We start from the raw sequence: 57,671 nt of genomic DNA, 5'->3' as shown, positions 1-57,671 counted from the left end.
ATGCAGATTCATCTGGCACGACTGTTGCATACACCGGAGGACGATATCGACAATTATATTCAAACGTTCAGGGTGCAAAAGAAAGAGTTATAAACTGTAAAACCTCGGACAAAGAGCGCCTTAAGATGTACTTTGGGCGCTCTCTGTCCGAGGTTTCTTTTAGTTCTATTGTAATGTTCTTCATCATGACATGCCCGCTTCACGCAGAAAATGGTGCACAATCTCCGTCTGATACTTGATACGGGTCGCGCGCTTCAGACTCCAACAGGTCTCCACCGTAACAGAACGGGCTTGTAATAATCTTGAAGCCGCTGTACGGGCAGATCCCGGCAATTCATGCTGCTTGAGGTTAAAATGACGATCACGAATGGCAATCGATCGATTCATCCGTTCGATAACTCTTCTGCAAGCTGGAATGGTGCGACTGCCGGGATTGGTGATCAACGTCTGTCCAAGCACTCGCGAACTCAGTTGAGACAGGCCGTTGGCTTCATGCAGATCGAGCCACCAGTCGGCTTGATGTTCACGCGCCAAACGAAAAACTGCCGCAGCGAGCGGATGCTTGGCCTTGCCTGACATACGGCGTGGAAACGTACGATTCAGATCTGGCTTGCCTCTGATTTTTTTGGCGTAGGCTTGCTGGTTCACACGTGGCACGATAATTAACAGCCCTCGCTGAATGGCGTGACGACCTGTAGCACAATCATCTGCGAGTTTTTGCGCAGCAGCCATGCTCGCCGTTTCGTTCCCGTGAACCCCGGATGTAATGAACATTACCGGTCCCGACATCATGCCACGTACGATGAAATAGGGAGTCGCGTGTACGCTGGATGCTGCAAGGACATGTTTGGTCACAAGCATGACGCTTCACCTCCAATAGTACAGTACGCCATGTCCCTCTTTCATGTAACGGCGTAAGAACAGGTCTTGATCCTATTTCCCCACAAAATGGGCCAACTAATACACCCGATGGATGATATCTTCGAAATCGGGTTCCTTCATCTCTACATCTTCAATCTCGCCCCATTGTTCAAGCTGCTTCAGAATGTCCATCGTGCTCCATTCCTTCCTGTTAACTTCGACAGTGACAATCTGCCCTTCCACTCCTGTGATCTGAATGGCGGACGGTATGGTATCAGGCATATGAAATGAACCCCGATACGTAACTCGGATAAGTGTCGGCAGACCGATAGTGTCACGCAGAGAAGGGATTGAGCCGTCATATGTAAGTTGACCGTGATTGATCACCATCACCCGACTGCATAACTGCTCAATATCGTCCATGTCATGGGTGGTCAGCAAAATCGTTTTGCCAAACTCCTCATTTAATGTACGTAGAAATTGGCGTATGTTCCGTTTGGCGTTCACATCCAGTCCGATCGTTGGTTCATCGAGAAAAAGCAGTTCCGGATCATGCAGCATGGAAGCTGCGAGATCCGCACGCATGCGTTGTCCAAGCGAGAGCTTACGGACAGGCGTGGCCCAGAACGATTCAAGGTCCAGCAACTCCGCGAACTGGGACAGCCGTTTCTTTTTGTCCTCGGTACGGACGCCGTACATCTCGGCCAGAATATCATATGAATCTTTCACGGGCAGATCCCACCAGAGCTGGCTGCGCTGGCCAAACACAACGCCGAGTCGACCAACGGTTCTGCGCCTGTCCTGATGCGGATTCATACCGTCAAGCCGTACCTCGCCAGAGGTGGGGTGCAGGATACCTGTCAGCATTTTGATCGTGGTAGATTTGCCAGCCCCGTTCGGACCGATGTAGCCCACAAACTCACCTGGGCCGATATCAAAACTGATATCGCGTACCGCTTCCTTGGACACATACTCACGTGAAAATAACGTACGTAACCCAGAGAAATGTCCTTCGCGAATAACAGGGGTCTTGAATTCCTTTTGCAGATGCCGTGCTGTGATCATGTTCATGATTCGTTTCGCCTCCTTAGCTACCTGTACTTTGATATTTGGTCAAGCCGAATTGCCAGAAACGCAGACTTGCAGCCAAGCTCAGTACGGCAACCGCCGCAACAGCAACAAGGACCCATGCTCCGCCTTCACCCCGCAGTAGATAGAGTGACGGAATATAATTGACGAACCCTACGGGAATCACCGTTAGCAGAATGCCAGACATCCATTTGGGATATAACGTTAGCGGATATTGGGCAGCCGTTCGTGCTGCATCTTCCGTGATCGTCTGTAATTCCTCAATGCGTGTGGTCCAGAATCCGAGTGTGGCAGTAGCGAGTCCAATGGAAAAGAGAATGACTGCGCCCGTCAGAATAATGAGCAAGGAGAAGGGAATGGCGATCCAGTCGATCTGTCCGCTGTGCATCATGCCTGCCACAGACCAGCAGAGAATGAATCCGCCTTGCAGGACTTCTCCAGCCATTATGCGGAAGTTTTGCGGCAGCAGGGCCAGCAATACGGGCATGGGACGAGTTAACAGTTGATCAAGCTCACCATTAACCAGATACTTTTCCAGATGATGAACCTCATTGCCGAATGTGCGATACAGTGTTTTGGATAACGTCATGATGGCAAAGAGATAACCGATCTCATGGAGGGACCAGCCTTTAATTGCTCCGAATCGGTGCAGCACGAGAGCAACCATCAGGAACTCGGAGATCTGAATTAAAGCGGCCAGTACGGACGCCATGATGAAATTGAACTTGTATTGCATCCGGCTGCGGATGCTTGTTCGAATGAGCATTTTATATAAATGGAACCAGGAAGTTCGCTTCATCCGCCCTGCACCTCCACTTTACGACGTAACACTTGGGTGATCACGAGACAGATCAACGTCATAAAGACGCACCAAAGCAAGGTTCCCCATAACAAGGAGCCATCTTCGAAACCAAGATAGATTCGGGTAGGTACATAGAGCAGGAATGGGTAGGGTGATATCCAGGCAAGTTGTTCAAGCCAGTTCGGTAGCCATTCCAGCGGAATGAAAAAACCAGCCAGCAGATTCATCATCGCGTGATTGCCCCAATGAAGCCAGGAGGACTCTGTGGTCCACATCGATGTGGCACCAATGATGTAGTTCATACAGATGGACAAGTATGCGGCGCCAGCAAGACCAAGTGCGGCATAACCAAGTGTTGAAACGTCCGAGGGCCAATGTAGGGAAAAGACAATGGAGAAGAGCAGGTAGATTGGAATACTTTTGTACACGAACTGGTAGGCAATCTGCCCCCATTCGCGTGCCATCAGGTGGGTGAACAGATGAACAGGCCTCATCAGATCCAGTGCGATCTGCCCTGTCCTGACGGATAGGGGAATACCCAGTCCATTCGTGAGAAAACCCGAGATCCAGAGAGAGGATTGCGTGAACGCAATGTAACTGATCATCCCCTGTGTCCCGTATTCCCCGAGCGTATGGTCGGCCCCGATGCCGATCCAGAGGCAGGCATACATGTAACCAAACATGGCGCTTGCCAGGTTATGTACCATGTGTGCCCCGCGGTATTGCAGATTCCGGGAGTAGGCTTTGGAAGCCAGAGTGAAATAAAGCATGTGACACCTCCGATAAGTGGATTGAACGGCGTTTCCGTTCACTTCAGTCAAGGCGAAAAAGAGAGAAGGACAACAGCATACCAATTTATTCCTTCACAGGCAAGACATTTTTTTAGCTAATAATGGTATTAATAGGGGTGTTCATGATTGCGCCACAAGACAACGGTCTGTCCATTCATTTATAATTGAGAGGTAGTATCGCAAACGTTTACAATGTGAAATATTCAAATTTTAAATAAACCGCCGGGCTTGTGCCTGACGATTGAGGATACAGAACGAACAATCCGGCAAGAGAGAAGGATGTCATGAAGAAAATTGCATGGGTCACCGATAGTACCAGTACACTGGATCCCGTTTTTGCGGAGCAAAATCATATCTACATCGTACCGCTGCGCATCGTATTTGGAGAGGAATGTTACCGGGAAACCGATGACATAACATCTGAAATGTTCTATGAGAAACTTGCGGAGGCTTCACGTGCGAGCAGTTCGCAGCCACCCATTGGCGAGTTCATTGAACTGTATGAATCGCTCAAAGACAAGTACGATGAGATTATTACGATTCATTGCTCTACAGCGCTTAGCGGAACGCTGCATACGTCTATGCAGGCTGCAGAGATTGCAGGTGTGACGGTGACCGCAATTGATTCAAAGGCAGGTGCCTATCCTCTTCGTGAGATGGTTATGCAAGGACTGGAATGGCAGAAGCAGGGATGTTCGGCTTCCGAGATCAAAGTAAATATTGAACAGATGATTGATAACATGTCCTTTTACCTCATACCAGCGAGCCTTCAGAATCTTCATCGCAGTGGCCGGGTGTCCGGCACACAGCTGATCATCAGTCAACTGCTCAAGATCCATCTGCTGCTCCGATTTGAAGAGGGCAAAGTGGTTGTGAATGAGAAGATCCGCACGTTCAAGCGAACGAAAGATCGCATGTTGGATATGCTTAAGCTGGATATGGAGAAAGTAAAGCATGTATGCATTATGCATGCGAACAATCAGGATGAAGCCGTCACGATCAAGAAGCAGATTGCCAATCTGCTCCCCAAATTAAAGACCGAAATCATGCCGTTCATCCCAGTAGTAAGTATTCATGCAGGTGCAGGAACCATTGGACTATGCTGGATACACAGCGAGAACGGATATAGAAATTAGACGAACAAGCACTCATCTGTAAACGCTCATAGACCTGGCAGGAAACACACTTTATACCGAAGTGTACTTCCTGTCAGGTTTTTTCGTATGTCATTGCCAATTCAAACAAACTGTGAGGTAATAAAGGAAAAATGTTCATGCTGGAGGGGAAATCGTGTCAAGTCATCGCTTGTTGCTTGTTGAAGATGATCGTTCAATTAGTGAAATGGTCGGACCTTATCTGGAAAAAGAGGGCTACGACGTCACGTATGCATATGACGGCTTAGAGGCAGAACGTCAGTTCAGCCAGTCACAACCTGGGTATGATCTGGTTATTCTGGACCTGATGCTCCCTCACAAGAGTGGGATGGATGTGCTGCAAACCATTCGGGCAGTGAGTTTGGTGCCTGTGCTCATTCTGTCTGCGAAGGATGGTGAGGTGGATAAAGCGCTCGGTCTGGGCTTTGGCGCTGACGATTATTTGAGCAAACCGTTCTCATTAATTGAATTGACTGCCCGGATTAAAGCTGCAATTCGCCGAGCCAATTATACTGCTCAGCCTGTGGCTGAAGTGGTTAAAGCTCAGCGTATTCACCTTGGAGGACTTGTGGTCGACATGGAGACGTACGAGGTGGAGCGTGAAGGTACACCCGTCAAGCTGACATCCAAGGAATTTGGAATTCTGAAGCTATTCGTTACCCATCCTGGCAAAGTGTTCACCAAGGCTCAGATCTACGCTTCCGTCTGGAACGATCATTATTATGGAGACGAAAATATCATTAACGTACATATGCGTCGTCTGCGTGAGAAACTGGAGGCAGATCCTTCGGCTCCCCGGTATATCAAGACACTCTGGGGCATCGGGTATAAGCTGGAGGCGGAGCAGGGATGACACTGATTTTTGCCATTACAACAGGTATTCTGGCCATGGCCTTCATTGTATTGTGGTTGAAATTCCGGAAAAGAAACCAACACCTGTCCTATATTCATCAGAAAATATCCACAATTCTGGACCAAGGCACCTTTGAGCGCTTGCTCGTATTCAACAGTGATGAGCAGGTTAGTCAGCTTCTGAAAGACATGAACCAGCTGCTGGACCATGCGCATCGCGCTAAGGCCGGTTATGCGAACCAGGAGAAAGAGATGCGTAATATGCTCTCCAACATTTCGCATGATCTGAAAACGCCGCTCACCGTTGTGCTGGGTTATAGTGAGACCTTGCTGCACAGTCCATCACTGACCGATCAGGAACGGAAGATTATGACAGAGAAAATACAAGATAAGGCGCAGGAAGTGCTGCGTTTGATTCATTCCTTTTTTGACTTGGCGAAGCTGGAATCCGGAGACACCGAGCTGGTGCTTAGTCGGGTGAATATAAGCGAATTAAGCCGCGTGAAGATGCTTTCCTTTTATGAAATGTTGACGAATCTCGGGTTGTACGTGCAATTGGAGATACCTGAGGGGGATATCTTTGTGCAAGCGAATGAAGAAGCTCTGGACCGAGTGTTGGATAATCTTATTACCAATGGGATGAAATATGGAGCAGAGGGTAAGGTGCTGGGGCTATCACTTAATCATTCGAGCGGTGGACCTGTGACGCTACAGATCTGGGACCAGGGAAAAGGGATTCCTGAGAGCGAGCATAGTCGTGTGTTTGAACGCATGTATACACTGGAGGATTCCCGCAATCGACTCTATCAAGGCAGTGGCCTTGGTCTAACGATCACGAAGCGGCTAGTTGAGCGGATGGATGGAAGCATTCATTTACATAGTGTGCCGCATCAACGGACTGTATTTTCAGTTACCCTCAAGGCTTGGTAGAGCCGTTTGGGTGTTACCGAGCAAGCTTAAGGTTTTTGTAAGATTTGATTAATAAAAAAGCAGACTTTTCTCTTTACAATACAGATATAGGAACCCGGACAGGGGACGTAAAGGAGAACAAGACGATGAATTATATCGCACGAACGATAGATGTGACTAAAGTATATGAAGGGGCAGAGGTTGTATCCAACGTCAATATGAGCATTAAGCAAGGTGAGATCTATGGATTCCTCGGTCCGAATGGTGCAGGTAAAACAACCATCATGAAGATGCTCACCAATCTCGTCAAACCAACAACAGGGGAGATTGAACTGTTTGGGGAGAAGCTTACGCCGACCTCCTATGAAGTGCTGAAGCGAATGGGCAGTATTATTGAATATCCTTTTTTCTACGATAGACTGTCTGCTCGCGAGAATCTGGAGCTTCACTGTGAATACATGGGATTCTACAACAAAAAGATCATCGACAACACGATGGAAATGGTAGGGCTGAAGGATACGGGCAAGAAACCGGTCAAAGACTTCTCCCTGGGCATGAAGCAGAGGCTCGGACTGGCTCGTGCACTCATAACCACACCTGAACTGCTCATTCTGGATGAACCGATCAACGGTTTGGACCCTGTAGGGATCCGGGAAATGCGAGATTTGTTCAAACGCCTTAGCAACGAGTATCGCATCACCTTGTTGGTCTCAAGTCACATCCTAGGCGAGATAGAGCAAATTGCCGACACGGTTGGTGTCATTCGCGGTGGTCGCTTGGTCGAAGAAGTATCGATGGAGAGCATTCGGGGAAGTCAAAATGAGTACATTGAGTTACAGGCGGTGGATATCCGCAAAGCGACCTATGTCATTGAACATCAACTTGGTTTGAGTAATTATAAACTGGTCGATGACCAAACGTTACGCATCTATGATCCGGGCATCATTCCATCGGAACTAAACACCAAGCTGATCCAACACGGCATTGAGATCGAATCGATATCCAAACGGGCTCATTCCCTGGAAGAACACTTCATGAAGCTTGTGAAAGGGGATGAAGAAGTTGCTTAAACTGATCAGGCTTGAGATGCGGAAGCACCGCTTTTCGCGGAATTTTGCAGGTGCAGGTATAGCCAGTATAGCCATTCTTCTTTTCCTGATCATGATTGGCTTCATGGATGTGGGAGCAGAAGATTATGCCTATGCCGATTACCAGACTGCCTTTATAATTATCGATACATTTGTGAGAGCGACCTTTATCATATTTGCAGGAGCTTTATTATCCAAGCTGGTGATCAGTGAGTATAGAAATAAAACGATGAACGTCATGTTCACCTATCCCATCCAGCGTCAGAAAATCATCGCTGCCAAATTGATTATCGTGTTTGGTTTTACATTTGTGATGATTATGGTTAACGATCTGTTCATGGGTTCACTATTGTTGATTGTTAATCAATTCTACTCCTTCATTCCTGAATCACTGACGAGTCGGGATATATTGGGACTTCTGGTGAAGTACAGTATAAGTTCTTTATCGGCTGCGTGTATGGCACTCATTCCCCTATTCTTCGGTATGCGTAAGCATTCTGTTACAACTACAATGGTCTCGTCCATTTTGCTGGTTTCGATTGTCTGCTCCGGATTCAACGGGTCGGAAGTTTCCATTCATTCTCTTATTATTATTCCTCTGACCCTTGGAGCAATAGGGATATGGATTGCTTCGATGTCCATGGTTCGTCTGGAGACAAAAGATGTGAACTGAATCATTCGGAAAACCATGCTCTGTATGGCTTCAGATGCCATTGACATCCGCTCGTACAAGGGATAGGATAATGTCAACTGAGACACGAAGGAGAATGCAACTACCATGACGATTCCAAAAACATTAACAATAGCTGGTTCGGACACGAGCGGCGGTGCAGGTATTCAAGCTGATTTGAAAACTTTTCAGGAGCTGGGTGTGTATGGCATGACCGTACTGACTACGGTTGTGGCAATGGAGCCCGAAACATGGGATCACCAGGTCTTTCCTGTTGAATTAAATGTGGTTGAAGCGCAGCTTCGCACGGTTCTGGACGGCATCGGTTTCGATGCAATGAAGACAGGTATGCTCGGTTCTGTAGATATTATTGAACTGGTGGCAAAACATATTCGCCGCAGCGGTCTGCCACAGATCGTTATCGATCCGGTAATGGTCTGCAAAGGTACAGACGAAGTACTGCAACCGGAAAATACGGAAGCGATGATCGAATTCCTGTTGCCAGGTGCTGATCTGGTTACACCTAATCTGTTCGAAGCATCCCAACTGGCGAAGAGCGGACCTATTCGCTCCAAGGAACAGATGGAAGCAGCGGCAGCAGCAATTCATGCCCATGGCTCGAAACATGTTCTGATCAAGGACAGAGGTGTCATTAGCCCGGGTAAAGCAATGGATCTACTCTATGATGGAACCAACTACGAATGGTTTGAAGCCGATGTTGTCGGCTCCGGATATACGCATGGTGCGGGCTGCACAACGTCTGCGGCGATTACCGCAGGATTGGCTCGTGGTCTTTCAGTGAAAGAGGCTGTTCGTGAAGGTAAAGCCTTTGTGACCAAAGCGATTGCCGGCGGATTCCCGCTGAATCGTTTTGTTGGTCCTACACTGCATGTAGCACACCGTCTGGAGCAACAACGTTAAGTGCTGTCAGGGAGCGCGCAGTAGCGCATCAATTCTGGACAACATACTTCGATTTCATTCAAGTAGCTGTCAATGAGCTGGAGCTTGCTCGTTGACGGCTTCTTTTTTGTGCGAATTTTGATAAAAATTAGTAACTTTTGGCTTATATTAATCGTATATATCATGGGGTTCATTCCAAAACATGTCTGGACACATGAACGACACACGGAATAGGTATGTTATCATCAGAAATCTAAAAAGGAGAGTCGGCCATGATCAGAACAGTGCTTCTGGTGGAAGATGAAAGCCGCATTCGTGAGATCGTGGCCGATTATTTCATAAAAGAACAATGGAACGTTATTGAAGCAGAACATGGAGTACAGGCATTGGAATTGCTGGCTCTGCATGAGGTGGATCTGGTCATTCTGGATGTTTTGATGCCTGAAATGGATGGATGGACGTTATGTGGGCATATTCGCTCCCAATCCACCGTACCTATTATCATGTTGACTGCACGGTCCGAGGATGACGATAAAATTCATGGCTTTCAGCTGGGTGTTGATGATTACGTCACGAAGCCGTTTAGTCCACGTGTGCTGGTTGCACGTGCAGAGACATTAATGAAACGTGTTGAAGGCGCGTTGGGACGAGAGCAGGGTGTGATTCGTTTCGGACAGGTAACCCTTGATCCATGGGCTCGGCGGCTGGAGAAGGACGGAATTGAAGTCGAGCTTGCGCCAAAGGAATATGACCTGTTGCTTTATTTGGTTCGAAATGCAGGCATTGTGTTGTCCCGGGATGCCATTTTGAATCGGATCTGGGGATTTGATTTTGAAGGAGACTCACGTGTTGTGGATACTCATATCAAGAAGCTGCGAAGTAAATTGGGTGATGAAGCCAAGTGTATCCGAACGGTGATTGGTACCGGATATCGTTTTGAGGCAGAAGCATGAGAAGAAATGGCGTAACGATGAAGCTTTTCCTGGTCATGGCAGGATGTCTGGTTCTGCTATATGGGACGACGGTTTTTGCCCAGTTGGTCTGGTTTCCCGACTTCTATCAGCATCAGAAGGTCAGCAGTATGAAGAAAAAGCTGTCCAAGTTCGAACAGCAATACTCCAATGGCCATTGGAGTGATTTGCAGCTAGCCAAGGAGACTGGTAAGTTCATGCGTCAGAATCAGTCACATCTGGTCATTCTGACGAATACCGGAAGATTGGTTAATGACCCGTTCCATATTACGTTGTTACAGCAGGATGGGAGTCACGTGAAGGTGTCCTTGTCCTTGTTCATCAATAGTGAGAATGCTGGCTGGATTACATCTCATCTGAAATATGGGCAGGAACTGACGGTGAAAGGCCCGGCCAGCGGGTCCATGGTTTATCCATTCAAAATCCAGGATGCCACTTCTGCCGCATGGGGAACAGAAAGCTTTCAGGAATCAATTGAACCGGTAAAGGAATGGTCAGGCGTACTGACCGAGGTAGTTCTTCCCAATCTGGCAACGTGGAGTCAGAGGCAGGGACTGCTGGTGCAAGCACTGGATAGCCGGTTCCCTTTGTCCACCGAAGACCAACTGGCCTTGGCGAATGGCAAAATGCTCAATGAAGAATGGATGGATAGCTGGAGTGGTGTTCGCAATGTGATTACTATTGCTCCAGTGCATCGTTCCGGACCTGAGCAGCAACTGATTTTCTCGCTCACCTCTCTACAGGAGATGAGGGAAGCGAATGAGGCAACACGTTTGTTCTATGCATATTTTGGCATTGGGGCATTTATATTGATTCTGTTGCTGGCGTTGCTCCTGTCCCGAATTGTAACGAAGCCGCTCTTGGCCTTGAACCATGTTGCCAAAAAAATGTCTACGCTGGATTTCACGGTGAAATCACCCATCCGGCGTAATGATGAAATCGGCAGTCTGTCGAACAGCCTTAATGCTTTATCGGGAACCTTGGGTCAGACACTGGAAGAGCTGAGGCAGGCCAACACACAGATGCGTACGGATATGGAAATGAAGCAGCAGATTGAACAGCGTCAGCGCAAGTTTTTTGCCGATGCATCACATGAACTTAAGACACCCATCAGCATCATTAAGGGATATTCCGAAGGGCTGAAGGACGGCGTGAGTGAGAGCAAGCGGGAGCGCTACATTGAGATCATTGCCGATGAGGCGATCAAAATGGAAACGATGGTTGAAGAGATGCTGGATCTGGTGCGACTGGAATCCTCAGCGATTCAATTGAATACCGATGCTGTGGCGCTGGCTGACATGATTGAAGATATCGCCGGCCGTCTGGGTCCGCAACTGAAGGACAAAGGATTGGATGTGGTGCTTGTATCCACAACAGAGCAGACGGTTGAGGGTGACCGCAGCAAGCTGGAGCAAGTTATTTTCAATATCATGATGAATGCTATACGTCACGCGATACCACATACCGATATAACTATTGAGATTAGCAGGCGTGAAGGTTTTGTCCATATTTCCATTGAGAACAAGGGCGAGCAGATCGCTGAAGCTGAGCGTCAGTATATATGGGAGAGGTTCTATCGGGTAGAGCGCTCACGTAATCGCAAAATGGGGGGAACCGGGCTCGGTCTGGCCATTGCGAAGCAGATCCTTGATCTGCACGGGTGCAATTATGGAGTGGAGAATACACCGGATGGAGTCCGTTTTTATATTATTTTTCCTAAAGCCTAGTACGAAAGGGAGTCAACTCTTATGAAGTCTTTACCATCGATTTTAACCTTGGGGAATCTGAGTTCAGGCATGCTGGCAGTCATTATGGCTATTCATGGTGAATTTGCCCTGGCTGTAATGATGATATGGGTAGCGATGTTCTTTGATCTGTTTGATGGTTATGCAGCCCGCAAATTACATTGTGAGGGTGAGTTCGGGAAAGCCCTGGACTCGCTCGCGGATGTAGTTTCATTCGGAACAGCCCCTGTGCTGATTCTGTACCTGAACTCCATGAATGAAGTGAGTGTGCTGGGGATGGCACTGACCGCATTGTTTCCGGTTTGCGGTGCATTGCGCCTGGCTCGTTATAACTGTCAGAAGACAGCAAGCAGCGGTTTTGTCGGGATGCCGATTACATTTGCCGGTGGTCTGATGTCCTTTTTCGCGCTCTGGAGTCCTTATTTCACACATGGTGTAGCTTATCTTGTCATTATTGTATTATCCGGTCTCATGGTGAGCCAAATCCGATTCCCGTCTCTAAAACAAGTGCTAGCCTCACATGAGAAGGATATTGTGGAACCGAAATAAGGAGCGAGTCAGTATGGAATTTGCAAAAGAATTTATTGGTCAATATGGTTATTTCGCAATATACGGACTACTGGCTCTTGGCGTTATTGGCATGCCGATTCCGGATGAGGTGATGATGACGTTTGTCGGTTATCTCGCCTCCATCTCGGTATTGAATTACTCCGTATCCATCGCCGTCAGTTTCGGTGGCGCATTTACCGGAGGGCTGCTCAGCTACATGATTGGCAAGAAGGCAGGCAGGCCGCTGTTCGATAAGTATGGCAAGTGGATTGGCGTGAATGCCAAACGATTTAGCAGGGTGGAGTCGTGGTTTCTGAAATATGGATATTGGTCAATCATCCTCGGTTACTTTATTCCGGGCATTCGACATCTGATGTGCTGTTTCTCAGGGATGAGCCGCATGGCAATTGGCAGATACGTAGTTGTATCAGGTATTGGTGCATTCGTTTGGTGTGTTGTCTTTATCTCGATTGGTTTTTATGTTGGTGTGTTAACTTAAATGGGACAGCCTGTTGTAACAACGGGCAAAGATGGAAGACCTCTTGAGTGTAAGGTGGTCTTTTTTTGTTTTCTGTGTAGGATGGGAGGCCTCTTCTAAGTAATTTAATCGACTTCAAGTAACTTTCTCTTGGAACTGTAGACTAGCCCATAAGCTATTCGAAGCAAATCCAAGCTCAGAACTAATCCAGCTATTTCTCTAAAGTAATTCTTCGTATAATCCTCCGTATAACTCTTCGTATAACAGTTTGTGTAAATCGCAAAGTAATTCCATGTAACTCTCCATGTAAATCTCCATGTAAATCTCCGTGTGAATTTCAATGTAACTCTCCATGTAACTCGTTAGTAAAGTAAGGATCTGACACCCCAACCCCAGAAACTCTAGTGGTTCCCAGTGAGCTTTAAGAATCGTGTAGTAACTCCGAGCGTTTCAGAACGTTTCAAAGCCATATCCAAAATGCTAACGAACTCAGACGGGCTTATTATGGAGATATGAGGCATGTTGGAATTCTAAGGAATCTCAGAAGCTTTATTTCACAGAAAAGTCTGGAAAAGTGCCCAGATTTACTCCATATCATCACAATAAGGTGTCCTGAGTTCGTTAAAAAATGGACATGTACCATATAGGCGAAATAGAGTGTCTCATGTTCGTAAGATATAGGTTCGATATCGTTGAGTGCCACTAGCGACATGTAATACCTCTTGATCAATCAGGCTGTGAAGAACTCTTCGAGCATGCTGATCTGTAATTCGCAGATGCGTAGCAAGTTCCGACGGGGCAAAAGGACGGATGATACGTATGGCATAACGTACAGTCTCGGCTTCAAGCCAATTTAAGACTGGAGGAACGTCTGTGGCCATGAATTTACCCATATAAGACAGCACGAGCTGTTGGCACCGTTTCGGTTCGTCTTTAATGGAAAGATACGCGATCGGCAGAAAAATCCAATCATCAAGCGTTAGCAGACAATGCCGCCAGCATAAATCTTTAAAACGCCGTACATCCAGGTCACGAGCATGTGGCCCGTATCCTTGGATTTCAATACCTCCCTTAACGCCATTACCTGGCATGTATGCAAGATCCAGATACCGATAGCCGTTATGAAAGTCACGTACCTCCCATTCGGGTTGCAAATGATTTAAATTTTTCATCACCGGAAACCAAACTGAACGCAAAAATTCCAATGTGCCATGTTCAAGTCCATTTTCAATTCGGGAACGCACTCGTGGGTTCGTTTCCTTCTCCAAAAGAGAGTGCATCCAAACTTCGTAAGCCTCATCAAAATCAATGCTCATCGTCTTTCATCTCCTCTAAAAATAAAATAATTAAACCGAACGTGAATAATACTTCAAGTCATCATGTGAAAATACAAAAAGCCGCTCTGACTATCTCCAACCTTCATGTCGAAGGGGAAGAATAGATCAAAGCGGCGTGTGCTTCACGACCCGTATATTGCATTTCTAAATCAAGTATAGCTTTAAATACGGAATGATTTCAATACCTTTCAACTAGACCGTATCTCAACCCTTAGTCTGAAAGCCAAAACGAGACTGAGCGTATTCGGATCTGGTAATGGGTAAGTGCTACACATTTTTGAATGTGTGACAACGCGCCCTTCACGTGCGAGTAAGCGATGTAGACGCTGTAAAAGTAGATTATTCTCCCACTCAAGGCAGTTTACATTTAATTAAGCTCTTCGTACCGCCGGTATGCGTCGTCCCTCACTCAGGCTTGGAAAAAAAGCGTAGAGCGGCAATAAGAGCTAAGGAATCTGAGACGTCTTATTCAGGGATTTGATGCACTAATAGAAATATAAGGAACCTGAGAAACGCTATATCGGAATGTACAGCCATTTTCAGCGTTTGCATATGCAAATTTGGGAAATAAGGTGTCTGATGTTTCTTAAATTGAAAAGGAAAGCCAGAAGGCCAAATAAGACGTCCTGGGTTCCTTAGAAGAATGATCAATCTTAAGGCCGAGCCAGCCTGGATTTCAGAATTTATTTTGGCACCCTGATGCTTCAAGACCGTGTTGGTGTGTGACTTGGCTGCTTGGTGTACGAAAAGTGCAGCATATCATCAGTACATAGTTCACCTGACTTATAAGACACTCCTAGTAATTCTAGGGACACAACTGATGTCTAGGAATCATAACGCTACAACTGGAATCTTTAAGTTAGTTTTGACGTTGGCATGTCCTTACCCGTTTAAATGTGATTCCTCAATTCCTCTTTCCACTCGCTTTTCCCCTTTTTTGCGTGCAAAGGTGATTTTGAGGAGTGGCGGAGTAACCAGTGTAGTAACAATAACCATGATCACAACGCTGGTAAAGTACTCCGAATCAAGCAATCCGGAAGCAAGTCCCGTTGAAGCGATAATCAGGGCAACTTCCCCTCTGGAGATCATGCCTGCCCCAATAGCCAGCGAAGAGGAACGGTTGAATCCCGTCAGTCGTGCACCGGCTCCTCCACCGATAAGTTTGGTTACAATAGCGATGATACTGATAACGACAATGAACCAAATTTGTGAACCGACACCATCAAAGGTGACATTTAAGCCGATACTGACAAAGAACACCGGAACAAAAATTCCGTAGGCGATCGGTTCCAGTTTGGTCTCGACTTCATGTTTGAAGTTGGTTTGGGAGATGGCGATCCCAGCGGCAAATGCACCAATGATTCCGGCAACACCCATCCACTCTGCAAAGTAGGAGAATCCAAAACAAATAATCAGTCCCGCAGTAATGACGGTCTCGGTTACTTTTAATGGTGCCATCCACTTCATGATGCGTGGAACAATGAACCAGCTGGCAGCGATAATAATAATAAAGAATAACAGCTTCTTGCCAATTAGCAGAGAAATTGAAGTGTCTCCTCCACCTGTACCCAGCAAGCTCATCATAACAGCAAGAATGACAACGACCAGAACATCATCGACGACAGCTGCACCAAGGATGGTTGTACCCTCACGAGAGCTGAGTTGATCCATGTCTTTGAGTGTCTGAACGGAAATGCTGACGGACGTGGCACAGAATAAAAGTCCAAAGAACAGTGCATGTGTCTGTGACATACCGAACGCCAAGGCTGAACTGTATCCCCCAATAAAAGGTAAAATAATACCACCCACAGCAACGGCAAAGGCTGCTTTCCAGTTTTTCTTCAATTGCTCCAGATCTGTTTCAAGTCCGGCAATAAACATTAGCAGCAGTACCCCGATTTCAGCCATATAATGGACGAAGTCACTTTGTTGAACCCAACCAAGCATCGCAGGTCCGAGAATAACACCGACAATCAGTTTCCCTAAAACGGATGGCTGACCAAGCCGTACAGATAAATCTCCGGCCAATTTAGTGAAAATCAGGATAAGTGCAAGAACCAAAATAAATTCCATAGATGTACTCCTCTCCAGCAGTAGCGTCAATAGGTTAACCTGTCCAAGGGTGAAACATGCCCAACTCTGGGTTGAAACAATAAAAAAGCATGGAACCACTCCGAAAAGTGCCATCCATGCTTGAAAAAAAACAAAGAGGGGCCCTTGGTGACAGGCTCCTCCATTTTGAACGCGTATGTGATTAATTGCGTTAATTATACCACAAATGAAGGATTCGGTAAATGGGAACCAGATTGGATTTGATTGAAAATGGCCGCAAAGGGGCATTTTATAGGGGAGTGCTAAGGTTTTTGTTCAGAGTGTTGTCACTTAACAGCCCGGAATTGCCGAGATATAATGATATAGAACATAGAAGTTAGGATATGAGGAGGATTTTGCATTGGGCAAAAATAACAAAGGGGAACCGAACATTCCATCCCCGACGAGCAATAAAAATTTCGCAGGCATCATTATTACGATTTCCATTCTTGCTAATGTCATTATTTTATTATTGTTCTTCGCACCGTCCATTGGTTACAAAGGTGATGTAACCTTTGATATTACGGTGTTGCCACGGTTTAATGCCGTGTTTAACAGCTTTACCTTCATCTTCCTGCTTGCAGCGCTTATTGCTATTATCAAGCGGAATGTGAAGCTGCACAAACGATTTATTCTTGCTGCATTTTCAACAACACTGTTATTCCTCGTGACCTATCTGACGTTTCATTACCTCTCACCAGAGACGTCCAAATACGGCGGCGAAGGCATCATTCGTTCCATCTATTTCTTCATTCTGATTACCCATAGTATACTGGCAGCCCTCATTGTTCCATTGGCGTTGTTCACACTTGTGTGGGGTTGGACGAATCAATTAAAGAAACACCGCAAAATTGCACGTTGGACTATGCCAATCTGGCTGTATGTAAGTTCTACAGGTGTTGTAGTATACCTGATGATGGCACCATATTATTAATGTGATGAACGTTTCACTGTGCTAATTAGTTTGACTTGCGGGTAATGTTTCCATGGAAGGAGGGTTCAAGTCTATGTACAGAGTTGTTTTGATTCGCCATGGACAGAGCATGTGGAATGTAGAGAATCGTTTTACCGGTTGGACAGATGTCGATCTGACCACGGATGGTTATGGAGAAGCTCGTAAAGCAGGGAAGATCATGAAGGAACAGGGGTTTGATTTTGATTGTGCCTATGCATCTGTGCTGAAACGTTCCATTCGAACACTCGATATTGCGCTGGATGAGATGGACCTCATGTGGATTCCCATTACGAAGACTTGGAAGCTGAATGAACGCCATTATGGTGCGCTGCAAGGACTGAATAAACAGCAGACTGCTCTGAAGTATGGGGAAGACCAAGTAAAGGAATGGAGACGCTCCGTTAACGTATCTCCCCCGGCATTGGACGAAACCGATGACCGATATGTGCAGGATCTGGACAAGTACAAGCGGCTCGGATGTACTATCCCGTTTACGGAGAACCTGATGGATACATCGAAACGTGTACTGGAGTACTGGAATGCGGAGATTAAACCGATGGTGTCTGCTGGCAAAAGAGTGCTGATCTCTGCGCATGGTAACACGCTCCGTTCACTCGTCATGCATCTGGACCAATTGTCCGAAGCAGACGTGATGGCGCTCAATATCCCGACAGGCATTCCGCTTGTCTACGAATTGGATGAAGATCTGCATCCCATCGGACACTTTTATCTGACCGCCGATGGTTCTACCTACAAACATGAAGAAATGACCCATGTGGCAACGCCGTCCGATTAATGAGACATGGATATATGCTTGATTGTACGAAAGCTTGTTTGATTTATCTCGTTCGGTTGATGTTTCAACTGGACGAGTACGAGTGAAAGATGACCGCTGAATTTTAATTCGGAGGTCATCTTTTTTTGTTCGAACAAGCCTGCACTTCGTTTCGTTTTGCTCCCAAAGGGTAATTGTCAAACAAGACACGATGTACATTTATCCTGAAGGAGGAGAAGCACATGTCTAAAAGAAGAGGAATACTCATGACGGCTATCGGCGCAGGTGTAACTTATCTGATGAGGAACAAACAAGCAAGAGATAAGCTGTTTAGCACGGTCTCGGGTATGATGAAAAGCTCCAATTCGTCCAATGGATCAAGTAAAGCCAGACCACGTGTGGAAGTGAAATAGATTTCGATCGTTCGTGTATCGATCGATTGAATTAAAATGATGATCATGAGAAACCTGGAGATGAAGTCGTTCCAGGTTTTTTTGTGCAATCCGAAAGCAAACCCTTGCTTTCATGTGTAATGCGATTTTTGCCAGCAAGAATGATACAATGGATACTTGCAGAACGTATGGAGGGAGATGCACATATGAAGAAAAATCGTCTGGGTACATCCGAACTGATGGTGTCTGAGATTGGGCTGGGATGTATGTCACTTGGAACCGAAATGGAACCCGCTATGGGCCTGATTCATGAGGCTCTGGATCATGGGGTCAATCTGTTGGATACAGCCGATCTGTACGACGCAGGGCGTAATGAAGAAATTGTGGGACAAGCTATTAAGGGGCGGCGAGACCAAGTCATTGTGGCGACCAAAGTAGGTAATCGTCGTATGCCCGGCAAAGAGGGCTGGTCATGGGACCCGTCTAAAGCCTACATTAAGCAGGCTGTACATGAAAGTTTGAAGCGGTTGCAGACCGATTACATTGATCTGTATCAGCTTCATGGCGGGACCTTGGACGACCCCATCGAAGAGACGATCGAAGCGTTTGAGGAACTGAAGAAGGAAGGACTTATCCGATATTACGGAATTTCCTCCATTCGTCCTAATGTGATTCGGGAGTATGTAAAGAGGGCATCCATCGTCAGTGTGATGAACCAGTACAGTGTTGCTGACCGCAGAGCGGAAGAAGAAGTGCTGCCTTTATTGGAACAAAAGGGAATCAGTGTAATTGCCCGTGGGCCCGTAGCCAGCGGTGTGCTCGCTGATTCCGGATCTGCCAAGGCAGAAAAAGGTTATCTGGACTATACGCCAGAGCAACTATATACCATTCGGCAAGGGTTAAGTCGTCTTGTTACGGACCAACGCAGCATGGCTCAGACGGCTATTCGTTATGCGTTATCCCATCCTGCGGTAGCAGCAGTTGTCCCTGGTGCCAGTTCGAAAGACCAGTTGCTGCACAATATTGCCGCTTCGAATTCGCCTGCACTCACCACTGCAGAAATTCAGGAAATACGAGAACTTAGTCCCGCTAATCTGTACAAACAGCATCGGTAACGCCATTAAGCCTATTTTCAATTGTAACTATACAAGGTACAATGAAGATCAACCATTAAAGGAACATATAAGGGAGAGAAGACATATGGAAAGAATTCAAAGTGAACAGCAATATCTGGATACAATCAACTCTGATGGTTTTACCGTCATTAAATTTGATACAACATGGTGTCCGGACTGCAAAAACCTGGATCGTTTTATCGGGGATGTTATCGACCAACATACGGACAAAACCTTCTATGCCCTGGATGCAGAAAAGTTCCAGCCGTTTGCTGAAGAGAATGGTGTACGCGGTATTCCAAGCCTGCTCGTCTTCCAGAACGGCAAGAAAATCGCACATCTGCACAGCAAATGGGCTAAAACACCTGCTCAAATCTCCGAGTATCTGGAGACGCTTGAATCCAAAGTTTAAGCGTATGAAGGCATAGCAGTTTGTTTAATTAACTTAGCTAAGGAGACCTCTTCTTGTCCTGCGACAGGAAGGGGTTTTTTCTGCTTCATTCTAGCACGCATGATGTGCATTTAAATGTGCATTCGAATAACTGAAGTTGAGAAACAATGCTTGTTTAGAATTTGTTCAGTGCTCCCAAGTATACTGTGAGAACAAACTGAATATCTGGAGTGAACAAGATACGTATGAAGAATGAAATTTTTGAGGAAATGCACCAATTAAGCCACAAAGATGAACGAAGATACCGATTGTTGATGATCGGAGTCAAGCAATTGCTGCAGGAACAAAAGGAGAATAGATATAATCTGCGTGAAAGATTAAAATATCGGAAGAAACACCGGAGCATTCAAGTGAAAGAGTGGTCCTAGCCCAGACTGTTTTTGAAGAAGTGAACATGAATCTGAATTTCCATGATACATAGTAAATCTAGACGGCATTACGAATGATCTAACACAACAAAAAAGGAAGTCATGAAGAGCAAAACTTCTTCTAATTACAGATATTCCTGTCTTTAAGCAGCCAAAAGAATCATAAACCAAAAGAATCATGAAGCTACATAAGCATAGCAAAGAACATAAAAAATGGCGGCCTCGCTTCCCAAGGGAACGTGAGGCCGCCATTGATTTTGCCTGTCTAATTACTTGATTGTAATGATTACATCAAAATAATAAAGAACACGGCTGCCAAAACGAAGCGATACACAGCAAAGACGGTCAGGCTCAATTTTTTCAAAATGGACAGGAACGTCTTGATCGCTAGCATGGCGACGATGAAAGCTGCGATGAATCCAATCGCAAAGATTGGGAAATCACTGCCGTTCAGGTGATCGATACTTTTGTACAGGTCATATCCCGTAGCACCAATCATAATTGGCACAGACACGAGGAATGTGAACTCCGCAGCGGCTACACGGCTTACCCCTGCAAAGAGACCGCCTGAGATCGTTGACCCGGAACGGGAGAAGCCTGGCCACAATGCCAAGATCTGAAATATACCCACCGCGAATGCCTGTTTGTAGGAAATATCATCGACATCATGGGTAGTAATTCGTTCACTCTTACGGCTCCAGCGTTCGGCCACGATCATCAATATACCACCTATAACGAGGCTGTACAGCACTGTCTCCGGACCAAACAAATGTGCTTTGATCCAGTCGCGGAATACAAGTCCGATGACTACGGCAGGAACCATCGCCAGGAAGATATGTCCCAGATTGAGGCGGCGGGAGTAAGGTCTGCTACCTCCAGTGAAGCGGAACATATCAATGAATTTGTTCCAGTACAGTACAACAACAGCAAGTACAGCTCCGAGTTGAACAACCACCTCAAACGTTTTGACTGACTCGTTGTCCTCCGATAAACCCAGCAAGTGGGCAGTCAGAATCATGTGTCCAGTGGAGGACACGGGCAAAAACTCAGTCAAACCTTCGATGATGCCCATAATAATGGATGATATAATGTCCAATTCTCTTCCTCCTTGAAATGCAGGTGACAGCACAGGCTGTCCTGCTTGACCATGCCTGTTCATTTGAACAAGGCTATCACCTATTATGATCACAAATGCACTCAACTTCAACTTATGCTTGTAATCATTTGTTTAAAACTATATTGACAAAAACCTAGTTATCCCATAGGATATACATTAACTGACTGACTCATCAATCGGGAGGGTTACAGGAATGACCAAAATCAACGGTTTGGAACCCCGTGAAGAACGGCGGGACCAAATAATACGCATAGCGATGGAGCGGTTTGCAACCCAAGGTTACCATCAGACGAAAATTTCTGATATTGTCCGTGAGGCTGGTGTGGCGCAAGGGACGTTTTACTGGCATTTCAAAAGCAAAGAAGCCATTGCTTCGGAAATTATATTAACGGGCAAGGAGGAATTGCTTGAGGCGATTGGGCAAGGATACCGCAAGGATGCCGGATCGGTAGAAGATATGGTGAAAGCATCGGAGAGGCTGTTTACAGACTTGTTCTCTTTCGCCGCACAGAATCGTTATTTTATGGAACTGTTGCTTAAAGGCATCGTGACCGAAGAATCCGTACAACGTCTGGTCGAGGAGACACGTAATGCCGTCGAGACTGCGTTCCGTCACAATATGGAACGTGCCATCGAACTCGGCATGTTGCCCCAAGGCATGGATGTACCGCTGCGAGCAGCGCTGTTGGTAAGCATGATTGAAGGCATGATATCGCGCTGGTTGTTCGGTTCGGATGAGTTGCACAGCAAGTTCTCCGCCATGACAGCTTCATCGCTGGCAGCTGAGGCAGCAAGCTTTGAATTTTACGGACTATTGGGTACATAAGCAATGTGCAAAGTCCGCAGCTTTATTTTTCAAACGAGAGACCAGAGATTCACATGATTAAACAAATAGCAGGGAATAATGGGTACAACTGCTGTTTAGTCACAATAAAGTAACCAAATGTACACCCAGATCAATACACGAATGAGAGGAAGTTAACGTAATGAACAAAACATATGGATCGAAAACTCGTAAAGGCTGGTCTTTGACAGCTATTCTGCTGATGACCGTGCTGGTACTTAGTGCATGTGGAAGTAAGGCGACAGACAATGGAAGCACGAATGGTGCACAGGCAAGCAATGAACTGGAGCAGATCAAGTCTGCTGGCGTGATCAAAGTGGGCATGATGGGCACATACGCACCATACAACTTCCTGAACGATAAGAAAGAAATGGACGGCTACGATGCCGATATCGCACGTGAGGTTGCGAAGCGTCTTGGGGTTAAGGTTGAATTCGTATCCCAGGAGTTCTCCGGTCTGACACCAAGTCTGCAGGCGAAGAAGCTGGATGCCATTATCAGCCAGATGACCATTACCGATGATCGTAAGAAAGTTCTCGATTTCAGTGATCCGTATATTACGAACCAAGTCAAAATCATTGTGAAAAGTGACAATAACGATATTACCAAGCTGGAAGATTTTAAAGGAAAAACGATTGGTGTAGGTCTGGGTACAAATGATGAGACGTATCTGCGTAATGAAGTATTGCCGAAAGTGGGAGACTTCACCATTAAGACGTATGACGATGTCATCTCTTCACTTAAAGACCTGAATGCTGGACGAATTGATGCCACAATTAACAACATGTATGCACTGAAACCAATTGTGGATGCCAATGGATTAAGTATCAAAGCCGTAGGTGAACCGATTAAGAGTGACCAAGCAGGTATTGCTGTTCGCAAAGACAATCCGGAACTCGTAGCAGCACTGAATGATGCGCTCAAAGGCATGAAAGATGATGGCACGTACAACACCATCTTCAAAAAATGGTTTGGTGAAGAGCCTGCGCAATAATGAACTGGCAAGGCGAAGGGGAGATTTAACCCATGGAACTGGTATTTGAGAATATCCCCTTCTTTTTGAAGGGGGCTTACTATACGTTATACGTAACTGTGATCTCGATGTTTTTTGCATTCATCATCGGATTACTTGTTGCTATTGCTCGTCTAAAGGGGCCAATGTGGCTTAGGTTGATTGCAAGGTTTTATGTATCCATCATGCGGGGAACTCCGCTGCTGGTGCAATTATTCGTCATTTATTACGGATTGGTCGATTATGGAGTGACCTTGGGATCACTTACGGCTGCCTGTCTGGGACTTAGTCTGAATGCAGGTGCGTTTCTGTCAGAGACGTTCCGTGGAGCGATTCAGGCTGTACCAAAAGGGCAGATGGAAGCCGCATATGCAACTGGAATGACCCCGGCTCAAGCGATGAGACGCATTATCTTCCCGCAGGCCGTACGTATTGCCATCCCGCCGATGGGTAACACCTTCATTGGTATGTTGAAGGAAACATCACTTGTGGCGGCAATCGGTGTTACCGAGTTGTTGCGTTCAGCACAATTGCTGGTATCACAATATGCGGTGAATATGCCGTTTTACCTGGCTATTGGTGTGATCTACTGGATTATGAGTATCGGCTTCTCGGCCATTCTGGAACAAGTGGAGCGCCGGTTAGCCCGCGCTTACTGATGGGAGGAGAGAACCGATGATTACAACAGCTGGACTTACCAAACGTTTTGGACAAAATGAAGTGCTCACGAACATCGATCTGCATGTTGATGCCAAAGATATTGTTGTATTGCTCGGACCGAGTGGTTCAGGCAAAAGTACCTTGCTGCGCTGCCTGAATGGACTGGAAGAACTTTCTGGAGGACAGATTGAAGTGAACGGTGTTGTGGTCAACAGTGCTGATTCGCTGCGAGTACAGCGTGCCCGGGTCTTGGAGATTCGCCGCCAGACCGGCATGGTATTCCAACAGTTCAATCTGTATCCGCACAAGACGGTGCTGGGCAATGTGATGGAAGGTCTTGTGACGGTGAAAAAAATCAAGCGTGACGAAGCGGCCGAACGCGGCCGGATCCTTCTGGATCGCGTGGGCCTGTCGGACAAGCAGGATGCATATCCATCCCGATTGTCCGGTGGACAACAGCAGCGGGTCGCCATTGCACGTGCACTCGCAATGGAGCCGGAAGTGATGCTGTTTGATGAACCGACTTCTGCCCTTGATCCCGAACTTGTCGGAGAGGTGCTTTCCGTCATGAAGGAACTGGCTGAGGAAGGCATGACGATGCTGGTCGTGACGCATGAATTGAAGTTTGCCCGTAATGTGGCGAACAAAATCGTCTTTATGGCGGATGGATCGATCGTGGAAGAAGCAAGTCCACAAGCTTTTTTTGAACATCCTACGCAAGAACGCACCCGCCGGTTCTTGCAGCAAATTACTGAATTCTAATTACATTACTACAATTTATACTGATTGATACGATCGATTATAGCGATAAGCTGCTGAGTGAAGGGGACGGAATCGATTCTGAAGAAGCGTAGCGCTCGCCTTTGTCTCCGAATATTGTCCTTTGTGAATATAAATTAAAAATATTTGGAGACAACAGCGATCGGAAGAACGAGCCGTACCCGGAACGGAGTTCTGCAAATCGTAAACTATTGTGAGAAAGAAGGATAACATCATGAATGTAACAACCGTATGGAAAGGCAAACGCGCGTTTACTTCCGAAGGACCGTCTGGCTACGCGGTTGGCATGGATGCCACTGCTGCTTATGGTGGTGACAGCAAGGGTGCGACCCCGATGGAATTGTTACTGGCTGGTCTCGGCGGCTGTATGGGAATCGATATTACAATGATTCTGGACGCTTTCCTGGACAAAATTGAGTCGATTGAGATTGAAGCGCAGGGTACACGCAGCGAAGAGATGCCTAAAGGCTTCACATCCATTGATCTGATCTTCAAAGTCGATGGCGATATCCCGGATTATCGCATCTGGAAAGCGATCCAGATGGCAGAAGAGAAATATTGTGCAGTCTCCGCTTCGCTGAACGCCGATATTCATCCGAAGCTGATCCTGAACGGGGTAAGCACACCTCGTCCTTAACAGCACGCGCACAAATTTTATACTGAGCAGGCACTTCCAATCGTGGGAGTGCCTTTTTTGCTTTTTTACCCCTCAACAGTTCGTAGGTAGTCAGGCTGAATGTTGAACAAGGTTCCAGATGCCCATGAATTCCGTGATAGCCTGATCGATCGTTGCAAATGGAACGCCGTCGCGGGCTTGTGTAGAGATGCCTTGCATAAAGGTATCAAATACGGTGGTTAGCATGGCTACATTCGTAGAAGCAGGAATTTCACCGACATCCACAGCACGCTGGATGCAATCTTGCAGGCGGTTACGAGTTAGCTTTCTTTTCTCAGCCGCAATGTCACGGATATGATTGTTTCTGGAAGAACATGTGCTAGCTGACAGCACAATTAAACAGCCAGATGGATGTGTGCTGTCTGTTTGCATTTCTGCGGTACTTCTTAATGTTGTTTCAATCGCTTCTCTTGGTGACAGCGTGAGATCCGAGAAACTTTCCGTCACACGTCCAAACGTTCCCATATATCGTTCTACCACTTCTTTATACAGCGCTTCTTTGGATTCAAAGGCTGCATAGAAGCTGGCTGCTGAAATATCCCCCATGGCTGCTCGAAGCTGAAGTAATGAAGTGGCCTCGAAACCTTGCTCCCAAAAGAGCATCATCGCTTGTAATAGAGCTTCATCCCGATCAAAAATGCGTGGACGTCCCGTTCTTGCCATAAGAGATCCCCCCTTTTTATCTTAATTATATACTAATCGATCCAAAAGTCATTGACAAGGTGAGACAGTCTGAATAATATAAGGATTGATCGATCCATAATTCGATTGCTTGTTCTACATTACCTTAAAAGGAGCTGCACAGATGTCGGATATATCTTCTCATCGTTTTCCGTGGTTGGGGTTGCTGGCCCTGGCTATGGCGGGTTTCATAGCCATTATGACCGAAACACTTCCTGCGGGTTTGCTGCCGCAAATTAAAGAAGGGTTGCAGATCTCTGAGGCAGGGGCGGGGCAGCTTGTCACCTTTTATGCTGTTGGGTCGCTGGTTGCTGCCATACCTGTGGCGGTGCTGACAAAGGGCTGGCGTCGTCGTCCGCTTTTACTTCTGTCTATTATCGGTTTTCTTGTCTTCAACACCATTACTGCCCTCTCGTCAAACTACGTGTTGACACTTTTCGCTCGTTTCTTGGCCGGTGTTGCAGCTGGTGTCTCCTGGGGCCTAATTGGTGGTTATGCATTACGTATGGTACCTGAGCATCTCAAGGGAAGGGGCATGGCTGTGGCTATGATTGGCACGCCGATTGCCTTATCATTTGGTGTTCCGGCAGGTACGCTGCTTGGTTCATTTATGGGTTGGCGCTCGGTGTTCTGGCTGATGTCATTGCTGGCGTTTATACTGATTTTCTGGGTGCTCTGGAAAGTACCCGACTACTTGGGGCAGTCAGCAGATAAGCGTATCTCTGTCATGCAAGTCCTGTTCACCCCCGGTGTAATTCCCATTTTAAATGTCGTTTTGGCCTGGATGTTGGCTCATAATATTTTATACACGTATATTGCTCCTTTTCTCGCCGATGTCGGTTTGGAATCCAAGGTTGGACTCATTTTACTTGTATTTGGTCTGATGGCATTGGTGGGCATCTGGATTACCGGTATTTTCATTGATCGGTGGTTGCGTATGCTGGTTCTCATGAGTCTTGCGGGCTTTGCTTTGATTTCCCTTGTATTAGGTCTTTGGAGTGAGCATGTTGTTGTCGTCTTCGGTTCTGTTGCGCTGTGGGGTCTGACATTTGGAGGTGCGGCGACCCTGTTGCAGACCGGACTTGCTCAAGCTACGGGCGAACAAGGTGTGGATCTCGTCATGCCGATGAATACAACCGTTTGGAATCTGGCTATTGCCCTTGGGGGAATGGCGGGAGGTGTTCTTCTGAATCAATGGGGAGCTGCGTCATTTAACTGGGCCATCTTGGCTTTAACATTGGTGGCTTTAATTGTTGCATGGCGTGCCAAAAGATATGGATTTCGCCCATCTAGGAGTCACTAAACTTCTGTCAGCATTAATGATTCGGTAAGCCCGGTCGCCATGTTAATGGCGGCTTCTTTTGTTAGAGGTTATGCAATGAAATCCGAATTCTGGCGGTTATGTGGTATGATTAATTCAGAGGACAGAACATCCTGATCCTGCTCTTTATATGTAAGCGCTTATACAGATGACGGAAGGTGCAGACATGTTTAAAAGGCTAATACGAACCACCAATAATCTCAAATTAAAGCATAAATTGCTCATTTCCTATGTACTTGTTGTCATGATTCCGGTATTAATTGTTGGTCTTGCTGTGACCAGCTATTTTCGCCAGCAAGCTCTGGACAATGCGATAGGGCAGACGATCATCAATGTGGACAAGATCAAGAGCCAGACGGCGACTATGCTGCGTGTACCCACGGATATATCCAATCTTTTAATGTTTAATGCGGATCTCAAGGAGATCGTGAATAAACGGTACAAGAGTGTTGTCGAGCTAACCTCGGCTTATCTTGCATACAAAGATTTTCAGGAGTACAGGCGTTTGTACCGTGAGATAGCCGGCATTCGTTTTTACTCAACTAACCCAACATTGATCAACAACCTCGAATTCATCCCAGTAGACAAGCAGACGGAAGAGAGCTACTGGTACCAACAGGCATTGAAAACAACCAGCATCGGGTGGTTCTACATTCCGGACAAGGAAGATAATCCTGTACACAAGCTCAGCTTAGTGCGCAAAGTACCTTTTGCCGAATATCGGACCGAGGGCGTATTGATGATTGTGATCAATCAGGATGAGCTGAATGGATTGCTCCGTCAGGAACAGTTCGAGACGATGATTACGGACGAGCAGGGTTATGTGGTTGCAGCCAAGAATACCGAACTGGTAGGGAAAACGCTGGACGAGCTTGATTTTGGCGTTGATCTGCAGAATCAGGCCAAAGGCACCATTGAAGCTGATTTTCGCGGTGAGCCTTCCAATATTGTGATTGATGAGTTGGGCCCTGGGTCGAGTATGAACAGCCTGAAGGTTATTTCAGTTTTTGCCACCAAAAATATAGTCAAGGATGCCAACAGAGTCAGCATGATCGGTATGATTTTCATTATCCTTGTGCTCGTTATTGCCTTATTATTCGTATATATCATCTCGTTCCTCACTTCGAACCGATTGCTCCGGCTGAGTAAACACCTCAACAAGCTGGCATTAGGTGACCTGAACGTGACTTCGCGGATTGATGGAAACGATGAGATTGGACAATTGTCGCGCCAGTTCAACTATATGGTGAAAAGTATCAATGAACTCATGACACAGGTGGTAGAAGCGACAGAACAGAACAATCAATTGGAAATCGCCCAAAAAGAGATTAAACTGAAAATGATGGCGAGCCAGATCAATCCACATTTCTTGTTTAATGCACTAGAGTCCATTCGGATGAAAGCGCATATTAAGGGTGAAGCAGAGATTGCCAACATCGTCAGGTTGCTGGGCAAGCTGATGCGCAAGAGTCTTGAGATTGGCAGTGGGAAAACAACATTCCGGGCTGAACTAGAAATGGTACGTTCCTATTTGGAAATTCAGAAATTCCGTTACGGCGATCGCCTTGCATTCCAGATCGATATCGATCCCGAGGTGGAGAAGATGTACATTCCGCCTTTAATTATTCAACCTTTGGTTGAGAATGCGATTGTCCATGGTCTGGAGAACAAAGAGGGTACAGTCCGTGTTCATATAAGTATTCGTTTAGTAGAGAACATTGTGCAGATCCGTGTGGATGATAATGGTGCAGGCATAACGGCAGAACGACTGGCTGAGGTGATGCAGTTTATCTGTGGACCAGAGGAACAGGAGAAGAGCCGGATCGGCATGCGTAATGTACATCAACGCTTAACATTGACGTACGGGGAGCCATATGGATTGCAGATTAAGAGTGTATATGGGGAAGGAACAGAGGTTTCTTTCACTTTGCCAGCAGGAGGGGACCAACATGTATAAAGTGTTTTTGGTGGATGACGAACCGAGCATACGTGAGGGACTGACAACCATTATCGATTGGGAAAAATACGGATTCCAGGTCATCGCTACAGCTGCCAGCGGGCGTGAGGCCATCTCCCGGTTTGAGGAATTGGAGCCTGATCTGACGATTATTGATATTCGCATGCCCGGTATGACCGGGCTGGATGTGATTGAAGAAGTTCGCCGGAATCATCCAGATTCGCACTTTTTAATATTGAGCGGTTATGCCGATTTTGATTATGCCAAGAAAGCCATCAGTTTTGGTGTGGACGGTTATCTGCTCAAACCGGTGGATGAAGATGAGATGATTAGTGAACTGGAGCGGATTGCTACGATCCTGACCCGTGAACGGGAGACAATGGCACGTCAAGCTGGTGAAGATACTGTCTATCTGGAGCACCAGATTGAGGCTTTGCTCTTTGACAGTTTGGAAGGTGCGGGCAGCATGGAAGAAGATAGCCTGGGGCTGCACTGGCCTCACTATCAGATTATTCTGCTTGAGATGCATGCGGCCCCCGACCTGCAACGGGGAAGTGTCATGAAACGCAAACTGATTGAAGCATTTGACCAGAAAGACCGAGGTATCGTATTTTCGTTCCATTCCGGTCTGGGGTTGTTAAGCAAGGAAACTATCACATCCGAGTCATCCGCAAGAACTCTTTATGATGAGCTGCAAGGACTTCTGGGAGAATGGGAGGTTCACATGTACGGTGCTGCAGGTGAACCTGTACATTCCACTTCTGAAATTGCGCGGTCATACACGCAGGCGAATCGTATACTCGGTGAACGCTTCTTGTTCACGGAGAAACGCATCATGCTGTGGACTGAAGGTAGCGAAGGCGAAGACGTTTGTAAGCCAGGAGTTGAAGCTGTGGACGGAGCACATGAGCCCGTTGAGGACGAACTCGCGGACAAGCTGTATTATGCGTTAGACATCCGTAGCAGCGAGTCAGTTATGCGGGTACTGGGTGAGATGGAAGAGCGCTTGGTCCCCTATCACCGAACAGAGCAAGCCATCAAAACGGCCTTCTCACAGGTGTTCTCCCTAGCGTTCAACAAGCTTGCAGCCACGAATCAACATATGCACTCCATTATGCAGGAACATTCGGTTTTGATTAATGAAGTCTATCATCAATTTACGATGTCAGATCTCAAAATCATGGCAGCAGAACATTTTAATCGGCTTATTCAACGTATGGGTGGCGGAAGCAAAGATACTGTATTGAAACAGATGATTGAATTTATCCAACGTAACCCTGGCGAAAATCTCAAGCTGGAGGTACTTGCTGAAGTGTTTAACTATAACAGCAGTTACTTGGGTAAGTTGTTCAAGAATCATACTGGAGAGTATTTCAATGCATTTCTGGACAAGGTTCGTATGGAAAAGGCCAAGGAATTGCTGGACGAAGGACTAAAGGTCCATCAGGTCGCAGCGAGAGTGGGGTATGCGAATGTGGACTACTTCCACGGTAAGTTCAAGAAATATGTAGGGGAATCCCCTTCCGCTTACAAACAGGCCAGAACCCAATCTTCGTCCAAAGCATCGGCTGCTGATCTAAACGAGGAATGAGTACGAAGTGATGGGCCTTGCCCATGCTTATAAAATAAAACGTTTTCGACAAACTGACATGTTTCAGCTTCATCATATTGTCCATGCACTTCCCATGATAAGCAATGGTCACGGAGTGTACCACATCATAGACTTTTTTTACAAGAACTCAGGTGAAGGGATGGTTATACGATATGAATTTGTCTGATATAGGTACGGCACGTCATACATTGAACTTAAATGGAACATGGCAGTTTCGATTGGATCTGGAGCCCGATGAACAGGTTGCACAAAAGATATTACCGCCTTCACAGTGTGAAAATACATCATGGGAGACCATTCAGATTCCCGGTTCATGGGAAGAGCAAGGATACGGAGATGAGCCTGAATACGAAAGACTCGATACCTGGACCAAAATACGCGAGTATGAAGGCATGGCCTGGTATGCTCAGGATGTTCATGTTCCATCAGACGACCTTGGCAGCCAGTATGTATTTCGACTGGAAGGAGTTCGCTGGACAACGAATCTTTGGATTAATGGGCATTACGCCGGGCAGCAGGATAGTCTGGTGAATCAACAGAAGTGGAATGTCACCTCACTTGTGAAGCAGGGAGAAGTAAATCGGGTGGAAATCCGCGTGGATAATACCATGAAACTTCCGCTGGCCGGGAGCCATATTCATTCATTGCATACAGCTACAGCCTGGGGTGGAATCACCGGTGGGGTCTATCTGGACTGTCTGCCTCCATGCCGAGTAGAGACGTTACGCATTCAACCCGATGCTGAACAAGGAACCATTCTAGTGAATTGCACTGTAAGCGCTCCCGCAAGTAGATCGGATAGAGCGGTTCAATTACATGTGGATATCCAGCATCCAGATGGCACATGGCTTGATCGATATAGTTGTCATGTGAAGTTGGAAGCTCGACCGCAAACTGATCTAAGCTCAGTAGGTACAACTGAAAGCATTGCTGTAATTGATCATTGGCGATTAGAACTTGGGGCGGAGAAGTCTGTTGCCAGATGGTCGGATGAATCTCCCAAAATGTACAGAGCCGTTGTCCGTCTGCTTGATGGTGAACGGGAACTGGATCAGGTAGAGCAAACATTTGGTGTACGTTCTTTGGTTGCAGATGGTAAGCAGCTTAAACTGAATGGAACGCCTGTCTATTTACGCGGGTATGTTGATTGCTGCATCTTTCCACTCACAGGTTATCCCGTCTGGGACAAGGCGCATTACATTCACCAGTTTCGAGTCGCCAGATCGTATGGCTTCAATCATGTCCGACTACATGGGTGGAGCGCGCCGGAGCCTTTCTGGGAGGCGGCTGATGAAGAGGGCATGCTGGTACAGGCAGAACTTCCCCATTGGTCTCGTTTCTTTGAGCAATCGGATCATTCTGCGCCAGCTGAAGTATTGTCCTATCTGACACAAGAACTGGACGGGTTGCTCCAGTCGCTGCATAGACATCCTTCATTTGTCATGTTCTCCATGGGGAATGAACTCATTGGTTCGAATGGCCATCCGGAACTCAATACATTGGTATCGAGGGCAAGGGATATGGACCCGACCCGGTTATATACGGACAATACAGGTTTTGGACAGCTTCCAGCGCAAGGGCGGGAAGCTGATTATTATATTCAGTCGTTAAACTGGCATCCCCCGCTGGAATCCGCATATTCTGCTGTGCCGGATACCACGCTGGACTATCATGCCGTTACCAGACTTGCAGAGCATCCGGTAATTGGACATGAACATGCACAGTACACCATGTATGTGCGGCCTCAGGAAAGAGCCAAATATACGGGCATTCTGCGTCCCTCCTGGCTGCAACCCATTGAGGAATCGCTTACTCGCAAAGGAATGATGGCGAATCTGGATCATTATCAACAAGCCAGCGGTACACATCTGGTACGTTCTTTAAAAGAAGCCATGGAGCGGATCAGACGAACACCGGATGCTGCGGGCGTGCAATTGCTGGATATCCGTGATTTTCCGGGTCAGGGACATGCTACGACGGGTATTCTGGATGTATTCTGGGACGACAAAGGCATTACAACACCTGAAGAATTCATGCAATTCAACTCCGATGTGGTCGTGTTGCTAAGCTGCAAGGAGCGTACATTTTACGCTGGAGAATCCATTGATGTGGATGTACGCATATCTCACTATGGTAAAGTTCCGCTTGAAAATGTATCCATACATTGGAAGTTGATTAGCGATGAAGTGGTACGTACCGAAGGGGAATGGAGGACCGGAGATATTCAATGCGGGTCCGTCATGTCAATGGGAAGCATTGTTGCTATAGCGCCTCGTGAGGGGGCGGCAGCGTTTCGGATTGAAGCAGAGTTGCGGTCAGGTGATTCGGAAAGTCATGTAACCAATGTATGGCATGGTTGGTCGTTTCCTTTGTATCAGTCCCATACGGGTTCGAATCGGATCTGGAATACAGTTGTAGAGTTGCAGCCATTCCTGGGTGAAGCGCATAATGATCGCGTAGATCACATCGATGGATACCGGTTGTTGAAAAATGGAAAGATCGACTTGGTTATCGTTCAGTCACTAACACCCAATGTTGTTGATTATGTAGTCAACGGGGGAAGTGTTTGGCTACAGCCAATCGCAGAAGGGCTATATGATTCAGTGGAGACCAAGTATCTGCCTGTATTCTGGAATTACCTCATGTTCGCTACACAACCTGGTGCAACGATGGGCATGTATTTGAGAGATCAGGTACCACTGCTGGGCTCCTTCCCGTATGATGGAGCTTCCGACTGGCATTGGTATCATCTTGTAAATGGTACACCGGCGATATGTTTGGATACTCTGCCCGGGGTGGAGCCGCTGATTGAAGTGGTGGACCATTTCCATCGGGCCAAACGACTCGCTTATGCATTTGAGGCAAATGTAGGGAAGGGCAAGATTCTGGTGTCCTCACTTCCTTTTACTAACCTGTCCTTAATGAAGCGTCCGGAAGTCTCCTACTTATTTCAGGAAATACTTGCGTATCTGCATGGAGATCAATTTCAACCGGAAAGCTCCATATCGGTTGCACAATTGCTCGGGATCACCAAACTGCAAACCATTGAATTTACATTGTAGACAAGGGGACCTTCAAGGGTCCCTTTTGTATGTCCTTAATTTGAAGTAAACGATTACTATAAAACGTTTTCGAACATTACATATAAAACTTAATTTTACCTTTATATTGCTTTTAGTGCATTTAAAAGTAGAATTTATCACTGATTTTAACGAAATAATGTCTGATTATATATGTCTATATCTAATTTTTATATGATTTTCTCTAAAATCCAGATGGTATTTTGAAAACGCTCTATCGAGTATGATTATTTTATAAAACAGAGGAGGGGGAACGGAGATGGAAACGCTAACAAAAAAATCCGCTTCCGCGAACAGAAGCAGTGACCCCAAACCGCCTTTAAAGAATCGGCGGAACGGAATTTGGGACAGAATGAAACAGCAGAAATATCTCTATCTCATGTCATTGCCATTCGTAGCTTGGGTTTTCGTATTTAACTATCTGCCACTATGGGGATGGACGATGGCTTTCCAAAATTATAAACCTGCCAGATCGTTTGGTGATCAAGAGTGGGTTGGTTTTAAACACTTTGTAGAGCTGTTCAGTGATGATCGTTTCTATCTGGTACTTCGGAATACGCTTGCAATGAGCTTGATGGGACTGGTTGTCGGTTTTATCGTACCGATATTCTTCGCTATTCTCCTGAATGAAATGAGAGGCATGTTCTTCAAACGTGCTGTGCAAACCGTATCCTATCTGCCTCACTTTGTATCCTGGGTCGTTGTAGCAGGGATTATCACCAAGATGCTCTCCACCGATGGAGGGATTATCAATGATATCCTGGTAGGCCTGAACATTATTGACCAGCCGATCCAATTCATGGCCAAGGGGAACTTGTTCTGGTACATTGTAACCGCTTCAGATATGTGGAAAGAAACCGGTTGGAATGCCATCATCTATCTTGCAGCGATTACCGGTATTGACCAAGAGTTGTATGAAGCTTCCCGTGTAGATGGAGCCAACCGCTGGAGACAAATGTGGCACATCACGTTGCCTGGCATACGGACCACGATTTCCGTACTTTTCATCATGTCAATTGGACATCTTATCAGTATCGGTTTCGAGAAGCAGTTCTTGCTTGGCAACAGTCTGGTCACAGACTACTCGGAAGTACTTGATCTATACGCGCTCAATTATGGTTTGAATATGGGACGATTCTCATATGGTACAGCCATAGGTATATTCAACTCCGTTGTCAGTATCATCCTTCTGTTTACTGCGAACGGCTTGTTCAAAAAATTCACCAAAGAAAGCATCATGTAGGGAGGGGACGACATTATGGCGAACAAAGCATTCAATGCTAGTCGAGGCGATAAACTGTTCGATATATTCAACATCCTCGCGATGACCATGGTGCTGATCGTAACACTATATCCATTCCTTAACGTACTAGCCATCTCACTTAATAACTCAACGGATACAGTACGTGGCGGGATTTACTTGTGGCCTCGCGAATTCACATTACAGAACTACAAAACGATCTTCCAATATGATGGATTGCTACAAGGTTTGCAGATCTCCATTCTGCGTACAATTGTAGGTACTGTGCTCGGATTGATCAGTTCTTCTATGATCGCCTTTACACTGAGCAGACCTGACTTTGGACTTCGTAAATTTGTTTCCACAACGCTTGCGCTCACGATGTATTTCTCCGGAGGTTTGATTCCGGTATACATCCTGATGCGTGACCTGAACCTGATCGGTACATTCTGGGTATATGTATTGCCAGGCATGATCAGTGCATTTAACGTCTTCATTATCCGTTCATTCATTGATGGTCTGCCGTATGCATTGCAGGAATCCGCGAAGCTGGACGGAGCGAATGACTTTACGATCTATTACAGAATCATCCTGCCACTGTGTAAACCGGTTCTCGCAACCATCGCGTTGTTCCTGGCTGTAGGTCAATGGAATGCATGGTTCGATACGTACCTGTACAATGGTTCAAAGGCACATCTGACCACACTCCAATATGAGTTGATGAAAGTACTACAAAGTACACAACAAGGCTCAGGTGCTGGACGGAATGCCAATGATATGGCACAGCAAATGACACAGATTTCACCGGAATCGATCAAAATGGCGATTACGATCGTTGTAACGGTTCCAATCCTGATTGTATATCCGTTCCTACAGAAGTACTTTGTTGGCGGTATGACATTGGGCGCAGTAAAAGCATAAGCTTGCTTGTACAGGCTGCCACATAGAGCGGCCGTACATCTACAAATGAAGCATCAGGATACCCGAAGCGCAGCCATTTGGTCTGCGCTTCACCGTATAGGGCTGCGGTGTGGTATTCATGAAGCTATAGACAGGGACAAAAAAGTCCCGGATAAGACAGACATATGAAACAGGGAGGATTACCATTATGGCAAGTTCCAAAATGAAGATTGCACTGGCACCAGTGCTTGCAATGTCTTTACTCGCAGGTTGCGGTGGAGGAAGCGGCGGTGATACGTCGTTCAAGGATACAAGCGCAGAGACAACTCCACTTACTTTTGATTTCTTTAGCGTTGACCCCAGTCCGAACTGGAATGGCATGAAAGATGAAGTGGGTAAAGTCCTTACAGAAAAAACAGGGATAACCCTTAACGGTGAATTTGCCGTTAGTGGTGGTCAAGATAAAATATCCTTAATGGCAGCGAGCGGAGACTATCCGGATATCGTGTCACCCAAAGGAGAACTTAGCAAACTGGTGGATGCCGGAGCAATGCTCGATCTGACAGATCTGATCGACCAATATGCTCCCAATCTGAAGAAGCTGTATGGTAATTACATGGACCGGTTGAAATACAGTAATGAGGATCAGGCTATTTATGTGCTGCCGACGTATTATGCGGTAGACCAGAAGTACTTTGATGCAGGTGGTGGATTTGGAATTCAGCACCGTGTACTGAAAGAACTCGGATACCCGGAAGTGCGTACACTCCAGGATTACGAGAATGTATTGAAGGCTTACAAAGAGAAACACCCTACGATTGATGGTCAGCCAACCATCCCGTTAACACTGGATGCGGATGATTGGAGAATCATGATTACCGTAACGAACCCGGCCTTCCAGGCAACAGGTGCACCGGATGATGGTGAATATTACATCGATCCAGAGACGTATGAAGCAAGTCTGCATTACAAACGTCCAGAGGAAAAAGAGTACTTTCGCTGGTTGAACCATATGTATAACACTGGATTGCTGGATCAGGACAGCTTCATCCAAAAAACAGACCAATACAAATCCAAAATTGCTAGTGGACGTGTTCTGGGTGTCATTGACCAGGATTGGGGTTATTCCGATGCAGAAAATGCACTGAAATCTGCGGGCAAGACTGAAGCAACGTATTCACACTTCCCGGTAACCCTGTCCGAGGATATCAAGGATCATGCCTACCAAGACCCTGGTTTTGTATCCGGTTGGGGTGTAGGGATTACAACATCGAATCCTGACCCGGTTCGTACGATCAAATTCTTCGATTACCTGGCTTCTGAAGAAGGGCAAGTGCTGATGAATTGGGGAATTGAGGGCAAACAGTACGAAGTGAAGGACGGCAAACGTGTCATTCCTGCCGACATTCTGGATCAGAAAACCAATAATGCAGCCGTATTCCAAAAAGAAACGGGTATTGGACTGTACACAAATCTGTCCGGTCACTATGGAGACGGCGTGAAAGATTCAACGGATAACTATTACACTACGAATTTCCCTGAACAGATCGTGGCGGCATATTCCGATGCAGAGAAAGAAACACTCAAAGCATACGGTGCTACGACGTGGAAAGATCTGTTCCCGAGTGAAGACGAGTTCCCAATCAAACCATGGGGAGCAGCATACAATCTGCCAACACCAGGTGACTCCAACTACAACGTTATCTTCAAAAAAACACAGGATATCATCCGGAAACGTATACCGGAAGCCATTTTGAGTACTCCTGAACAGTTCGATGCCATCTATGACGGCATGATTACAGAAGTGAATCAAGCAGGAGCAGAGGATATGGAAAAACAATATACAGAACTCGTTCAAAACCGTGTCCAGTTGTGGAGCGGTGAAGAGGCTAAATAAACAAGTAACAAGACAGATTTAAAAAGAGAAAGAACCTGTATTATATGGGTTCTTTTTTTATCTAAAACGTTTTCTAAAAAACGTTTTCAATTTTATGAATTCACTATTGACAAGGACTTTAAGAGCGATTATTATTCAAATATGAAAGCACTTACATTTGCTTGTACATCATGTGATATGCAGACTGATTGTAGGGTGGAAATTCCGGAATGGGAAGGAAATAAAGTAGTGCAGGGCAGTTTCTCATTTTTAAGAAAACGCTTCAAATGTTATAAAAACAAGAAAATTACATTCGTTTCATCTGGTCACGGTATGCGCAGGTCAGCCTGTTATACAAATATACAGCTTCATTATATCCATAAGGGGGATTACACATGAAGGGCAAAACACCAAAAACATTCGCAATGCTTCTGTTAGCCAGTGCTCTTGCAATTACAGCAGGATGCAGCAGCAATGGAGGAGGAAGTAACGCTTCAGAAAAGCCGGTTGATTCCGGAGACACAACCAGTCCAGTAACCTTTACATTCTTTGGTGCAGACGCAAGTCCGAACTGGAATAACATGAAGGATGCTGTCGGTCAAGAGATTACCAAGGCAACGGGAGTTACAATTGAAGCTGAGTATGATGTGAATAATGGTGGCGACCAAAAGATTCCTTTGATGGCTGCCAGTGGTGATTACCCTGATATTATCTATCCTAAAGGCAACTTGTCGAAGCTTGTGGATGCAGGCGCGATGCTGGACCTGACCGATCTGATTGAGGAGCATGCTCCCAATTTGAAAAAAATCTATGGTGATCAGATGAACCGTCTGAAATATAGCTTGGAAGATCAAGCGATCTATACGATCCCGACCAATATGGGTGTAGATAACGTTGCATTTGACGCTACAGGCGGATTCGAAATTCAACAAAGAGTATTAAAAGAGCTCGGCTACCCTGAAGTAAAAACACTAGAGGATTACGAAAACGTACTGAGAACGTATTACGAAAAACATCCAACGATTGATGGTCAACCGACTATTCCGCTGACATTGAATGCAGATGACTGGAAGATCATGATCACGGTAACGAACCCTGCATTCCAAGCTACGGGTGGACCGGATGATGGTGAGTATTATATCAATCCTGAGACCTATGAAGCCGTTCTGCACTACAAACGTCCTGAGGAAAAGGAATATTTCCGTTGGTTGAACAAAATGTACAATGAAGGTCTGCTAGACAAAGACACATTTGTTCAAAAGGATGACCAATATAAATCCAAAATTGCCAGTGGCCGTGTACTTGGTCTGATCGACCAGGAGTGGAACTATGGTGAGGCGGAGAATGCTTTGAAATCGTCTAACGGTGGCGATAAAACGTATGCTCACTTCTCCGTATCCCTGAACAAGGACATTGTGGACCACACATTCCAGCCGACAGGTTTTGATGGATACGGCATTGGGATTACAACTTCGGCCAAAGATCCGGTGCGCATTATCAAATTCATGGATTGGCTTGCATCTGATGAAGGTCAAGTCCTGAGAAACTGGGGTGTTGAAGGCCAGCACTACCAAGTAGAGAATGGCAAACGCGTTATTCCGGCAGAAGTACAAGATCGCAAAACCAATGATAACTCTGCCTTCACGAAAGAATCTGGCGTGGGTATGTACAATATCTTCAGTGCAAGATACGGTGATGGAGTGAAAGATGCTACGGATAACTATTATACAACAAACTTCCCTGAGCAGATTCAGGCTGGATACACTGCAGCAGAGAAAGAGACATTAAAAGCTTATGGAATTACAACTTGGAAAGATTTCTACCCTTCCGAAGATGATCTGAAATTGAAAGATTGGGGCGCAGCATACAACATGCCTGTACCTTCTGACACGGATTACAACGTAACGTTCCAGAAAACACAAGATATCGTACGTAAACGTATTCCAGAGGCTATCCTTGCCAAACCAGAGAACTTCGACAGCGTATATGATGGTCTTCTGGCTGAACTCGACAAAGCGGGTGCAGTAGAGATGGAGAAACAATACACAGTTTGGATCAAGGAACGTGTAGCTCTCTGGACTGGAAAAGATGTGAAATGATTTTGAAAACCAAGCATTAAAGTTAAGGATTTTCATAGCGAAAAAAGCCCTTGAGAAAGGGCTTTTTTTATTGTTGACGTAAGCGAATGGATAGCCTATAATCTATCATGTAAGCACTTTCAGTAAGCGTTTTATAGTATGTTTCGAAAACGTTTTATGTGTGTTAGAAGAATGATGTAGTAAAATATGTGCTACTGACTATTGCCTTCAACAATCTGGCTTTTACAGCACATGTCGTAAGCGCATTCAAAAAAAGTGGTATCCTCAGGCATAAAGCCTGTTATACAGATAAAACCTTCATAAATAATAGGGGGAACTAGACAATGAGAGGCAAAATGAAAGGCAATACACCCAAGACGTTTGCAATGTTGATGCTCGCAAGTGCAATGTTGGTCACAGCTGGCTGTGGGAATTCGGGTACAAAAGAGACTACGGAATCCAGTGGAACCGAACCAATTACAGTGACGTTTTTTGGGGCGGATGCAAGTCCGACCTGGAACAAGATGCAAGATGCAGTTGGTAAAGAGATTACCAAGCAAACAGGCGTTACGATTGAAGCTGAGTATGATGTGAACAACGGTGGCGATCAGAAGGTTGCACTTATGGCTGCCAGCGGTGATTTCCCTGACGTCATTTTCCCAAAAGGTAACTTGTCTAAGCTTGTAGATGCAGGTGCGATGCTGGATCTAACGGATCTGATTGAAGAGCATGCTCCAAACTTGAAAAAAATCTACGGTGACCAGATGAACCGTCTGAAATACAGTACGGAAGATCAGGCGATATATACAATCCCAACGAACATGGGTGTAGATAATGTTGCGTTTGATGCAACAGGTGGATTTGAAATTCAACAAAGAGTACTGAAAGAGCTCGGATACCCTGAAGTGAAAACACTTGAGGATTACGAGAACGTCCTGAAAGCCTACTATGAAAAACATCCAACCATCGATGGTCAGCCAACCATTCCATTGACATTGAATGCAGATGACTGGAAGATCATGATCACGGTAACGAACCCTGCATTCCAAGCAACGGGTGCACCGGATGATGGTGAATATTACATCAACCCCGAGACGTATGAAGCGATGCTTCACTATAAGCGTCCAGAGGAAAAAGAATACTTCCGCTGGTTGAACAAAATGTATAATGAAGGTCTGCTGGACAAAGATACATTTGTTCAAAAGGATGATCAATATAAGTCCAAAATTGCCAGTGGCCGTGTACTCGGTCTGATTGACCAAGAGTGGAATTATCAAGAAGCGGAGAATGCACTTAAATCTTCGGGCAAAGACGAGGCCACATATGCTCACTTCTCTGTGTCTTTGAACAAGGATATTGTGGATCATACGTTCCAACCAACGGGATTTGACGGTTATGGTATCGGAATCACAACTTCAGCCAAAGATCCGGTACGTATCATCAAATTCATGGACTGGCTTGCTTCCGATGAAGGTCAAGTATTGAGAAATTGGGGTATTGAAGGCCAACACTATAATGTGGAAAATGGTCAACGTGTGATCCCTGATGAGATTCAGGATCGTAAAACCAATGACAACTCGAATTTCACTAAAGAAACAGGCATCGGATTGTATAACGTATTCAGTGCGAGATACGGTGATGGTGTGAAAGATTCCACAGATAACTACTACACAACGAACTTCCCTGAACAGATTCAAGCAGGTTACACTGCAGCTGAGAAGGAGACGTTGAAAGCCTATGGTATCACAACATGGAAAGATTTCTATCCTTCCGAAGACGATCTGAAGCTGAAAGATTGGGGCGCAGCATACAACATGCCTGTACCTTCAGGTACAGATTATGAAGTAACGTTCCGAAAAACACAGGATATCGTTCGTAAACGTATTCCAGAGGCTGTTCTGACTTCACCAGCAAACTTTGACGCAACCTATGATGCTTTCCTGGAAGAATTGGACAAAGCAGGTGCAGTGGAGATGGAGAAACAGTACACCGTTTGGGTGAAAGACCGTGTCTCCCTGTGGACAGGAAAAGATGTAAAATAACATGGATTGTCCTCAATCCATGGTCAAACAAGAAAAGGCCCCTTTAAAGGGGTCTTTTTTTATGTGGATGATGTGTGATGATTTGCATTGACGCAATTTTGGAAATCACATATAATTTCCTTAATGTAAGCACTTTCCGAAAACGTTTTATGGCATAAATATTTCGATAGCTAATTGAGGAAAAGGAGCTAATGATGTCCCCACACAATAACCAAACTAAAATCAACCGTTTATGGTATCGACAACCGGCAAAACGCTGGGAAGAAGCATTGCCCATCGGAAACGGACGTCTTGGAGGCATGGTGTATGGCGGCGCAGCGGAAGAACGAATTCAGCTCAATGAAGATACATTATGGTCAGGGTTTCCACGGGATACGATTCAATACAGCAGTCAGCGGTATCTGAAGCAGACGCGTGAGTTAATCATGTCTGGACAGTATGGTGAAGCTGAGGATTTGTTGAACCGAGAGATGCTCGGCCGTGATGTGGAGGCTTACCAACCGATGGGCCATTTTCTGTTGAACCACGAGGGTCTGGATGATCTTTCGTATGATGCTTTTGAGCGTGAGCTTGATCTGGAATCGGGTATTGCAAGCACGACATACTCATTGGAAGGAACTCGTTTTGTACGTGAAGTGTATTCCAGTGCTTCGGATGACCTGATGGTCTGCACATTGAGTGCTGATCGGAAGGGCGCTGTTAGTGTAAGTGTTACGCTAGACAGTCCCCATCCTTATCGTATGGAGACTTCGGGAGATGCAATCACGATGTTTAGTCGTTGCCCGAGTCATGTGGAATCCAATTACTTCAGAGATCACCCGGAATCCATCCTTTATGAAGAAGATCGGGGAACCGCATATGCTGTGCGTGTAGAGGTTTCGGCAACAGGCGAGCAGGCAAAGGTGTCCAAACTGGAAGGTAAGCTACATATTCAGGGTGCTGATCAGGTTGTTTTCTATCTGGCAGCGGCTACGTCCTTTGAAAGTTACGATGTGTTGCCTGTGAAGGATAACCTGGTGCTTGAAGAGCAATGTGTGGATATAATCTCCAAAGCGATTACACATGGCGCGGAAGTGCTTCGGGAACGACATGTACAAGATCATCGTGCGTTGTTTAACAGAGTATCTATTGATTTAGGTGTATCGGCTAACGCTGAACTGCCTACGGATGAGCGGCTACAGGCGTATCAGGCTGGGGAACAAGACCCTGGACTGGAGGCGATTTATTTTCAATATGGAAGATATCTGTTAATGGCCAGTTCGCGTCCGGGCAGCCAGCCTGCTAATCTTCAGGGAATCTGGAACCATCAGGTAGAACCGCCATGGCATAGTGACTACACCATCAACATCAACACGGAGATGAATTACTGGCCGGCAGAAGTCTGCAATCTGAGTGAATGTCATGAGCCGCTGTTTGATATGCTGGCCGATCTCAGTGATACAGGACGCAGAACGGCGCGGATTCTGTATGGAGCCCGTGGATGGACTGCTCATCATAACGTGGATATCTGGAGAACCTCCACGCCGACGGGCGGGGATGCGAGTTGGGCATTCTGGCCGATGGGCGGAGTATGGCTCACCTCGCATCTATGGGAGCATTATCAATTTACCGGAGATCAGCGTTTTCTTGAGGAACGTGCCTACCCCATCATGAAGGAAGCGGCGCTGTTCTGTCTCGACTGGCTGGTGGAAGGACCTGAGGGCTATCTGGTTACAATTCCTTCCACTTCACCAGAAAATAAGTTCCTGACAGAAGCTGGAGAGGCGCGCAGTATTTCGATGGCTTCAACGATGGATATGACTTTGATTCGTGAATTGTTTAGCCGCTGTATTGAGGCCTCGAAGCAACTAAATATAGATGAGTCGTTGGCAAGCGAGTGGAGTGAGGCGCTGGACAAACTCTATCCATTCCGAATTGGAAGCGAAGGACAATTGCTGGAGTGGTTTAAGGATTTTGCCGAATCCGAACCAGGGCATCGTCACGTCTCCCATCTGTATGGACTGTATCCCGGGGAGCAGATCAATCGAGTGCATACACCGGAACTGGTGGAAGCAGCACGAATATCGCTTGAACGTCGTATCTCACAAGGTGGCGGGCATACAGGATGGAGCTGTGCATGGTTGATCAATCTGTATGCACGACTGCAGGATAGCAGCCAGGCACATCAGTTTGTGCGCACGTTGTTGGCACGATCCACACATCCAAATCTGTTTGATGACCATCCACCATTCCAGATCGATGGTAACTTTGGAGGTACGGCTGGAATCGCCGAGATGTTATTACAGAGCCACTTGAACGAGTTACATTTACTTCCGGCACTGCCTGAACTCTGGACACAAGGTCGTGTTGAAGGGCTTCGTGCTAGAGGTGGTTATACGGTAGCTATAACGTGGACGGACAACAAGCTTGCTTCAGCGGTTATTAAAGCAGATCGAAGTGATTCGCTAACTCTTCGCAGTGCTTATCCGCTGCGCGTGGTAGGAAATGAACAAGCCAAGGCAGAGCTTACGCCTCAGGGCGATTATGTAATTATTTTAACGATGACCGCAGGACAGACGATCCGCGTGTCATCATGAGACGGAGGAGCCAACCATGACCATTTTTCAATTTCCACAAGATTTTCGATGGGGTACAGCAACAGCTTCCTATCAAATAGAAGGAGCGGCACAGGAAGGTGGACGCGGAGTATCCATCTGGGATACGTTTGCTCGCACCCCTGGCAAAGTATATAACGGAGACAATGGAGATGTCGCGTGTGACAGTTACCATCGGTACGAGGAAGACATCGAACTGATGAAGAAACTCGGGATTAATACATACCGGTTCTCCATTGCGTGGCCACGCATTATTCCTGACGGAGATGGGGAGATCAATCGGGAAGGACTGGACTTCTACCATCGCTTCGTGGATGCATTGATAGAGGCGGGTATCGAACCGTTCCTTACCCTGTATCACTGGGATCTTCCACAAACGCTGGAGGATGACGGGGGCTGGAGTAACCGTAGAACTGTAGACGCTTTTGTGAAATATGCCGAAGTGATTTTCAAAGAATTTTCGGGTAAAATCAACTTTTGGCTAACATTTAATGAACCATGGTGTATCGCGTTCCTGTCGAACCTTCTCGGGATTCATGCGCCAGGAAACAAAGACCTGCAAACGTCAATCAATGTTGCTCATGGATTGTTGGTTGCTCACGGTAAAGCGGTCCAATCCTTCCGTCGCTTGGGTATAACGGGACAGATCGGTATTGCTCCGAACGTCTGCTGGGCTGAGCCGTACAGCAAATCTCCTGAGGACCAAGCTGCGTGTGACCGATCGATCGCGCTCAATACCGACTGGTTCCTAGACCCGATCTACAAAGGCACGTATCCGCAGTTTATGGTGGATTGGTTTGCAGATGCGGGGGCTACTGTACCTATTCAAGAAGGTGATATGGAGATCATCTCGCAACCGATCGATCTGCTCGGCATTAACTATTACACGATGGGAATTAATCGCTTTAATCCGGAAGCTGGTGTTCTTCAATCGGAAGAAGTGGATATGGGCTTGACCAAAACGGATATCGGCTGGCCAGTGGAGTCACGCGGTTTATATGAATTCATGCATTACTTGCAAAAGTACGGCAATGTGGATGTATACATCACGGAGAACGGTGCTTGCATCAATGATGATCTGGATAATGGCAAAATTAATGATGATCGCCGAATTGCCTATTATGAACAGCATTTGGCTCAAATTCACCGCATCATTAATGACGGCATTAACCTGAAAGGGTACATGGCGTGGTCATTAATGGACAATTTTGAATGGGCAGAAGGCTACCGTATGCGCTTCGGTCTTGTTCATGTGGACTATCGTTCACTTGTGAGAACACCGAAGGAGAGCTATTACTGGTATCAGAATGTCATTAAGAATAATTGGCTGGAAACTCGGAACGAACATAATCCCCAATAGATGCATTCGTGCTTTAGGGGGGGGAGAACAGGTCCTCATTTTATACGAATACCTTATTAATGAAGAGAAAGACGGTAACATTGGAGTATTCCAATGCACCGTCTTTTTTTTGTTTTTTACAGTTGAAAATGAGTAGTTCATAAAGGTTTCATCAGGTCAAGTGTCTTTTCTGTTATGAAGAGACGGTTTTTGGGTTATAAGAAGTAAGTAAGAACTTAATAATGTTTTGTCAACGGGTAATTTGAAAATAAAGTGTCCAAATTGCGAAGGGAATTTGAACATTTGTTGACTAAAAATCATACTGATGTGGTATATTGGTATAAGGAAAGCACTTACAAAAAGGGAAAAGGAAGTGTTTACTATGGCATCGAAGACAGCAATGGTCAGCCAATTGGAGCGCAAAGACAAAAATATGCGGCGCGCCGTCTTGACGATGACAGTTCTGGCATGGGTCGCACTCATTACGGGAGTGGTCATGTGTCTGATCAATTTGAATGATTTTAATGATCGTAATCTTGGCTTGATGGTCGGTATTGGATTCCTTGTAGGTAGTGTGTTTATTTACGTTATTGCCAAAGCGATTGGCCTTGTTCATACACGCCGGGAAGACGAAGGCGCTGATTGATTATAATCCTGCGTTAATTCGTTCATAATAAGACTGGATAAGTACCCGGAATCCAGTCAATAAAGCCCTTTGCGGATTCGTTGACACTGTTCAACGGGACTGCAAAGGGTTTTATTTTGTGACTTGAAGTGTAAAGATTACAATGTGCAAATATCAACCATGCAAGCGATTTGTGAGAAAAAATTCACACATTTAAGGTGTAAAATCGACAAATTTGTTAACAAGAACAAAAAAGTTGTTCATTTCTGATATCTTTAGTAGGAAGAGAGTAGTATACTGATTTTTCAGTATGAGCGAATTTAAGGAGAGGGGATCAAAATGAACAAGAAACCTAGGTCGCTAATCCGGATTATCATTCCGGTTGTCCTGACGTTGGTTACAATTGCATTGATTGTCTGGCCAATGCTGGCAGGCGGACAGTACGTTGTTCTGGATCCGAAGGGGCCAATTGGCGCTTCGCAGAGAGATTTGATTGTCATCTCGACAATTTTGTGTGCTGTCATCATTGTGCCAGTACTCATTTTGTCTGCCGTAATCGTATGGCGTTACCGCGACAAGCCGGATAACAAAGCTGCTTATGAGCCTAACTGGTCTCATAGTACGAAGGCGGAGGCAATCTGGTGGACGGTTCCAATTATTATTATTGGACTGCTTGCCATTGTTACTATTCGTTACACGTATGATCTGGAGCCTTCGAAGCCGTTGGCTCACGAGAAAGCACCAATTACCATTCAAGTGTCTTCACTGGATTGGAAATGGTTGTTTATGTATCCTGAGCAAGGGATTGCAACGGTCAACACGCTGAATATTCCGGCAGACCGGCCCGTGAAATTTGAACTCACTGCGGATTCACCGATGAACTCATTCTGGATTCCGCAACTTGGAGGACAGATTTATACGATGTCGGGTATGGCGATGACCTTGTATCTGCAAGCAGATCATGAAGGCAAGTACTGGGGTTCAGGCGCTAACTTCACAGGTGAGCATTTTGGAGAAATGCGTTTTGATGTGAATGCTACATCGGACGAAGATTTTGACAAATGGGTAACTGAAGTGAAACAAAGTTCCCAGGAATTGACTGCAGAAGGTTACAAGGCACTGGCTGAACCAGGAACAAGCAATGTTGCTTATTATTCTGCCTTCCCAGAAGGATTGTTCCAAAATATTGTGACCAAGTATGTTGTAGATGGTCAAAGTGCTCACAGTAAGCATGGAAGTTCAAGTGAAGCTTCTGGAGCCATTCAGAATTCAAACGATGTGTCCAAACAAGATGAGGACAAGAGTGCTAACTAAAGATTCGAAAGGAGGCCCCCAATGTTAGAGAGACTTAAAGAGTTTGCATCGGAGTTTTTCGTAACCGGCGACCCGCTGATCTATGGAGCAGACGTGGCCATCGGTATTACGATGATTACTATCGTAACGGTGCTGACTTATTTCAAAAAATGGGGCTGGCTCTGGCGTAACTGGTTAACTACCGTCGATCATAAAAAGATCGGTATTATGTATATCATTGCTTCCATTATCATGTTGTTCCGTGGTGGTGTGGATGCATTGATGATGCGTCTGCAGCTGGCTATGCCTAACATGGATTTCTTACATCCTGAACATTATAATCAGGTCTTTACAACTCACGGCACGATCATGATCCTGTTCATGGCGATGCCATTCATGTTTGGTTTATTTAACGTTATCGTGCCATTACAGATCGGAGCAAGGGACGTTGCCTTCCCGTTTCTGAATGCATTAAGCTTCTGGTTATTCTTCCTGGGAGCAATGCTGTTTAACCTGTCCTTCGTTATCGGTGGTTCACCGGATGCAGGATGGCTGAGTTATCCACCTTTATCGGAGCTGTCACACAGTCCGGGGGTCGGACAGAACTTCTATATATGGGGTATACAGATATCGGGTATCGGTTCCCTGGCTACCGGTATCAACTTCCTGGTTACCATCATTAAAATGCGTGCGCCAGGCATGAGATGGATGAAAATGCCGATGTTTACATGGTCGGTATTCTCCACTTGTATCATTATCTTGTTTGCTTTCCCGATCTTGACCGTGACGCTTGCATTGCTATTCCTCGACAGGTTTGCCGGGGCGCATTTCTTCACACTTGATCTGGGCGGTAACCCAATGATGTATATCAACTTGATCTGGATGTGGGGTCACCCTGAGGTATACATTGTCGTCTTGCCGGCATTCGGTGTGTTCTCCGAGATTGTAAGTACCTTCTCTCGGAAAAAACTGTTTGGTTACAAGTCAATGGTATTTGCAATGTTAATCATCAGCTTCCTGTCCTTCTTCACATGGGCGCATCACTTCTTCACGATGGGTTCAGGAGCGGACGTGAATGCATTCTTCGCCGTAACTACGATGTTGATTGCTATTCCAACAGGGGTTAAGATATTTAACTGGCTGTTTACCATGTATCGAGGAAGGATTCGCATGGCGACTCCGATGATGTGGACACTTGCCTTTATCCCGTGCTTTATTGTCGGGGGTATGACAGGCGTTCTGTTATCCGTTGCTCCTGCTGACTTCCAGTTCCACAACAGTTACTTCCTGATTGCCCACTTCCACCAAGTATTGATCGGTGGCGTTGTCTTCGGATACTTCGCTGGTCTGTATTACTGGTGGCCTAAAATGTTCGGTTTCCAACTCGAAGAGAAACTGGGCAAATGGGCATTCTGGACTTGGAATATTGGTTTCTATGTCTGCTTCATGCCGCAGTACGCTGTCGGTCTAATGGGTATGACACGTCGTCTGAGCACATACGGCTGGGATACTGGCTGGTGGGAACTGAACTTCGTATCCACAATCGGGGCATTCCTGATGGGTGTCGGATTCTTGTTCCAAGTTGCACAAATTGCAGACGGTATTCGCAAATACAAAACACTTAAAGCTTCCGGCGATCCATGGGATGGTCGTACGCTCGAGTGGTCGATTCCTTCACCAGCTCCAGAGTACAACTTCGCTGTTACACCGCGCGGAGATGATATTGATGAGTGGTGGGAAGAGAAAGAACGTCGTGCGAAAGGCATTCATCCGCCTGAGCCTGTATATGAGCCAATTCATATGCCGAAGAATTCTTCGATTCCGTTCATCATGTCTGTCTTCTGGTTTGTAGCCGGCTTTGGCTTCGTATTCGGTTGGCTGTGGATGGCGATTCTCGGACTTGCTGGCGTAGGCATCTGTATGATCGCCCGTTCATTCTCTTACGATACGGATTATTACATTCCGGTCGACGAAATCAAGCGTACCGAAGCGTCGTTAAGGGGGTCGGTATAGATGGCTCAAGCAGCCGCTAAGCACGGTGAGAATCATGCGCATGGTCACGACCATGGCCACCATGATCCACAGGAAATGAAAATTCTCGGTTTCTGGTTCTTCCTGATTTCCGACGTCATCTTGTTCTCCGTATTGTTCGCAACCTTCATTGTGTTGCGTGACAATTCGGCGGGCGGACCGATTTTGTCCGAACTGATCAAAATGCCTGGCGTTATCGCCGAGACATTTATCTTGCTCACGAGTTCATTTACGAGCGGACTTGCCGTTCTGGCAATGAACCAGGGTAAAGTGAAACAATTGATTAACTGGCTGATTGTTACAGCTGTTCTGGGTGCAAGCTTTATCGCCCTGGAGGTTTATGAGTTTATTGAGATGGTTCACGAAGGTTTCAGTTACACGACGAGTGCAGCTTCTGGTGCATTCTTCACCCTCGTGGGTACTCACGGACTTCACGTATCGCTTGGTCTGATCTGGATGATCGGACTCATGTTCCAACTGAAAAAACGTGGGATTACCGACGTTACTCGCGGTAAGATCAACGTTATCAGTTTGTACTGGCACTTCTTGGACGTCGTATGGATCTTCCTCCTGTCGATCGTCTATCTCATGGGGGTGATGTAGATGGCAGAGCACAACTCACATGATTCCCACGGCCATGAACAACATGGCTCACTGAAGTCTTATGTCATCGGCTTCATTCTGTCCGTCGTACTGACAATCATTCCACTTGTGGTGGTTTTGAACGACATGATGGGCAAAACAGGAACACTCATTGTGATTCTGGGTACAGCAGCACTTCAGTTTGTGGTTCAACTCTTCTTCTTCATGCATATTCGTGAAACAGAAAAACCACGCTGGAATGTGATGGCACTTATTTTCGGATTGCTGATTATGATGACCATCGTAATTGGTTCGATCTGGATCATGCTTAACAATGCTGTTGCACATTAATATGTGAATCAAAGAAGATCTCCCGGTCTGTGATACAGACTGCGGAGATCTTTTTTTTGTTCTTGTTTAAGAAATAAACATCGTTAGTAGTTAATGATATGAAATATTTTAAAAATAAAGGTACACAAAAGATACAAAATGAACTAAAATGAACTTATATGAACATATTAAAACTCAATCCCAACTAATCTAAATGACGAAAGGAATGGATTAATAATGGAAAATCGTTATGCTGCACACCCGAACGAAGTGAAAACGTATGATACTTCTCGCCTGCGTGAGGAATTTTTGATGGAGCAATTGTTTGCAGCCGATGAATTGGTAACCGTTTACTCTCATGTGGATCGTTATATTGTGGGAACGGCTGTACCTGAGAGCAAAGACATCACCCTTGAAGTGAACCTGAAGGATATCGGAACGAACTTTTTCCTGGAGCGTCGTGAAATCGGTATCATTAATGTAGGTGGTCACGGAACAGTAACAGCGGATGGACAAGGTTATGAGATTGGAGCAAAGGAATGTCTCTATATTGGTAGAGGTGTGAAGGAAGTTGTGTTCACGAGCAGTGACAAGGCTCAACCTGCCCAATTCTATTTTGTATCCACACCGGCTCACCACACTTATCCAACAGTAAAAGCAACACAAGAACAAGCTCAGCCGAATCATCTGGGCAGCATCGAAACTTCCAATGAGCGTACGATCTATCGTTACATTCACCAAGGAGAAGGTGGAATTCAGAGTTGTCAGTTGGTAATGGGCATTACCGAACTCGACAAGGGGAACATGTGGAACACCATGCCTGCACATACCCATAACCGCCGTTCCGAAGTATACTTGTACTGGAATCTGCCTGAGGATGGCGTTGTATTCCATATGATGGGTGAGCCAAACGAAACGCGGCATTTGGTTGTACGCGACCGTCAGGCGATCATTTCCCCAAGTTGGTCCATTCACAGTGGTGTGGGTACAAGTAATTACACCTTCTGTTGGGCGATGGCTGGTGAGAACCAAACGTTCGAAGATATGGACGGCGTAGCGATGAAAGACCTGAAATAATAAATTACAGATGTCTGAGTTAATTTGACAGGGTAGACATTAGAACACTCATTCAATTAACTCAGATGGTATAGGAAGTTGATTGTGATGAATCCATTGAAAAGACATGAAAAAATTATGGAGGCTCTGCTGGAGCGCCAGGAAGTAACCGTCAGTGATCTGAGTGAGTTATTGCAGGTGACTGGGAAAACAGTGCGAGAGGATCTCGACAAGTTGGAGAGTATGGGACTGCTCGTACGTGTTCATGGTGGGGCTATGCTGGCTCAGAATGACCAGTATGGCATCTTGAACAGCCGGGGAGTTACCGAGAAGCATCAATCGGAGAAAACGGAGATTGCTGAACGTGCCCTGGCTTACATTCGACCTGGAGATATCGTTGCTCTCGATGGTGGCAGCACCACGCTGGAGATGGCCAAACGTCTCGACAATCAGCCGCTGACGGTGGTGACCAATGACTTGTTCATTATCGCGGAGCTTACCAAGAAGGAGCAAGTGCGACTGGTTGTGCCTGGCGGGGCTCGTGTACGGAATATGCTGGTAGGGGATGATACGGCTGCATTTATCTCCGGTCTTAACATTCATAAAGCCTTTATATCCACAACAGCACTTCATCCGGAATTTGGATTATCCATTTACACGGGAGATCTGGTTCCCTTGAAAAAAGCAATGATATCTGCCTCCCAGCAGGTATACGGCGTTGTGGATCATTATAAATTCGGACAATTTGCACTGCGAACTTTCGCCCAGTGTTCGGAACTGGACTATATTATCAGTGATAGTCGTTTGGATGAAGAGACAGCTGCCTTATACGAGCAGAGCGGTGTCACAGTGGATTATCAAAGTTAACCTCATTCATTATTCATGGGATTAAAGAACGGACGGATCTATGGATTGCATATCAAAACCATGCGGAGGAATCATTCATGAACCCATTTGATTTAAGCGGACAAGTTGCACTGGTGACAGGTACCTCGGGAGGACTTGGACAAGGGATGGCCATTGGTTTGGCGGAAGCGGGTGCTGATGTGGTACTGGTCTCTTATTCCAAACCTGCGGAAACGGCAAGTGCCATTGAAGCACTCGGACGCAAAGCCTATGTGATTGAAGCGGATTTAAGTCGTGAAGATGAGTTGGCGGCTGTGTTCGAACAGGCGCTTGCGTTCCAGGGCAGAATTGACATTCTCGTCAACAATGCGGGAATCATTCGTCGCACACCTGCGGCTGATCATGCAGGGAAGGACTGGCATGATGTCATTGGTCTGAACCTGAACACTGTATTTTTCCTAAGCCAGTTGGCTGGAAGACATATGATTGAACGCGGAAGCGGCAAAATCATTAATATTGCATCCATGTTGTCCTATCAAGGTGGGATCAATGTGCCAGGGTATACAGCCAGTAAACATGGTGTTGCCGGTTTAACCAAAGCACTCGCCAATGAATGGGCAGGTAAGGGAATCCAGATTAACGGTATCGCACCTGGTTATATGGAAACCGATAATACTACTCAGATCCGTGCGGACGAGAATCGTTACCGGGACATTACAGCCCGTATTCCTGCGGGGCGTTGGGGAACACCTGAAGATCTGAAAGGTCCGGTTGTCTTTCTGGCATCTGCCGCTTCGGATTATCTAAATGGTCATGTGCTGAATGTCGATGGCGGCTGGATGGCACGTTAATCGCTTGATCATCGGATTAGCATAAGGAGGCAGTGAGATGAAACTTGGTATTCTGGCACATACATTTGGCAAACAGCCTACAGCACAGCTTGCGCAGACGATTGCGGATAACGGATTTAATTCCGTGCAGCTGGCGCTTGCCAAAGCTTTATCAGATGTGGACTCATCAAATGGCAAGCTGAGCCCCGGGCTGGCGAATGAGATTGGAGATCAATTTGCACAGCGCGGGGTGAAGATTGCGGTACTGGGCTGTTATATTAATCCGATTGACCCTGATCCGGTAAGCCGCCGTGCGGATATTGATCGATTCAAGGAGCATCTGCGTTATGCCCGGGATTTTGGTTGCAGCATGGTAGCAACGGAGACAGGGGGCTTGGACACCTATCAGGATACCCATCCGGATGGATATGAAGAGAAGGCGTGGAGTGTGCTGAAAGAAACGGTTGAGGAGTTGGCTGAGGAAGCGGAGAAATGGGGCGTGCATGCGGCGATTGAGCCTGTGTCTACGCATACACTTCATACCCATGAACATATGACACGTTTGTTTGAAGAGATTCCTTCATCCAATCTGGGAATGCTGTTCGACCCGTGTAATCTGATCAAACAACCACATGCAGCAGATCAAGGGGCTTTCTTGCGCGAGGTGATGGAATCGCTGTATCAACGCATGATTGTGATCCATGCCAAGGATGTAGCTTTCGATGCACAGGGAGAGAAGTTCAATCCGGTACCTGGGGCAGGCATACTGGATTACCCGTTATTTTTTGAATTGCTAAAAACGTATAAGCCACATATCGATATTTCACTTGAAGGTGTAACTGCGGAGCAAGCTGTGCCTGCGGCCAAACATTTGCGTGAAGTATGGGATGCAGTTCGAGTCTAAGAGACAGCCGGATTGAAAAGTTGTGCAGCGCATCCGCAGCAGCCGAAAAACCTTTGCGAGGGCAAAGGTTTTTTTGGTATAGGAATGATAATATACATATTTAATATTTCTCATCGGAAAAATCGGAAATAAGTCTTTTCAAATGCGACATCTTGTGAGAGAATATGGAAAACATACGCCACCATGCCAAGGCATCATGAACTTATAGAACGTATATATCAAGGGAGGATTCAGATTTATGTCAAACGAACGTGAGCTTTCATTTGAAACATTGGCGATTCATGCAGGTCAGGAGATTGATCCAACTACCAACGCACGAGCAGTTCCCTTATATCAGACAACATCCTATGGCTTCAAGGACACCGAGCATGCAGCTAATCTGTTTGGTTTGAAAGAGTTTGGCAACATCTATACCCGTCTGATGAACCCAACCACTGACGTGTTTGAGCAACGGATTGCTGCGTTGGAAGGCGGAGCTGGTGCGCTGGCTACAGCTTCTGGTCAAGCAGCCATTACGTTTTCACTTCTGAATATTGCTGGTGCAGGTGATGAGATCGTGTCTTCGGCGAGTTTGTATGGAGGTACATACAATCTGTTCTCGACGACTTTGCCAAAATTGGGTCTGGACGTGAAATTTGTGGATTCCAGTGATCCTGAAAATTTCCGGGCAGCGATTACGGAGAAAACGAAAGCATTGTATGCTGAAACGATCGGTAATCCGAAGGGAAATGTACTTGATATTGAAGCGGTGGCAGCCATTGCCCATGAACATGGAATTCCTTTGATCGTGGATAATACGTTCCCAAGTCCGTACCTGCTTCGTCCAATCGAACATGGAGCAGATATTGTCGTTCACTCTGCAACGAAATTTATTGGGGGTCATGGTACATCCATTGGTGGCGTTATCGTGGATAGCGGAAAATTTGATTGGAAAGCAAGCGGCAAGTTCCCTGGTCTGACGGAGCCGGACTCCAGTTATAACGGTGTTGTATATACGGAAGCGGTTGGACCTATTGCTTATATTATCAAAGCTCGTGTACAACTTCTACGTGACTTGGGTGCAACAATCTCTCCATTTAACTCCTGGTTGCTGCTGCAGGGACTGGAGACATTGCATCTGCGCGTAGAGCGTCATAGTAGCAACGCCCTTGCGGTTGCGGAATTCCTTGAGAAACATGAGGATGTGTCTTGGGTAAGTTATGCAGGTCTGCCGAGCCACGGTTCTTACGAGCTTGCACAGAAGTATCTGCCAAGAGGGCAGGGCGCCATTCTGACCTTTGGAATCAAAGGTGGTGCGGACGCCGGTCGCAAATTGATTGAAAATGTTAAACTGTTCTCTCACCTTGCGAACGTGGGCGATTCCAAGTCACTGATCATTCACCCGGCAAGTACGACTCATGCGCAATTGACCGAAGATGAACAAACTGCCGCAGGGGTTAATCCGGAGTTGATTCGTCTGTCTATTGGCACAGAGAACATTCAAGACATTATCTATGATCTGGAGCAAGCGATCAAAGCAAGTCAGGGAGCAAGTGTAGGCGCATAAAAATAAATAATTTGGAGCCGTCATCCTTTAAGGAGTGGCGGTTTTTTTTATTTGGTTTGTGGAATATCAGGAAAATATCCATTTACAAATGAGGATCACAGGCATATACTGATTAAAAGTTGTATTGGGTAAAAATAATTGCATAAGTACAAAAATGATTATCATTCTCATTCGAGATGATTACAAAATCATTCACAAAACCATGCTGCTGCGGGATTCCCGCAGCAGCATGTGTCATTTTTAGGGCATTAACAATGGCTCTCATTCTCAATACAACTTCATTTTTGGGAGCGGAATGGGGCAAACTCTCATCCGCAAATCTAACATTCGAAAGGATCGTGATTCATATGCAAGCGATACATCAACCTCTACACAGACAGAAACAAGCAGAACAACGCTCGTCCCAAACACCTGGCCCCAATCGAGGCAAAAAGCCTGATTTTCGAGCCATGGTGCAGAATAAAGAGATGCAATCTGCATTGGGTAGTGGGCTGTTGATGCTGATTGCCTGGGGAACTGCACCGTATTTTGGTACATTATCCATCATGCTCTACATTGTGGCGTATGCCGTGGGTGGTTGGACCAAAGCGAAGGAAGGCATCGAGACACTGGTCAAGGACCGAGATCTGGATGTAAACCTGCTGATGATTGCCGCATCCCTTGGGGCCGCAGCCATCGGTTACTGGAATGAAGGCGCGATGCTGATCTTTATTTTTGCACTCAGTGGTGCGTTGGAAAGTTATGCGACAGAGCGCAGTCATAAGGATATCTCATCGTTGCTCGCGCTGAAGCCGGAGACAGCACTGCGTATTGAGGATGGTCAGATGAACCTTGTGGCTATTGATGATCTCCAGCCGGGTGATCTGCTGTTGGTGAAACCGGGAGAACTCATCCCGGCTGATGGTGTCGTGTACCGGGGGAGTTCTTTTATCAATCAGTCGTCCATCACCGGAGAATCCCTGCCTGTGGACAAAGTTGCGGGGGATGAAGTCTATGCAGGTACTTTAAACGGGGAGGGCGCCCTATACGTAGAGGTCACCAAATCGGCTGAAGGATCACTGTTCGGCAAAATCATTAAAATGGTGGAAGAAGCGCAGGCAGAAGTGCCGGATTCCCAGCGTTTTATGGAGCGGTTTGAAGGAATATACGCACGCATAGTTGTAGGGGTGACTTTACTTGTGATTGCAGGAACTCCACTGCTGCTTGGCTGGACATGGAACGAGGCATTTTATAAAGCGATGGTATTTCTGGTTGTTGCTTCGCCTTGTGCACTGGTGTCCTCGATCATGCCTGTCATGCTGTCCGCGATGTCCAGCAGCGCCCGCCGTGGTATTCTCTTCAAGGGAGGTGCCCATATGGAGAATATGGCACGCACGCGGGTCGTAGCTTTTGACAAAACAGGTACATTAACCATGGGCAACCCGCAAGTTACAGATATTATTACGGCTGAAAATATAGATCGCGCCCAGCTGTTAG

Annotated in this window: 52 protein-coding genes (2 of these 52 running past the window's edge); 44 read left to right on the top strand and 8 right to left on the bottom strand. The window is 46.2% G+C overall.

Annotated features, from left to right (window positions below; genetic code table 11):
* Positions 1-93 carry the 3' end of a MerR family transcriptional regulator gene (locus tag NKT06_RS27285; protein WP_253441027.1) on the top strand. 309 nt of this gene lie to the left of the window's left edge, so only the last 93 of its 402 coding nucleotides appear in the window; its start codon lies off the left edge, out of view; it ends in the stop codon at positions 91-93.
* 90 nt (positions 94-183) lie between these two features.
* Here the strand turns inward: NKT06_RS27285 and NKT06_RS27280 are convergent, their stop codons facing one another.
* The 4 genes from NKT06_RS27280 to NKT06_RS27265 all read right to left on the bottom strand — a co-directional run bounded on the left by NKT06_RS27280 (position 184) and on the right by NKT06_RS27265 (position 3,522).
* Entirely contained in the window at positions 184-861 is a 678-nt protein-coding gene (locus NKT06_RS27280; protein WP_253441025.1) for a succinylglutamate desuccinylase/aspartoacylase family protein, read from the bottom strand.
* A 96-nt stretch (positions 862-957) separates the two neighbouring features.
* Positions 958-1,926: an ABC transporter ATP-binding protein gene (locus NKT06_RS27275; RefSeq protein ID WP_253442840.1), complete on the bottom strand. Its 969-nt coding sequence runs from the start codon at positions 1,924-1,926 to the stop codon at positions 958-960.
* Between the two features lie 22 nt (positions 1,927-1,948).
* On the bottom strand, positions 1,949-2,749 hold the full coding sequence (locus NKT06_RS27270) for an ABC transporter permease (protein ID WP_253441023.1): 801 nt from the start codon (positions 2,747-2,749) through the stop codon (positions 1,949-1,951).
* Positions 2,746-3,522, bottom strand: coding sequence for an ABC transporter permease (locus NKT06_RS27265; RefSeq protein ID WP_253441022.1), 777 nt, complete (start codon positions 3,520-3,522; stop codon positions 2,746-2,748). The genes NKT06_RS27270 and NKT06_RS27265 overlap by 4 nt, the downstream gene beginning before the upstream one ends.
* A 305-nt stretch (positions 3,523-3,827) precedes the next feature.
* Here NKT06_RS27265 and NKT06_RS27260 point away from each other — a divergent pair, with 305 nt between their 5' ends.
* The 10 genes from NKT06_RS27260 (at position 3,828) to NKT06_RS27215 (ending at position 12,880) form a co-directional block, all read left to right on the top strand.
* Positions 3,828-4,679: a DegV family protein gene (locus tag NKT06_RS27260; RefSeq protein WP_253441021.1), complete on the top strand. Its 852-nt coding sequence runs from the start codon at positions 3,828-3,830 to the stop codon at positions 4,677-4,679.
* Between the two features lie 205 nt (positions 4,680-4,884).
* Complete coding sequence (locus tag NKT06_RS27255; RefSeq protein WP_483311636.1) at positions 4,885-5,550, top strand: response regulator transcription factor; 666 nt, start codon at positions 4,885-4,887, stop codon at positions 5,548-5,550.
* Complete coding sequence (locus tag NKT06_RS27250) at positions 5,547-6,479, top strand: sensor histidine kinase (RefSeq protein WP_253441020.1); 933 nt, start codon at positions 5,547-5,549, stop codon at positions 6,477-6,479. Before NKT06_RS27255 ends, NKT06_RS27250 begins: the two co-directional genes overlap by 4 nt.
* A 125-nt stretch (positions 6,480-6,604) precedes the next feature.
* Positions 6,605-7,528, top strand: a complete 924-nt coding sequence (locus NKT06_RS27245) for an ABC transporter ATP-binding protein (protein ID WP_253441019.1) — start codon at positions 6,605-6,607, stop codon at positions 7,526-7,528.
* A complete protein-coding gene (locus tag NKT06_RS27240) occupies positions 7,521-8,219 on the top strand; it encodes an ABC transporter permease (RefSeq protein WP_253441018.1) in 699 nt (232 codons plus the stop codon). The genes NKT06_RS27245 and NKT06_RS27240 overlap by 8 nt, the downstream gene beginning before the upstream one ends.
* A gap of 105 nt (positions 8,220-8,324) precedes the next feature.
* Positions 8,325-9,137 carry a bifunctional hydroxymethylpyrimidine kinase/phosphomethylpyrimidine kinase gene (thiD, locus tag NKT06_RS27235; protein WP_017692191.1) on the top strand — a complete coding sequence of 271 codons (813 nt, stop codon included), beginning with the start codon at positions 8,325-8,327 and terminating at the stop codon, positions 9,135-9,137.
* 251 nt (positions 9,138-9,388) lie between these two features.
* Positions 9,389-10,069 carry a response regulator transcription factor gene (locus NKT06_RS27230; RefSeq protein ID WP_253441017.1) on the top strand — a complete coding sequence of 227 codons (681 nt, stop codon included), beginning with the start codon at positions 9,389-9,391 and terminating at the stop codon, positions 10,067-10,069.
* Positions 10,066-11,814: a sensor histidine kinase gene (locus tag NKT06_RS27225; protein ID WP_253441016.1), complete on the top strand. Its 1,749-nt coding sequence runs from the start codon at positions 10,066-10,068 to the stop codon at positions 11,812-11,814. Before NKT06_RS27230 ends, NKT06_RS27225 begins: the two co-directional genes overlap by 4 nt.
* 21 nt (positions 11,815-11,835) lie before the next feature.
* Positions 11,836-12,381: a CDP-diacylglycerol--serine O-phosphatidyltransferase gene (pssA, locus tag NKT06_RS27220; protein ID WP_253441014.1), complete on the top strand. Its 546-nt coding sequence runs from the start codon at positions 11,836-11,838 to the stop codon at positions 12,379-12,381.
* 13 nt (positions 12,382-12,394) lie between these two features.
* Positions 12,395-12,880, top strand: coding sequence for a DedA family protein (locus NKT06_RS27215; protein WP_091019228.1), 486 nt, complete (start codon positions 12,395-12,397; stop codon positions 12,878-12,880).
* Between the two features lie 641 nt (positions 12,881-13,521).
* On the opposite strand, the gene NKT06_RS27210 is transcribed toward NKT06_RS27215, so the two are convergent.
* Together NKT06_RS27210 and NKT06_RS27205 are read right to left on the bottom strand one after the other, a co-directional pair.
* Positions 13,522-14,175, bottom strand: coding sequence for a transcriptional regulator (locus NKT06_RS27210; protein ID WP_253441012.1), 654 nt, complete (start codon positions 14,173-14,175; stop codon positions 13,522-13,524).
* Between the two features lie 903 nt (positions 14,176-15,078).
* Positions 15,079-16,269: a cation:proton antiporter gene (locus NKT06_RS27205; protein ID WP_253441010.1), complete on the bottom strand. Its 1,191-nt coding sequence runs from the start codon at positions 16,267-16,269 to the stop codon at positions 15,079-15,081.
* 379 nt (positions 16,270-16,648) lie between these two features.
* Here NKT06_RS27205 and NKT06_RS27200 point away from each other — a divergent pair, with 379 nt between their 5' ends.
* The 6 genes from NKT06_RS27200 to NKT06_RS27175 all read left to right on the top strand — a co-directional run bounded on the left by NKT06_RS27200 (position 16,649) and on the right by NKT06_RS27175 (position 20,343).
* Entirely contained in the window at positions 16,649-17,221 is a 573-nt protein-coding gene (locus tag NKT06_RS27200; protein ID WP_017692198.1) for a DUF420 domain-containing protein, read from the top strand.
* A 73-nt stretch (positions 17,222-17,294) separates the two neighbouring features.
* Complete coding sequence (gpmA, locus tag NKT06_RS27195) at positions 17,295-18,038, top strand: 2,3-diphosphoglycerate-dependent phosphoglycerate mutase (protein WP_253441007.1); 744 nt, start codon at positions 17,295-17,297, stop codon at positions 18,036-18,038.
* Positions 18,039-18,259: 221 nt separating this feature from the next.
* Positions 18,260-18,430 (top strand): hypothetical protein, encoded by a 171-nt coding sequence (locus NKT06_RS27190; protein WP_179198621.1) that lies wholly within the window; start codon positions 18,260-18,262, stop codon positions 18,428-18,430.
* Between the two features lie 185 nt (positions 18,431-18,615).
* The gene (locus NKT06_RS27185) at positions 18,616-19,524 is read left to right on the top strand and encodes an aldo/keto reductase (protein ID WP_253441006.1); all 909 of its coding nucleotides are present in this window, start codon (positions 18,616-18,618) and stop codon (positions 19,522-19,524) included.
* Positions 19,525-19,609: 85 nt separating this feature from the next.
* Positions 19,610-19,936, top strand: coding sequence for a thioredoxin family protein (locus NKT06_RS27180; RefSeq protein WP_017692202.1), 327 nt, complete (start codon positions 19,610-19,612; stop codon positions 19,934-19,936).
* Between the two features lie 224 nt (positions 19,937-20,160).
* Entirely contained in the window at positions 20,161-20,343 is a 183-nt protein-coding gene (locus NKT06_RS27175; protein WP_253441005.1) for a hypothetical protein, read from the top strand.
* Between the two features lie 286 nt (positions 20,344-20,629).
* On the opposite strand, the gene bacA is transcribed toward NKT06_RS27175, so the two are convergent.
* Positions 20,630-21,439, bottom strand: a complete 810-nt coding sequence (gene bacA / locus NKT06_RS27170) for an undecaprenyl-diphosphate phosphatase (RefSeq protein WP_421894780.1) — start codon at positions 21,437-21,439, stop codon at positions 20,630-20,632.
* A gap of 214 nt (positions 21,440-21,653) precedes the next feature.
* Between bacA and NKT06_RS27165 the strand changes: the two genes are divergently transcribed.
* From NKT06_RS27165 to NKT06_RS27145, 5 genes are all read left to right on the top strand, one after another.
* Positions 21,654-22,286: a TetR/AcrR family transcriptional regulator gene (locus NKT06_RS27165; protein WP_253441004.1), complete on the top strand. Its 633-nt coding sequence runs from the start codon at positions 21,654-21,656 to the stop codon at positions 22,284-22,286.
* 160 nt (positions 22,287-22,446) lie between these two features.
* Positions 22,447-23,298 (top strand): substrate-binding periplasmic protein, encoded by an 852-nt coding sequence (locus NKT06_RS27160; protein WP_253441003.1) that lies wholly within the window; start codon positions 22,447-22,449, stop codon positions 23,296-23,298.
* A gap of 32 nt (positions 23,299-23,330) precedes the next feature.
* On the top strand, positions 23,331-23,975 hold the full coding sequence (locus NKT06_RS27155; protein WP_253441002.1) for an amino acid ABC transporter permease: 645 nt from the start codon (positions 23,331-23,333) through the stop codon (positions 23,973-23,975).
* A gap of 16 nt (positions 23,976-23,991) precedes the next feature.
* The gene (locus NKT06_RS27150) at positions 23,992-24,738 is read left to right on the top strand and encodes an amino acid ABC transporter ATP-binding protein (protein ID WP_253441001.1); all 747 of its coding nucleotides are present in this window, start codon (positions 23,992-23,994) and stop codon (positions 24,736-24,738) included.
* Positions 24,739-24,970: 232 nt separating this feature from the next.
* On the top strand, positions 24,971-25,393 hold the full coding sequence (locus tag NKT06_RS27145; RefSeq protein ID WP_017692209.1) for an OsmC family protein: 423 nt from the start codon (positions 24,971-24,973) through the stop codon (positions 25,391-25,393).
* Positions 25,394-25,483: 90 nt separating this feature from the next.
* On the opposite strand, the gene NKT06_RS27140 is transcribed toward NKT06_RS27145, so the two are convergent.
* On the bottom strand, positions 25,484-26,095 hold the full coding sequence (locus tag NKT06_RS27140) for a TetR/AcrR family transcriptional regulator (protein WP_253441000.1): 612 nt from the start codon (positions 26,093-26,095) through the stop codon (positions 25,484-25,486).
* Between the two features lie 142 nt (positions 26,096-26,237).
* On the opposite strand from NKT06_RS27140, the gene NKT06_RS27135 reads away from it, so the two are divergent.
* The 22 genes from NKT06_RS27135 to NKT06_RS27030 form a co-directional block, all read left to right on the top strand.
* Positions 26,238-27,416: an MFS transporter gene (locus NKT06_RS27135; protein ID WP_253442831.1), complete on the top strand. Its 1,179-nt coding sequence runs from the start codon at positions 26,238-26,240 to the stop codon at positions 27,414-27,416.
* 184 nt (positions 27,417-27,600) lie between these two features.
* Positions 27,601-29,391, top strand: coding sequence for a sensor histidine kinase (locus tag NKT06_RS27130; protein WP_253440999.1), 1,791 nt, complete (start codon positions 27,601-27,603; stop codon positions 29,389-29,391).
* The gene (locus tag NKT06_RS27125; RefSeq protein ID WP_253440997.1) at positions 29,384-30,982 is read left to right on the top strand and encodes a response regulator transcription factor; all 1,599 of its coding nucleotides are present in this window, start codon (positions 29,384-29,386) and stop codon (positions 30,980-30,982) included. The genes NKT06_RS27130 and NKT06_RS27125 overlap by 8 nt, the downstream gene beginning before the upstream one ends.
* Before the next feature lie 173 nt (positions 30,983-31,155).
* A complete protein-coding gene (locus NKT06_RS27120; RefSeq protein WP_253440995.1) occupies positions 31,156-34,065 on the top strand; it encodes a glycoside hydrolase family 2 protein in 2,910 nt (969 codons plus the stop codon).
* Between the two features lie 277 nt (positions 34,066-34,342).
* Positions 34,343-35,326: an ABC transporter permease gene (locus NKT06_RS27115; RefSeq protein ID WP_253440993.1), complete on the top strand. Its 984-nt coding sequence runs from the start codon at positions 34,343-34,345 to the stop codon at positions 35,324-35,326.
* A 15-nt stretch (positions 35,327-35,341) separates the two neighbouring features.
* Positions 35,342-36,244 carry a carbohydrate ABC transporter permease gene (locus tag NKT06_RS27110; RefSeq protein ID WP_253440991.1) on the top strand — a complete coding sequence of 301 codons (903 nt, stop codon included), beginning with the start codon at positions 35,342-35,344 and terminating at the stop codon, positions 36,242-36,244.
* Positions 36,245-36,431: 187 nt separating this feature from the next.
* The gene (locus NKT06_RS27105) at positions 36,432-38,120 is read left to right on the top strand and encodes an ABC transporter substrate-binding protein (protein WP_253440989.1); all 1,689 of its coding nucleotides are present in this window, start codon (positions 36,432-36,434) and stop codon (positions 38,118-38,120) included.
* 374 nt (positions 38,121-38,494) lie between these two features.
* Complete coding sequence (locus NKT06_RS27100; RefSeq protein ID WP_253440987.1) at positions 38,495-40,198, top strand: ABC transporter substrate-binding protein; 1,704 nt, start codon at positions 38,495-38,497, stop codon at positions 40,196-40,198.
* Positions 40,199-40,521: 323 nt separating this feature from the next.
* The gene (locus NKT06_RS27095) at positions 40,522-42,219 is read left to right on the top strand and encodes an ABC transporter substrate-binding protein (protein ID WP_483311600.1); all 1,698 of its coding nucleotides are present in this window, start codon (positions 40,522-40,524) and stop codon (positions 42,217-42,219) included.
* A 194-nt stretch (positions 42,220-42,413) separates the two neighbouring features.
* Positions 42,414-44,795, top strand: coding sequence for a glycoside hydrolase family 95 protein (locus NKT06_RS27090; protein ID WP_483311635.1), 2,382 nt, complete (start codon positions 42,414-42,416; stop codon positions 44,793-44,795).
* A 16-nt stretch (positions 44,796-44,811) separates the two neighbouring features.
* A complete protein-coding gene (locus tag NKT06_RS27085; RefSeq protein ID WP_253440983.1) occupies positions 44,812-46,173 on the top strand; it encodes a GH1 family beta-glucosidase in 1,362 nt (453 codons plus the stop codon).
* A gap of 361 nt (positions 46,174-46,534) precedes the next feature.
* Complete coding sequence (locus NKT06_RS27080; RefSeq protein ID WP_091038518.1) at positions 46,535-46,798, top strand: hypothetical protein; 264 nt, start codon at positions 46,535-46,537, stop codon at positions 46,796-46,798.
* A gap of 318 nt (positions 46,799-47,116) precedes the next feature.
* On the top strand, positions 47,117-48,091 hold the full coding sequence (cyoA, locus tag NKT06_RS27075; protein WP_253440981.1) for a ubiquinol oxidase subunit II: 975 nt from the start codon (positions 47,117-47,119) through the stop codon (positions 48,089-48,091).
* Positions 48,092-48,112: 21 nt separating this feature from the next.
* On the top strand, positions 48,113-50,083 hold the full coding sequence (locus NKT06_RS27070; protein WP_124118137.1) for a cbb3-type cytochrome c oxidase subunit I: 1,971 nt from the start codon (positions 48,113-48,115) through the stop codon (positions 50,081-50,083).
* Entirely contained in the window at positions 50,084-50,704 is a 621-nt protein-coding gene (gene cyoC, locus NKT06_RS27065; RefSeq protein ID WP_253440979.1) for a cytochrome o ubiquinol oxidase subunit III, read from the top strand.
* Positions 50,705-51,034 (top strand): cytochrome o ubiquinol oxidase subunit IV, encoded by a 330-nt coding sequence (gene cyoD / locus NKT06_RS27060; RefSeq protein WP_091019256.1) that lies wholly within the window; start codon positions 50,705-50,707, stop codon positions 51,032-51,034.
* A 216-nt stretch (positions 51,035-51,250) separates the two neighbouring features.
* On the top strand, positions 51,251-52,090 hold the full coding sequence (kduI, locus tag NKT06_RS27055; RefSeq protein WP_253440977.1) for a 5-dehydro-4-deoxy-D-glucuronate isomerase: 840 nt from the start codon (positions 51,251-51,253) through the stop codon (positions 52,088-52,090).
* 87 nt (positions 52,091-52,177) lie between these two features.
* The gene (locus tag NKT06_RS27050) at positions 52,178-52,936 is read left to right on the top strand and encodes a DeoR/GlpR family DNA-binding transcription regulator (RefSeq protein ID WP_253440975.1); all 759 of its coding nucleotides are present in this window, start codon (positions 52,178-52,180) and stop codon (positions 52,934-52,936) included.
* A gap of 77 nt (positions 52,937-53,013) precedes the next feature.
* Complete coding sequence (kduD, locus tag NKT06_RS27045; protein WP_253440973.1) at positions 53,014-53,766, top strand: 2-dehydro-3-deoxy-D-gluconate 5-dehydrogenase KduD; 753 nt, start codon at positions 53,014-53,016, stop codon at positions 53,764-53,766.
* Positions 53,767-53,803: 37 nt separating this feature from the next.
* The gene (locus NKT06_RS27040) at positions 53,804-54,649 is read left to right on the top strand and encodes a sugar phosphate isomerase/epimerase family protein (RefSeq protein WP_253440971.1); all 846 of its coding nucleotides are present in this window, start codon (positions 53,804-53,806) and stop codon (positions 54,647-54,649) included.
* Between the two features lie 238 nt (positions 54,650-54,887).
* The gene (locus NKT06_RS27035; protein WP_253440969.1) at positions 54,888-56,195 is read left to right on the top strand and encodes a homocysteine synthase; all 1,308 of its coding nucleotides are present in this window, start codon (positions 54,888-54,890) and stop codon (positions 56,193-56,195) included.
* A gap of 347 nt (positions 56,196-56,542) precedes the next feature.
* A protein-coding gene (locus NKT06_RS27030; RefSeq protein WP_253440967.1) for a heavy metal translocating P-type ATPase crosses the window boundary here: on the top strand, positions 56,543-57,671 show its 5' portion. 887 nt of this gene lie beyond the right edge of the window; only the first 1,129 of its 2,016 coding nucleotides appear in the window; its start codon is at positions 56,543-56,545; the stop codon falls past the right edge of the window.

This window comes from Paenibacillus sp. 1781tsa1 (genome assembly GCF_024159265.1).
Taxonomy (GTDB): domain Bacteria; phylum Bacillota; class Bacilli; order Paenibacillales; family Paenibacillaceae; genus Paenibacillus.
Note: the sequence above shows the minus strand (reverse complement) of the source record. Positions and strands in the feature narration are given on the sequence as shown.

What these genes read in the sequence shown, in the direction of transcription:
- NKT06_RS27280 (WP_253441025.1), bottom strand. Translation starts at nt 861, where the DNA reads ATGCTTGTGACCAAACATGTCCTTGCAGCATCCAGCGTACACGCGACT.
- NKT06_RS27275 (WP_253442840.1), bottom strand. Translation starts at nt 1,926, where the DNA reads ATGATCACAGCACGGCATCTGCAAAAGGAATTCAAGACCCCTGTTATT.
- NKT06_RS27270 (WP_253441023.1), bottom strand. Translation starts at nt 2,749, where the DNA reads ATGAAGCGAACTTCCTGGTTCCATTTATATAAAATGCTCATTCGAACA.
- NKT06_RS27265 (WP_253441022.1), bottom strand. Translation starts at nt 3,522, where the DNA reads ATGCTTTATTTCACTCTGGCTTCCAAAGCCTACTCCCGGAATCTGCAA.
- NKT06_RS27260 (WP_253441021.1), top strand. Translation starts at nt 3,828, where the DNA reads ATGAAGAAAATTGCATGGGTCACCGATAGTACCAGTACACTGGATCCC.
- NKT06_RS27255 (WP_483311636.1), top strand. Translation starts at nt 4,885, where the DNA reads ATGGTCGGACCTTATCTGGAAAAAGAGGGCTACGACGTCACGTATGCA.
- NKT06_RS27250 (WP_253441020.1), top strand. Translation starts at nt 5,547, where the DNA reads ATGACACTGATTTTTGCCATTACAACAGGTATTCTGGCCATGGCCTTC.
- NKT06_RS27245 (WP_253441019.1), top strand. Translation starts at nt 6,605, where the DNA reads ATGAATTATATCGCACGAACGATAGATGTGACTAAAGTATATGAAGGG.
- thiD (WP_017692191.1), top strand. Translation starts at nt 8,325, where the DNA reads ATGACGATTCCAAAAACATTAACAATAGCTGGTTCGGACACGAGCGGC.
- NKT06_RS27230 (WP_253441017.1), top strand. Translation starts at nt 9,389, where the DNA reads ATGATCAGAACAGTGCTTCTGGTGGAAGATGAAAGCCGCATTCGTGAG.
- NKT06_RS27225 (WP_253441016.1), top strand. Translation starts at nt 10,066, where the DNA reads ATGAGAAGAAATGGCGTAACGATGAAGCTTTTCCTGGTCATGGCAGGA.
- pssA (WP_253441014.1), top strand. Translation starts at nt 11,836, where the DNA reads ATGAAGTCTTTACCATCGATTTTAACCTTGGGGAATCTGAGTTCAGGC.
- NKT06_RS27215 (WP_091019228.1), top strand. Translation starts at nt 12,395, where the DNA reads ATGGAATTTGCAAAAGAATTTATTGGTCAATATGGTTATTTCGCAATA.
- NKT06_RS27210 (WP_253441012.1), bottom strand. Translation starts at nt 14,175, where the DNA reads ATGAGCATTGATTTTGATGAGGCTTACGAAGTTTGGATGCACTCTCTT.
- NKT06_RS27205 (WP_253441010.1), bottom strand. Translation starts at nt 16,269, where the DNA reads ATGGAATTTATTTTGGTTCTTGCACTTATCCTGATTTTCACTAAATTG.
- gpmA (WP_253441007.1), top strand. Translation starts at nt 17,295, where the DNA reads ATGTACAGAGTTGTTTTGATTCGCCATGGACAGAGCATGTGGAATGTA.
- NKT06_RS27190 (WP_179198621.1), top strand. Translation starts at nt 18,260, where the DNA reads ATGTCTAAAAGAAGAGGAATACTCATGACGGCTATCGGCGCAGGTGTA.
- NKT06_RS27185 (WP_253441006.1), top strand. Translation starts at nt 18,616, where the DNA reads ATGAAGAAAAATCGTCTGGGTACATCCGAACTGATGGTGTCTGAGATT.
- NKT06_RS27180 (WP_017692202.1), top strand. Translation starts at nt 19,610, where the DNA reads ATGGAAAGAATTCAAAGTGAACAGCAATATCTGGATACAATCAACTCT.
- NKT06_RS27175 (WP_253441005.1), top strand. Translation starts at nt 20,161, where the DNA reads ATGAAGAATGAAATTTTTGAGGAAATGCACCAATTAAGCCACAAAGAT.
- NKT06_RS27165 (WP_253441004.1), top strand. Translation starts at nt 21,654, where the DNA reads ATGACCAAAATCAACGGTTTGGAACCCCGTGAAGAACGGCGGGACCAA.
- NKT06_RS27160 (WP_253441003.1), top strand. Translation starts at nt 22,447, where the DNA reads ATGAACAAAACATATGGATCGAAAACTCGTAAAGGCTGGTCTTTGACA.
- NKT06_RS27155 (WP_253441002.1), top strand. Translation starts at nt 23,331, where the DNA reads ATGGAACTGGTATTTGAGAATATCCCCTTCTTTTTGAAGGGGGCTTAC.
- NKT06_RS27150 (WP_253441001.1), top strand. Translation starts at nt 23,992, where the DNA reads ATGATTACAACAGCTGGACTTACCAAACGTTTTGGACAAAATGAAGTG.
- NKT06_RS27145 (WP_017692209.1), top strand. Translation starts at nt 24,971, where the DNA reads ATGAATGTAACAACCGTATGGAAAGGCAAACGCGCGTTTACTTCCGAA.
- NKT06_RS27140 (WP_253441000.1), bottom strand. Translation starts at nt 26,095, where the DNA reads ATGGCAAGAACGGGACGTCCACGCATTTTTGATCGGGATGAAGCTCTA.
- NKT06_RS27135 (WP_253442831.1), top strand. Translation starts at nt 26,238, where the DNA reads ATGTCGGATATATCTTCTCATCGTTTTCCGTGGTTGGGGTTGCTGGCC.
- NKT06_RS27130 (WP_253440999.1), top strand. Translation starts at nt 27,601, where the DNA reads ATGTTTAAAAGGCTAATACGAACCACCAATAATCTCAAATTAAAGCAT.
- NKT06_RS27125 (WP_253440997.1), top strand. Translation starts at nt 29,384, where the DNA reads ATGTATAAAGTGTTTTTGGTGGATGACGAACCGAGCATACGTGAGGGA.
- NKT06_RS27120 (WP_253440995.1), top strand. Translation starts at nt 31,156, where the DNA reads ATGAATTTGTCTGATATAGGTACGGCACGTCATACATTGAACTTAAAT.
- NKT06_RS27115 (WP_253440993.1), top strand. Translation starts at nt 34,343, where the DNA reads ATGGAAACGCTAACAAAAAAATCCGCTTCCGCGAACAGAAGCAGTGAC.
- NKT06_RS27110 (WP_253440991.1), top strand. Translation starts at nt 35,342, where the DNA reads ATGGCGAACAAAGCATTCAATGCTAGTCGAGGCGATAAACTGTTCGAT.
- NKT06_RS27105 (WP_253440989.1), top strand. Translation starts at nt 36,432, where the DNA reads ATGGCAAGTTCCAAAATGAAGATTGCACTGGCACCAGTGCTTGCAATG.
- NKT06_RS27100 (WP_253440987.1), top strand. Translation starts at nt 38,495, where the DNA reads ATGAAGGGCAAAACACCAAAAACATTCGCAATGCTTCTGTTAGCCAGT.
- NKT06_RS27095 (WP_483311600.1), top strand. Translation starts at nt 40,522, where the DNA reads ATGAGAGGCAAAATGAAAGGCAATACACCCAAGACGTTTGCAATGTTG.
- NKT06_RS27090 (WP_483311635.1), top strand. Translation starts at nt 42,414, where the DNA reads ATGTCCCCACACAATAACCAAACTAAAATCAACCGTTTATGGTATCGA.
- NKT06_RS27085 (WP_253440983.1), top strand. Translation starts at nt 44,812, where the DNA reads ATGACCATTTTTCAATTTCCACAAGATTTTCGATGGGGTACAGCAACA.
- NKT06_RS27080 (WP_091038518.1), top strand. Translation starts at nt 46,535, where the DNA reads ATGGCATCGAAGACAGCAATGGTCAGCCAATTGGAGCGCAAAGACAAA.
- cyoA (WP_253440981.1), top strand. Translation starts at nt 47,117, where the DNA reads ATGAACAAGAAACCTAGGTCGCTAATCCGGATTATCATTCCGGTTGTC.
- NKT06_RS27070 (WP_124118137.1), top strand. Translation starts at nt 48,113, where the DNA reads ATGTTAGAGAGACTTAAAGAGTTTGCATCGGAGTTTTTCGTAACCGGC.
- cyoC (WP_253440979.1), top strand. Translation starts at nt 50,084, where the DNA reads ATGGCTCAAGCAGCCGCTAAGCACGGTGAGAATCATGCGCATGGTCAC.
- cyoD (WP_091019256.1), top strand. Translation starts at nt 50,705, where the DNA reads ATGGCAGAGCACAACTCACATGATTCCCACGGCCATGAACAACATGGC.
- kduI (WP_253440977.1), top strand. Translation starts at nt 51,251, where the DNA reads ATGGAAAATCGTTATGCTGCACACCCGAACGAAGTGAAAACGTATGAT.
- NKT06_RS27050 (WP_253440975.1), top strand. Translation starts at nt 52,178, where the DNA reads ATGAATCCATTGAAAAGACATGAAAAAATTATGGAGGCTCTGCTGGAG.
- kduD (WP_253440973.1), top strand. Translation starts at nt 53,014, where the DNA reads ATGAACCCATTTGATTTAAGCGGACAAGTTGCACTGGTGACAGGTACC.
- NKT06_RS27040 (WP_253440971.1), top strand. Translation starts at nt 53,804, where the DNA reads ATGAAACTTGGTATTCTGGCACATACATTTGGCAAACAGCCTACAGCA.
- NKT06_RS27035 (WP_253440969.1), top strand. Translation starts at nt 54,888, where the DNA reads ATGTCAAACGAACGTGAGCTTTCATTTGAAACATTGGCGATTCATGCA.